38 protein-coding genes and 1 tRNA gene are annotated in these 46,558 nt (G+C 34.4%); 3 read left to right on the top strand and 36 right to left on the bottom strand.

From position 1 onward, the window contains the following. Window positions 1-691: 691 nt before the first annotated feature. The 24 genes from MUN42_RS02485 to MUN42_RS02600 form a co-directional block, all read right to left on the bottom strand. Window positions 692-2,083 (bottom strand): glycoside-pentoside-hexuronide (GPH):cation symporter, encoded by a 1,392-nt coding sequence (locus tag MUN42_RS02485; RefSeq protein ID WP_243342716.1) that lies wholly within the window; start codon window positions 2,081-2,083, stop codon window positions 692-694. Window positions 2,084-2,103: 20 nt separating this feature from the next. Further along, entirely contained in the window at window positions 2,104-3,072 is a 969-nt protein-coding gene (locus MUN42_RS02490; RefSeq protein WP_243342717.1) for a Gfo/Idh/MocA family oxidoreductase, read from the bottom strand. A gap of 118 nt (window positions 3,073-3,190) precedes the next feature. Next, entirely contained in the window at window positions 3,191-4,216 is a 1,026-nt protein-coding gene (locus MUN42_RS02495) for a sugar kinase (RefSeq protein ID WP_243342718.1), read from the bottom strand. Further along, a complete protein-coding gene (locus MUN42_RS02500) occupies window positions 4,216-4,842 on the bottom strand; it encodes a bifunctional 2-keto-4-hydroxyglutarate aldolase/2-keto-3-deoxy-6-phosphogluconate aldolase (RefSeq protein ID WP_243342719.1) in 627 nt (208 codons plus the stop codon). Before MUN42_RS02500 ends, MUN42_RS02495 begins: the two co-directional genes overlap by 1 nt. 9 nt (window positions 4,843-4,851) lie before the next feature. Further along, window positions 4,852-6,264 carry a glucuronate isomerase gene (uxaC, locus tag MUN42_RS02505; protein WP_243342720.1) on the bottom strand — a complete coding sequence of 471 codons (1,413 nt, stop codon included), beginning with the start codon at window positions 6,262-6,264 and terminating at the stop codon, window positions 4,852-4,854. 9 nt (window positions 6,265-6,273) lie between these two features. Continuing rightward, window positions 6,274-7,575, bottom strand: coding sequence for a TRAP transporter large permease (locus MUN42_RS02510; RefSeq protein ID WP_243342721.1), 1,302 nt, complete (start codon window positions 7,573-7,575; stop codon window positions 6,274-6,276). Beyond that, a complete protein-coding gene (locus MUN42_RS02515; protein WP_243342722.1) occupies window positions 7,575-8,126 on the bottom strand; it encodes a TRAP transporter small permease in 552 nt (183 codons plus the stop codon). The genes MUN42_RS02510 and MUN42_RS02515 overlap by 1 nt, the downstream gene beginning before the upstream one ends. Further along, the gene (locus MUN42_RS02520) at window positions 8,127-9,149 is read right to left on the bottom strand and encodes a TRAP transporter substrate-binding protein (RefSeq protein ID WP_243342723.1); all 1,023 of its coding nucleotides are present in this window, start codon (window positions 9,147-9,149) and stop codon (window positions 8,127-8,129) included. Window positions 9,150-9,164: 15 nt separating this feature from the next. After that, window positions 9,165-10,235, bottom strand: coding sequence for a mannonate dehydratase (uxuA, locus tag MUN42_RS02525; RefSeq protein ID WP_243342724.1), 1,071 nt, complete (start codon window positions 10,233-10,235; stop codon window positions 9,165-9,167). Between the two features lie 11 nt (window positions 10,236-10,246). Next, entirely contained in the window at window positions 10,247-11,824 is a 1,578-nt protein-coding gene (locus MUN42_RS02530; protein WP_243342725.1) for a mannitol dehydrogenase family protein, read from the bottom strand. A 54-nt stretch (window positions 11,825-11,878) separates the two neighbouring features. Continuing rightward, window positions 11,879-13,693, bottom strand: a complete 1,815-nt coding sequence (uidA, locus tag MUN42_RS02535; RefSeq protein WP_243342726.1) for a beta-glucuronidase — start codon at window positions 13,691-13,693, stop codon at window positions 11,879-11,881. Between the two features lie 484 nt (window positions 13,694-14,177). Beyond that, window positions 14,178-15,173 carry a LacI family DNA-binding transcriptional regulator gene (locus tag MUN42_RS02540; RefSeq protein WP_243342728.1) on the bottom strand — a complete coding sequence of 332 codons (996 nt, stop codon included), beginning with the start codon at window positions 15,171-15,173 and terminating at the stop codon, window positions 14,178-14,180. A 378-nt stretch (window positions 15,174-15,551) separates the two neighbouring features. Then, on the bottom strand, window positions 15,552-17,024 hold the full coding sequence (locus MUN42_RS02545) for a DUF1846 domain-containing protein (RefSeq protein WP_243342730.1): 1,473 nt from the start codon (window positions 17,022-17,024) through the stop codon (window positions 15,552-15,554). A gap of 11 nt (window positions 17,025-17,035) precedes the next feature. Next, window positions 17,036-18,223 (bottom strand): MalY/PatB family protein, encoded by a 1,188-nt coding sequence (locus MUN42_RS02550; RefSeq protein WP_243342732.1) that lies wholly within the window; start codon window positions 18,221-18,223, stop codon window positions 17,036-17,038. A gap of 53 nt (window positions 18,224-18,276) precedes the next feature. After that, the gene (locus MUN42_RS02555; protein ID WP_243342734.1) at window positions 18,277-19,410 is read right to left on the bottom strand and encodes an FAD:protein FMN transferase; all 1,134 of its coding nucleotides are present in this window, start codon (window positions 19,408-19,410) and stop codon (window positions 18,277-18,279) included. Beyond that, window positions 19,407-19,874 (bottom strand): acyl carrier protein, encoded by a 468-nt coding sequence (locus tag MUN42_RS02560; RefSeq protein ID WP_243342736.1) that lies wholly within the window; start codon window positions 19,872-19,874, stop codon window positions 19,407-19,409. The genes MUN42_RS02555 and MUN42_RS02560 overlap by 4 nt, the downstream gene beginning before the upstream one ends. Then, entirely contained in the window at window positions 19,852-21,675 is a 1,824-nt protein-coding gene (glgB, locus tag MUN42_RS02565) for a 1,4-alpha-glucan branching protein GlgB (protein ID WP_243342738.1), read from the bottom strand. The genes MUN42_RS02560 and glgB overlap by 23 nt, the downstream gene beginning before the upstream one ends. Before the next feature lies 1 nt (window position 21,676). Next, on the bottom strand, window positions 21,677-22,294 hold the full coding sequence (gene udk / locus MUN42_RS02570) for a uridine kinase (protein WP_243342740.1): 618 nt from the start codon (window positions 22,292-22,294) through the stop codon (window positions 21,677-21,679). After that, window positions 22,291-23,238, bottom strand: coding sequence for an NAD(P)-dependent oxidoreductase (locus tag MUN42_RS02575; protein ID WP_243342741.1), 948 nt, complete (start codon window positions 23,236-23,238; stop codon window positions 22,291-22,293). Before MUN42_RS02575 ends, udk begins: the two co-directional genes overlap by 4 nt. A gap of 201 nt (window positions 23,239-23,439) precedes the next feature. Further along, window positions 23,440-23,970, bottom strand: a complete 531-nt coding sequence (locus MUN42_RS02580) for a nucleoside deaminase (protein WP_243342742.1) — start codon at window positions 23,968-23,970, stop codon at window positions 23,440-23,442. A gap of 48 nt (window positions 23,971-24,018) precedes the next feature. After that, window positions 24,019-24,095, bottom strand: a tRNA-Arg gene (locus tag MUN42_RS02585). Between the two features lie 49 nt (window positions 24,096-24,144). Continuing rightward, window positions 24,145-25,356, bottom strand: a complete 1,212-nt coding sequence (locus MUN42_RS02590) for a D-alanyl-D-alanine carboxypeptidase family protein (protein WP_243342743.1) — start codon at window positions 25,354-25,356, stop codon at window positions 24,145-24,147. Between the two features lie 5 nt (window positions 25,357-25,361). Further along, entirely contained in the window at window positions 25,362-26,192 is an 831-nt protein-coding gene (locus tag MUN42_RS02595) for an aminoglycoside 6-adenylyltransferase (RefSeq protein WP_243342744.1), read from the bottom strand. Next, the gene (locus MUN42_RS02600; protein ID WP_243342745.1) at window positions 26,185-26,772 is read right to left on the bottom strand and encodes a CoA pyrophosphatase; all 588 of its coding nucleotides are present in this window, start codon (window positions 26,770-26,772) and stop codon (window positions 26,185-26,187) included. The genes MUN42_RS02595 and MUN42_RS02600 overlap by 8 nt, the downstream gene beginning before the upstream one ends. Window positions 26,773-26,869: 97 nt before the next feature. On the opposite strand from MUN42_RS02600, the gene mscL reads away from it, so the two are divergent. The 3 genes from mscL to MUN42_RS02615 all read left to right on the top strand — a co-directional run bounded on the left by mscL (window position 26,870) and on the right by MUN42_RS02615 (window position 29,782). Beyond that, entirely contained in the window at window positions 26,870-27,286 is a 417-nt protein-coding gene (mscL, locus tag MUN42_RS02605; protein ID WP_243342746.1) for a large conductance mechanosensitive channel protein MscL, read from the top strand. Window positions 27,287-28,031: 745 nt separating this feature from the next. After that, the gene (locus MUN42_RS02610) at window positions 28,032-28,226 is read left to right on the top strand and encodes a hypothetical protein (RefSeq protein WP_243342747.1); all 195 of its coding nucleotides are present in this window, start codon (window positions 28,032-28,034) and stop codon (window positions 28,224-28,226) included. A gap of 11 nt (window positions 28,227-28,237) precedes the next feature. Continuing rightward, window positions 28,238-29,782 (top strand): ABC transporter ATP-binding protein, encoded by a 1,545-nt coding sequence (locus tag MUN42_RS02615; protein ID WP_243342748.1) that lies wholly within the window; start codon window positions 28,238-28,240, stop codon window positions 29,780-29,782. A gap of 148 nt (window positions 29,783-29,930) precedes the next feature. Here MUN42_RS02615 and topA read toward each other — a convergent pair whose 3' ends face one another. The 12 genes from topA to MUN42_RS02675 all read right to left on the bottom strand — a co-directional run bounded on the left by topA (window position 29,931) and on the right by MUN42_RS02675 (window position 46,411). Continuing rightward, window positions 29,931-31,988, bottom strand: coding sequence for a type I DNA topoisomerase (gene topA / locus MUN42_RS02620; RefSeq protein WP_243342749.1), 2,058 nt, complete (start codon window positions 31,986-31,988; stop codon window positions 29,931-29,933). A gap of 4 nt (window positions 31,989-31,992) precedes the next feature. Further along, complete coding sequence (gene dprA, locus MUN42_RS02625) at window positions 31,993-33,084, bottom strand: DNA-processing protein DprA (protein ID WP_243342750.1); 1,092 nt, start codon at window positions 33,082-33,084, stop codon at window positions 31,993-31,995. A gap of 23 nt (window positions 33,085-33,107) precedes the next feature. After that, complete coding sequence (locus tag MUN42_RS02630; RefSeq protein ID WP_243342753.1) at window positions 33,108-34,574, bottom strand: hypothetical protein; 1,467 nt, start codon at window positions 34,572-34,574, stop codon at window positions 33,108-33,110. Window positions 34,575-34,586: 12 nt separating this feature from the next. After that, window positions 34,587-34,934, bottom strand: a complete 348-nt coding sequence (locus MUN42_RS02635) for a YraN family protein (RefSeq protein WP_243342755.1) — start codon at window positions 34,932-34,934, stop codon at window positions 34,587-34,589. After that, window positions 34,924-35,553 (bottom strand): ribonuclease HII, encoded by a 630-nt coding sequence (locus MUN42_RS02640; RefSeq protein WP_243342757.1) that lies wholly within the window; start codon window positions 35,551-35,553, stop codon window positions 34,924-34,926. The genes MUN42_RS02635 and MUN42_RS02640 overlap by 11 nt, the downstream gene beginning before the upstream one ends. Next, complete coding sequence (ylqF, locus tag MUN42_RS02645) at window positions 35,550-36,389, bottom strand: ribosome biogenesis GTPase YlqF (protein WP_243342764.1); 840 nt, start codon at window positions 36,387-36,389, stop codon at window positions 35,550-35,552. The genes MUN42_RS02640 and ylqF overlap by 4 nt, the downstream gene beginning before the upstream one ends. A 241-nt stretch (window positions 36,390-36,630) precedes the next feature. Then, window positions 36,631-38,394, bottom strand: a complete 1,764-nt coding sequence (locus MUN42_RS02650) for an ABC transporter ATP-binding protein (protein ID WP_243342758.1) — start codon at window positions 38,392-38,394, stop codon at window positions 36,631-36,633. Then, window positions 38,357-40,054 carry an ABC transporter ATP-binding protein gene (locus tag MUN42_RS02655; RefSeq protein WP_243342759.1) on the bottom strand — a complete coding sequence of 566 codons (1,698 nt, stop codon included), beginning with the start codon at window positions 40,052-40,054 and terminating at the stop codon, window positions 38,357-38,359. The genes MUN42_RS02650 and MUN42_RS02655 overlap by 38 nt, the downstream gene beginning before the upstream one ends. A gap of 299 nt (window positions 40,055-40,353) precedes the next feature. Continuing rightward, window positions 40,354-41,523 (bottom strand): IS256 family transposase, encoded by a 1,170-nt coding sequence (locus MUN42_RS02660; protein ID WP_243342760.1) that lies wholly within the window; start codon window positions 41,521-41,523, stop codon window positions 40,354-40,356. Between the two features lie 194 nt (window positions 41,524-41,717). After that, entirely contained in the window at window positions 41,718-43,490 is a 1,773-nt protein-coding gene (locus MUN42_RS02665; RefSeq protein ID WP_243342761.1) for an ABC transporter ATP-binding protein, read from the bottom strand. Further along, complete coding sequence (locus MUN42_RS02670) at window positions 43,480-45,297, bottom strand: ABC transporter ATP-binding protein (RefSeq protein ID WP_243342762.1); 1,818 nt, start codon at window positions 45,295-45,297, stop codon at window positions 43,480-43,482. The genes MUN42_RS02665 and MUN42_RS02670 overlap by 11 nt, the downstream gene beginning before the upstream one ends. Before the next feature lie 13 nt (window positions 45,298-45,310). After that, window positions 45,311-46,411, bottom strand: a complete 1,101-nt coding sequence (locus MUN42_RS02675) for a radical SAM protein (RefSeq protein WP_243342763.1) — start codon at window positions 46,409-46,411, stop codon at window positions 45,311-45,313. Window positions 46,412-46,558: the final 147 nt, after the last annotated feature.

Below are 46,558 nucleotides of genomic sequence, written 5' to 3' on the forward strand. Positions count from 1 at the left end.
GGCAAAAAAGTGATTAGGATATTTCCTAACGAAGATTCAGCTATACCATTAATATCTAGCTCGTCGGCTTTTGGAGACCAATCCTCATTGACATCAATGAGGACCTCCTAACATCTTCTAAATTGTATATTAAAATGAAGTAGTAAATATTGTACTAGATTAATTTACACAATATTATGGACTTGACTTAAGTAGAAATTTCAAAAAAATTACTGGTTATAATTTCAAGAGATACTTGATACTAGTAAGATTATCAAAAGCTAAGGAATTATTAAAGAATACTAGTTTGTCTATTTCTGAAATCTCTAGTAAAATTGGATACTCTTCAGAAAGTCTTTTTATTAGAATATTTAAAAAATACGAAAATATGACCCCATCTAGCTATAGAAATTTATATCTTGAAGAGATAAAAAATGTTTCTAAATAGATAGATAATTATTTAAATGCAAACTATGACATATTGTTTTTAAATACAACTTTAATAACTTACGCTATTTCAGTATAGTATTATTCAAACACAATTTCTCTAATTACTTCTTTTTTATGCCATACTTCTTGCCATAAAAATTCCTCCTGGTTAGTTGGTATTTACACTAACTAGGAGGATTTTACTCAAATCTTTATATAAACTTTTGATATATTAGAATTTAATACATCTAAGCAACTTGATATTCAAAGATTTAAAATATAATTATTTAGCTTGGTTATTTCTTAAGCTCTTTAGCTGTTGATTATTTTTCGCAACTGTTTTTCTATCTAGTGGATATATTATAAATACAACTAAACCACCGATGATTAATGATATGGCTGGTAGTAAAGTAGCTATATTATATATTCCGAGGGCAACCTCAGGGGTTTGACTTGCAGCTCCAGAAACGTATCCTACTGCTGCTAATGCAGCTCCACCAAGTCCACCAGCTCCTGCTTGTCCAAGTTTTCTAGCGAATGAGTAGATTGAATAAACCTTACCGTCATCTCTTTGATTATTTTGAATTTCTAGATCATCTATAACATCTGTTATCATAGCCCAAGTTAAGGTATTAAATATTCCTAAAAGCATGTGGGCAATAGCAGCTCCTGCCAAGAATACATACATATTCTCAACCTTAGTAAAGAAAAGTAATAGATATACTAAACCAGAACCTATTAAACCGATTGTAGCTGATTCTTTTTTACCTATTTTTTTACCCATTTGCATAGCTACAGGTGCTGTTATCATCATTGGTAATGATGTAGTTAATCCAGCAAGAGCCATCCCTGATGAATTTTTAAAATATACATTGTAAACGTAAGCGTTCATTGTTCCTACAAGTAGCATGGCTAGTAGTAATAGAATAGATACTATTATTATAGATATTAGTGATCTTTTGGATATAACTCTTCCAATTCCTTGGAAAACTGAGGTTTTTTGTGTATTTCTAGGTACATCAACTCTTTCAATTGCATTTTTGTAGCAGTAAAAATATGATAATATTGCTAATATACCAAATATTCCTGCAACTAATGGAAATCTTCCTTCAAGTAGTATATCTTCTCCACCAGCAACTTTTTTATATATGAAGTATGGTGTAATAAAACCGATTACTAGGTTCGCTACTGTAGCTCCTAAAGTTCTAAATGTTGATAATTCTGTTCTTTGGTCTGGATCTGCTGTTATGGCTGATGCCATTGATCCATAAGGTATATTAATAAAAGTATAGCAAAGTGAGCCCCATAAAATGTATGTTATATACATATATATTATTTTAAATGTCATTGGCATATTTTTTAATGAGGATTGGAAAAGTAAGAATCCTGCTAAGGCTACAGGAATTGCTCCCCACTTTATGAAAGGTCTGAATTTTCCATCCTTATTACCTTTAAATTTATCAACAATAGTTCCCATTCCTACATCTGTAAAGGCATCTATTATTCTTGCTGCAAAGAATAATCCAGCCACTATTCCAGGGTTAATTCCCCATACATCAGTATAGAATATCATAAGGAAACTAGCTACAAATGCAAATGTAAAATTGTTAGCTATATCCCCTGCAGCGTAGCCTAACTTATCCTTTATACCAAATTTTATATTTCTTTTCTCCATATTAATCTCCATAATTTATTTTATATATTAGTTTGTAATGTGATTGCATTTTCTTCACATAATAAACATAATTCCTGAGCCTTAAATATGTGATCTTGAGTCATTGCATTTTCTGTCCCATTAATACAATCTAGAATCATTTGTCCAAAAAATGGAAAACCTACTTTTCCATTGACCTTAAAGTGATGCTCCCCTTCTTCATCAACTAGGTAAACATGATCTCCTGTTTCTTCCTCAGCTACATTAGTATATTTTCTAATTTCAATATATCCTTTTGTTCCAGTAATAAATGTACGTCCATCACCCCATGTTGATAATCCCTTTGGTGAAAACCAATGAACTTTATAGAAAAATGTTGCTCCGTTATCTCCTACAAGTGTAGCATCACCATAATCTTCAAGTTCAGGTACATCTGGATTATAATAATTAGCAACTTTTGAAGATATAACCTTCGCATCTTCATTTCCAGTGTAATATAAGAACTGTTCAATTTGATGACTTCCTATGTCTGTAAGAATTCCACCATATTGATCTTTTTTAAAAAACCAGTCTGGTCGCTGTTCCTTGTTTAAACTATGTGGACCAAAGCCTGTAACTTGAATTACTTTTCCTATTCTTCCCTCTTTTATTAGTTCTCCAGCATAAACTGCTCCCTCTACATGGATTCTTTCTGAAAAATAGACAAAGTACCTCCTCCCCGTCTCCTTTTGAATTCTCTTTGTTTCTTCCAACTGGTCAAGACTAGTAAAACCTGTTTTATCTGTAAAATAATCCTTACCTGCAAGCATTACCTTATTACCTAAGGCTGATCTTAAGTTAGGTATAGCTGCAGCCGCTACCATTTTGATAGAAGGATCATTTAATATTTGTTCAAGGGATTCGGCTTTTTCAGTTTCTGGAAACCTTTCTATAAAGTCGTCAACTCTTTCTTCACTTTCATCATAAACATATTTTATCTCTGCTCCCGCTTCCTTTAGACCATTGGCCATACATGGATCCCGCTGTACCATAACCAATAATTTCAAATTTCAATTTTTTCTCTGACATAATATCTCCTCTTATCATCTAAGTCTTTTAGATTTCATGTTTTTAAGATTTTACTTTATCCTACCTTTGCACCCTACCTGAAGCGTCTCCTCCTGCTAGTCTTTCTACTTCTTCTCGGCTTACGTGGTTGAAGTCGCCTTTGATTGTGTGTTTTAGGGCTGATGCTGCTACTGCAAATTCTAGGGCTTCTTTTGGTCCTTTTCCATCTAGTAGGCCTGTTATTAGGCCTGCTGCGAAGCTATCTCCTCCACCTACTCTATCTACTATTCTTAGATCGTATTTTCTTGATTGGTAGAATTCTTTTCCATCGTATATTATGCCTGACCAGCCGTTATCGCTTGCTGAATATGATTCTCTGAGTGTTGATACTACGTATTCAAATCCGAATTCTTCTTTCATTTGTTTGAAGATTTCTTGGTAGGCACTAGCATCTAGTTTTCCACTTGATACGTCTAGGCCTTTTGGTGTAAAGCCTAGGGATAATGATGCGTCTTCTTCGTTTCCTATACACACGTCTACGTATTGCATGAGGTCTTTCATCACTGCTTGGGCTTCTTCTGGTGTCCATAGTTTTGCTCTGTAGTTTAGGTCTATGGATACTTTGGCTCCTGCTTTTTTGGCTACTTTCATTGCTTCTTTTGTGATTTCTGCTCCTTTTTTGGAGATGGCTGGGGTTATGCCGGAGGTGTGGAACCATTTTGCATCTTTGAAGATTTCATCAAAGTTGAATTCGCCTTTGTCTGCTTCTGCTATGGCTGAGTTTGATCTGTCATAGATTACTTTGGATGGTCTGGATGAGGCTCCTGTTTCTGAGTAGTAGATTCCTACTCTTTCTCCTCCTCTTTTTATATAGTCTGTTTTTACTCCGTATTTTCTTAGGGCGTTTACTGCTGCTTGGCCTATTTCGTGTTCTGGGAGTTTGGTTATATAGTAGGCATCGTAGCCGTAGTTTGCTAGTGATACTGCTACGTTGGCTTCGCCTCCTCCATAGATGGCATCGAAGGATTCTGCTTGAACGAATCTTTCATAGCCTGGTGTTGATAGTCTTAGCATTATTTCGCCTAGGGTTACTACTTTTTTTGTCATTATTTTCTTACCTCCGCTATTTTTTTTAGGTATTCTTGTGATTTTTCTTTTATTTCTTCTCGGCTTCCTTTTACTAGGTTAGAGCCTGCTCCTACTGCTACTACTCCTGCTTTGAACCATTCTTCTATATTTTCTAGGCTTACTCCCCCTGTTGGCATTATTTGAAAGTGTGGGTATGGACCATGTATTGCTTTTACGTAGGATGGGCCTGTTAATGATCCTGGGAAGAGTTTTATTATGTCTACTCCGTATTTGTAGGCTTCTAGCATTTCTTTTGGTGTTATGCAGCCTGGCATGTATGGGATGTTGTAGGTGTTGCATAGTTTGGCTACTTCTTTGTCAAATGATGGGGATACTATGAATTTGGCTCCATTCATTATGGCTAGTCTTGCTGTTGTTGGGTCTAGTACTGTACCTGCACCTATTAGGGTATCTGCTGGTAGTTCTTTTTGTAGTTTTTGGAAGACTTCTATTGCATTTGGTATGGTGAAGGTTATTTCTAGGGTGTTTATTCCTCCATCTATTAGTCCCTTGCAATATTCTATTGCTTCATCTGTGTTTTTTGCTCTTACTACTGGTACTATGCCGAGTTTTTTGATTTGTGTTATTGTCTCGATTTTTGACATATCTCCTCCTTAAAATTCTATTTTTATAAATTTCTTAGCATTGTTGAAGCAAATGTTTTGAACAAGATTTCCTAAGAATTCTTCATCCCAAGGATATTCCCCTCTCTCAACAAATTCTCCAATAAAATTGCATAAGATTCTTCTAAAATATTCATGTCTAGGGTAAGACAAGAATGATCTAGAATCTGTAAGCATACCCACAAATTTAGAAAATACTCCAACTTGTGAGAATATCTTCATTTGATCAGTCATACCTTCCTTGTGGTCTAAGTGCCACCAACTTGTTCCTAGTTGAACAGTAGATATATGATCATCATTAGCCCTATTAAATGATCCTGCTATTGTTGCAATTGGATATTGATCTTTAGGATTTAATGGGAAGACTATAGTTCTTGGTAGGCCAGATAGCTCTTCAATGTCTGATAGGATATTGGCAAAATTTTCAGAAAAAGATAAGTCAGATTGGCTATCTCCTCCTACATCAGCGCCGAGGCTATCAAAGAGCTTCTTGGAATTATTTCTTATAACTCCAACGTGGATTTCCATTGCCCAGTCATATTTTTTGTATTGACTAGCTAAGAATATAAATAATTCTGTCTTAAATTTCTCTTCTTCTTCAATACTAATAGGCTCGTCATTTAGTTTTTTGGCTAGGATTTCGTTTAATTCTTCATTAGTAGCTCTCCTATAAGGAATGTATTTAAAGGCTTGATCTGAAGCCCTGCAACCTCTTTCATTGAAGAATTTTATCCTTGCTAGGAGGGATTCTTTGAGGCTATCAAAGTCTTTTATTTCAACGCCACTTGCTACTCCCAGCTCTTTAATATATGACTTGAAGGAATCCTTATCTATATAAAGGGCACCATCAGGTCTAAAAGCTGGTTTTACAACAAAGCCTAAGTCCTTTTCTGCTTCAAGCTTCTCATGGTATTCCAAAGTATCAACCGGGTCGTTTGTAGTACAAAGGGCTTTGACCTTACTCATTTTTATGAGTCCCCTAGGCCTATAATCATCACTATCTAAGATTTCGTTACACTTATCATAGATTTCCTTGGCTGTTGACTTATCTAGGCAATAATCAATTCCAAAATAATTTTTAAGCTCCAGGTGGGTCCAGTGATAAATTGGATTTCCTATTAGCTCAGGCATTATTTCAGCGTACTTCTCAAATTTTTCATAATCACTAGCATCACCAGTGATGTATTTCTCATCAACCCCACAAGCTCTCATAACTCTCCACTTGTAATGATCTCCTCCTAACCAAGCTTCGGTGATAGATGGTAGTTTTTCATTTTCATAAATTTCCTTAGCTTCTAGGTGACAATGAAAATCGAAAATAGGCATATCCTTAGCATATTTGTGATAAAGAGTCTTGCCGTATTCGTTGTGAATCATAAAGTCATCATTAATAAATTTGTTCATTTTTCCTCCTTATAATAATCCTGCCGCTTGTGGTAATCCTAAAGTTACAAACGGTAGATATGTTACTAAAATCAAACCTATAAGAATTGCTGCATAGAATCTAAGCATGTATGGCATAACCTTTGATAGACTTGTATCTCCGACTTTTATAGCCACAAATAGGGTATTTCCTACAGGTGGTGTAATATTACCTATACATAGGTTATAAACTAGTACTAGTCCAAAGTGAACTGGATGCATTCCAAAACCAGTAACTATAGGCAAAAATAATGGGGTAAAGATAAGTATTGCAGGAGTTACGTCCATAAAGGTTCCAGCTATTAATAAAATTATATTTATTATTAATAGGAGTAAGTACTTATTTTCGGTTACTGACAATAAGGCAGAACCAATCATTTGAGGAATACCTGTAAAGGCCATTACCCAAGATAGGATATTGGATACCCCTATCAAAAATACTACTATTCCACTCATCTTGGCTGATTCTACCAAGATATGCCATACTTTTTTCAAATTTAAGTTCTTATATAAAAATCCTAGGATAAGGGAGTATAAAACCGATACTGCAGAACCTTCTGTCGCTGTAAATACTCCAAGAACTATTCCCCCTATTACTACAAAGATTAGACCTAGGGCTGGAAGAGCATCAATAGTTGCCCTTAGTAGGTTTGACCAAGAAAACTTACCTGCATTTTGCTTGTAGCCTTTTTTCTTCGCAATGGCAACAGCTACAATTATACAGCCTATGGCCCAAATTATACCAGGTACATAGCCCGCAAGGAATAGTGCTGCTACACTAGTACCACCTGATACCAATGAATAGGTTATAAGTGCATTTGATGGTGGGATAAGTAAACCTGATGGTGCTGATGCTCCATTTGAGCTTGCTGCTATCGCCTTATCATAGCCTTGCTTCTCTTCTCCTTCTTTTACCATAGATCCTACAGCAGCTGCAGCAGCTGATGCTGAACCAGATATAGCACCAAATAAGGCGTTGGCTCCTACGTTTGTAACCATAAGGGTGCCTGGAAGTTTACCCAAAAGTGCCATAACAAAATTAACAAGTCTTTTGGCTATTCCACCTTCATTCATGAGGTTTCCTGCCAAAATGAAAAATGGTATAGCTGTCAAACTAAAGGAACTAATTCCAACAAAAGTTCTTTGAGCCGCCGTAATTACTGTAACATCTAGTGAAACTGTAAGAATTATTCCAGATATAGCTGCTATTCCTATCGAAAAGGAAATAAGTACTCCTAGTATCAACAATAGGGCGAGTACTAAAAGAATGACTGTTAGAGCTTGTAATGCCATTAATTCTCACCTCCATTTATATATTTTTCAGTTTCTGCATCAATAACATTTTGAGATGATGATTCTTCAACTGTGGATTTCTTTTCAAATACTATCCTTCCACTTGCCATATCCTTAATATTTAGTATTGAATAAATGATATTTACAATACCGGAAATTAGTATTGGTATGTAAAAAACACCGATAGGAAGTGAAAGTGATGATGTCATTTGTCCCATACCAAGTTTAGTTATAGAAAATCCACCATAAACTAGGATTACCAAAGAAAATAATAGGATAATAACTTCAGAAAATATTCCTATAAGCTTTTGAAATCCTGGACTCATCTTATCCATAATTACTGGGATATTCATGTGACCCCTTTCTCCAACTACAATACTTGCTCCAAAAAGAGTTGACCAGGCAAATAGGTAGGCAGTTAACTCTTCTGTCCATGTAGCAGAATTATTTAGTACATACCTGGTAAAAACTTGCCATATAACGAGTACGAACATAACTAGCAAGGTTGAAGCAGATAAAACTTTCATTACATTATCTAAGACCTTCCTCATTTAATTTGCCTCCTTAGCTGGAAATTCTTCATTGTAGTCATTTATTTTTTCGTAATATGGTTGAAGTTTATTATTCTTGCTTATAACTTCTTCCTTAAGGGGTTCAACTACTTCGGCAAAGGCTGCTTGGTCAGGGTAGATAAACTCTACTCCCATTTCTTGAGCTTCCTTCTTAGCATTTTCTATAGCGCTCTTCCATTCATTTCTTTGAGCTGCTGAGAGAACATCAAAGCCTTCATCAAAAATTGCTCTTTCAGCCTTATCCATCTTATTTAGCCAGTTATAATTTGCTATAACGATATCCGGCACCATTTGATGCATATCGTAAGAATAATACTTGCAAATCTCTCCATGACCATTGTCTGTAAGGGACATCTCATTATTCTCAGCCCCATCAATTATTCCAGATTGGAGAGCAGTATAAACTTCACCAAAGCCCATTGGGGATGCACTTGCTCCGAACATATCCATCATCTTTACATTGGTAGGAGATTGTTGAACCCTAATCTTAAGTCCCTTTAAGTCTTCAGGTTTTTCAATCTTACGATCCTTTGTATAGAAAGACCTTGACCCTGCATCAAGCCAGGTAACCCCTACGAATCCACCTTCCTTGGTTGATTCAAAGATTGATTTTGTAATCCCTTCATCATCCATAACATGGTGGTAGGATTCTTCAGATGCAAATAAGTATGGCAAATTGAAAATTTCATACACATCATCAAAAGTTTCTAGTATAGCATTACTTGCTACACAAATGTCAATAGCTCCAGTTTGAGTCAATTGCACCATATCTGTTTGACTACCAAGGAGTTCTGATGGATAAACTTGGATGTCGTACTTATCACCAAGCCTCTCCTCTACATACTTCTCAAACTCCAAAAGCCCAACATGGGTAGGGTGGTTTTGAGATTGATTGTGCCCCACCCTGATGATTGTTTTAGATTGATTAGCCTTACTTTGGCATGAAGCTAATATTACAATCATAAAAAGGCCCATTAATATGCCCTTTATTCTTTTTTTCATATCCGAACATCCTTATTATCTATCATTCTTCCCTATAGCTTCCCATAGACCGTTTATATAAGCAACTCCTAGTGCCCTATCGTATAGTCCATAGCCTGCTCTTCCTTCTTCATCCCATATCATTCTTCCATGGTCCGGTCTTAGGTAGCCGTCAAAGCCTTCATCATATAGGGCCTTCATAGTTTCGTAGATATCTAGGCTGCCTGCAGAAGATAGATGGGCTGATTCGTAGAATTCTTTGTCGCCAGTAAACTTGATATTTCTAACATGCATGGCTCCAATCTTGCCTCTTTTGGCAAAGTCGCGGATTATTTCGCTTACATTGTTTTCTTTCCTAGAACCTAGGGAACCTGTGCATATGCAGAGGGTGTTTGATGGAGAATCTACAAGGTTTACAATTTTTTCCAAGTCTTCTACAGTAGAAGTTATTCTTGGAATATCAAATATTGGCCAAGCTGGATCATCTGGATGGACTGCCATCTTTATTCCAACTTCTTCACATACCGGGATAATGGCTTCAAGGAAATACTTGTAGTTCTCTCTGAGTTTATCTTCATCTATATCTTCGTATTTTTTTAGGGTGTCTTCAAGTTGGGAAAGTCTTTCTGGTTCCCAGCCTGGTAGCTCAAAGTTACCAGCTCCACTTAGGATCTCGTCTACCATGTCCCTAGGACTTAGCCCCTCTACCTTCTTTTGGTCAAAGGAAAGGGTGTTGGATCCATCTTCTAGCTCTTTTTTTAGGTCTGTTTTTACCCAGTCAAATACTGGCATAAAGTTATAGATTACAGTCTTGACCCCACAAGCAGCCACATTTCTTAGTGATTGCTTGTAGTTTTCTATATATTTATCTCTTGTGTCAAGGCCCATCTTTATATCTTCATGAACATTGATTGACTCGATTACTTCGCAGTCAAGGCCAACTTCGTGGCATTTATCAACATATTCTTGCAAAACATCTTTTTCCCATACTTCTCCAGCTTCCCATTCATTCATCATTGCCATGACTCCTGTAACTCCAGGAATTTGAGCAATGTATTTTAATGGTATAGGATCATTGTTTCCATAATGTCTAAAGGTCATTTTCATAATATATCTCCTTATAGGTATTTCTTTAAAGTCTCTCTAACTGATCCAGTTTTTTCACTAAGCTCTTCTATATATTTTTTAACTAGGTCACTTAGTCCAATTTCTTCTAGGTCTAATCCAAATATATTTTTATTGCCTAATAGCTTGTTTAGTCCGTCTGTTTCTTTGAATTCTCCTAAAGCTATTCCCTCAAGGTCCTTTTGAAGTTCTTCCATTAATGGATCTGGAGATAATTCAAACTTATTTCCCTCATCATCAACTCCTAATAGGTATCTAACCCATCCAGCTATAGCAAGAGGAATATATTTTAGATCTTTTACATCCTTATCCTCATCTTCAATATAGGATTTGATTGTTTCACCGAACCTAATTGCCATTTTTTGAGAAGTATCGGTCGCAATTCTTTGAGGGGTATCTGGGATAAATGGATTTGGTAATCTAACATTTATAACTTCATCTATAAAGTCCTTTGGATTTAGGATTTCTGGGTCCACTACAACTGGTAGGGCTTCGTCATATCCAATTTTCTTTATAAGACTTACAAGGTCTTCATCCTTCATTTCATCAGCTATTGATCCATAGCCTAGGACACAACCATATGTCGCAAGGGTAGTATGGAGAGGATTTAGGCAGGTTGTTACCTTCATTTTCTCTACCTTGTTAACCTTGTCCCTATCGGTAAGATATACACCAGCCTTGGTAAAGTCAGGTCTACCATTTTTGAAATCATCTTCGATAACTAAATATTCTGTTTCTTCACTATTAACAAATGGAGCTATATAGGTGTTTTTGGAAGTGATTACAGGATCCATTTCTTCAAATCCAAGCCCTTCTACATAGTCTTTAACTTCCTTAGCAGGTCTAGGAGTAATCTTATCTATCATAGTCCATGGGAAGGATACATCACTTTCTAGATAAGTGATGAAATCATCTTCTACCTTTCCATCTTCATTCCAACTCTTTGCAACAAGCATTACTGATTCCTTAATCCTATCTCCATTTTGTGAGCAGTTATCAAGACTTAGGAGGGTTAGTCCCTTGCCAATATCCTTAAATCTCTTGTATAGCATACTTGTAACAATACTCATAAGGTGTTTTGCATCAGATGGATCATTGGCTAGATCTTCTTTCACCACATCCATAAGCTCGCCATTAGGCGCATAAAGATTGTAGCCCTTTTCAGTAATTGTAAAACTTGCTATTTGCAAATTAGGATTCAAAAATATTTCTTTAATCCTATCCATATCTGCCAAAGTTAGAGCTTCAGCTAGGTTTGCTATCAAGTTCGTATCAAACTTACCATCTTTATTAAGGCTTACAGATACAGCTAAATTATCATAAGGTCTATAAATCTTCTCAATTATCTCTTCATCAAATGTTTCAACAACAGATATGCCCCTGTCAAAGTCTCCTGCATCTACCAAGTCTTGGGCAATTCTTGCAATATAACCTCTAAAAATATTACCTGACCCAAAAGCAAGCCACTTAGGATCTTTAATTGAGTCTTCCCTTAGCTTACTAACATCAAAAGTAGGAGCCTTATCCACTAGCTTTTTAATTTCTTCTATATTCTTTATTTCTAATTTCATAACCAACCTTTCTTTTACTATTTTTCTATATCTAGGAATGAATCTAACAATTCTTTATTTATTTTTCTTGTAGTTAAAGTTTGGAATAGAATTCCATCTTTCTCTAAAGTAATGAGCTACTAGTTTTGGTTTTCTATCTCTTGTGAACAAGCCCTTCTTATTTCCATCGACCCTTACTAAACCTTGGCTTGTAGCAAAGTCAGCAAAGTTCCAAGCTTGCTCACCTATAATAAAGTCAAACTTATCAAAGACATCATTATTAGCCTTATAATAATCAACTTGATATTCTTCTGTATACATAACTGGTGTAGTGTTGTGGAAGCCTGATACAGTATCTGCACCATATTCTGTAAACATTACAGGTTTATTTATTTCTCTCCATTTAATAAGCTCTGCTTCTAGGAGTTTTACAGAATCATCTATGAAAGGTCCACCAAAATACCAACCATAATACCTGTTTAAGCATACAACATCAGACAATTCGCTAATTATATCATCTTTTGGATCAGCTCCGCTTTGAACACCAATCATTGTACAAGGTCTATTTTGAGGGTCAGTTTCCCTAGCTAGATCAAATAAAGGCTTAAAATATTCCATAGCACCTTCTGAAGTTGTATCAGCCTCATTTGCTATGGACCACATAACAACGCAAGCATGGTTTTTATCTCTATTTATCATTTCTTTGATAACATCTTTATGGTGGTCGAAGGTTTTTATACCTCTTTCTTTATCAAAGGTTGATACCTTTTGGCCATTAAAATTAGCCCCACCACCAAAGCTAAAGTTTATACCTACTGCAGGGGTTTCATCTATAACAACAAAGCCTTCCCTGTCACATAATCTCATCATTTCTTCTGAATATGGATAGTGGCTGGTTCTAAAACTATTGCATCCTTGCCACTTCATAATAGATAAGTCTTTGACATTCATAGCTTCATTTATACCTCTACCATTAGGGAAAGTATCTTCATGTTTTCCATAACCCTTAAAGTAGAATGGCTCTCCATTAATCAAGAACTCTAATCCTCTAACTTCTACAGTTCTAACTCCATAAGGGAGAATATATTCATCTTCGTTGAATTCAACTTTGATATCATATAGATATGCATCTAGAACTTGCCATAGTCTAACATTTTCTATTTTGAGCTTTCCTTCAGCTCCTTCAGCTTCGCTTACCTTGTTTCCTTCTTCATCATAAACAGATACCTTGCAAGATCCACTACCCTCTGTAAATACTTTGTATTCTAATACAGCATCTTCACCTGAAATTGAGGATATTACATTAATATCTTTTATATAGTCTTTTGGAGTTGTATATAGTCTAACATGTCTTGTTATTCCGCAATAATTGAAGAAGTCGAAGTTAGGATTATTTACTTTCTTTGTTTCTATTTTAAAATCATAGCCTGCCATTCCTCCAAGCATAGGATTTTCTCCACCTACTGGAAGAGTAGTATAGTCAATTACATTATCAACTGCAACTGTCAATAGATTATTTCCATCTTTAACATAATCTTGGATTTCAACTTCGAATGGTAAAAAACCTCCCCTGTGCTCTACAAGCATTTCTCCATTTAGGTAAACCTTAGCATGGTGGGTTACAGCATCAAACCTTAAAACTAGCCTATCTTCTCTTAAAGTTTTTGGTACATATAATTGTCTTTGATAAAAGACCCATCCATAGTGATCTCTAAAATCACTACCCTCTTTCAAGTCATTGTATGAAGAAGGTACTGGCATGGTTGTTGAATCTCCCAATGGTTTTTCAAACCATTTTTCATTAAATCCCTCACCATTATCTAATTTAAAATTCCATATTCCGTCTAGGGAACTAACCATTCTTGAATCTGTTAATATTGGATATAACACATAAGCCTCCTTTATGCTACTATTCTCTCTTGTTTATTTTTAAACGTATAGACTACTTTTATAATTTTTTTGCTAGTTTAATATAATATTGACTAAAAACACAAGTTAATATAAATACTTGATTTCATATGAATCTTTAAATTTGCTATGTTTGCTTCAAGTATCTATACTCGCAACTTGTATCAAGTACTACTATCTACAAAAACGTCTTCACATTACTTGAATAATCTTCAACCCTATTAGATTCCAACAACCATTCCACGCATATAAGTCATTAAACACATAAGTATACGATACTTACCAAATCTATATTCTTATAAACCATTTTCTATATCTTAAAAAGATAAGCATTTTTTACTTAAATATTTACCTATCACCTCCTAATTTCTCCGTTTTTTGTAATCGCTTACATTATGTGTACGAAAACAACTTTTCATATAAGCCTAACTTATATTAATACTCAAGCCCATCAAAAACCAAGTCATCAGCTGGTTTCCTTGTCTACTAATTTGGCTTTTATCATATTAACTCTCTCTACATCATCTCCATTATTTAATTTTATCAATGTCTCTACTGCTACTTGAGCTTGTTTAGGTATCCTCTGATCAATAGAAGATATTCTTCTGTCTGTATAATCTGTAACTAAATCATTATCAAATCCACATATAGCAAGGTCTTCTGGTATTCTTATTCCCCTATCTATAAAAAATTTATAAAAACATATGGCAATTTTATCTACCTCAAATTGGATAGCGTCTACTTGCTCTTCTTTAATGTAAGCTATAACATCATCTATTTCTTTATCTATATCATTTATGGTGAGTTCTATGAATTCATTGTTTGGATAGTATTTTTTGAGTCCTTTGATGAATCCTGCTTTTTTGGTTATATAGGCACGGGTCAAGAATCTTTGGTCTCTTGATATTAGCAGAGGTTTCTTGTAACCCTTATCTCTAAAATTTTTTAAAGACTGCTCCATTGCATCAACCTCATCACAGCACACATAGGCAAGTTTACTAGCCTTGGTATTATCAATAACGTTTAGCATAACAACCGGTATATCTTCACTTACTTTAGACAATTCTTTTAAGAAATCTCTCTCGCCATAGGTGGATCCTACTGTAATAATTCCATCAACTTTTTTCTTTTGTAAAACATTTAGATATTCGATTTTTTCTTTATCCTCATCAGAAGTATTACATAGGATAGACACCATATTATTTTCTTTTAGATTTCTTTCTAATTCGTAGGCTGATTGGTTATCAAAGTAATTTCTTATATTTCCAACCATTATTCCTATGTCATTGGTCTTGTTTGAGGCAAGCGCTCTGGCTACATCATTAGGAACATAGTCAAGCTCTTTTATAGCTTCTTCAACTTTTCTCCTGGTCTTATCTGTAACTACCTCTTTGTTATTAATAACTCTAGACACAGTAGCTACAGACACACCAGCATATTTAGCAACATCATATATATTCATACTTACTCCCAATATTAGTATCTAATATTATTATGATACCTTTTATTGCAATCATATGTGTACTAGTAAGCGATTAATTGTAACCGGTTACATTTCGTGTAAGATATATATGGTGTTGACAAGGAAAAATACGTATAAACAATAAAGCGTTTTCTTATTGTTTGACTTAATAATATCATATAATCCAAAAATTTGCAAGTAATATCGCAAAAATAAAATAAATATTTGAGAGGCAAGCGTGCCGGCTCGTGGAGGTCAAGCCCATCAGAATTTATAAGTCGAGCCCTCCCCTGTTAAGGTTTACTTACAAATTAAATAAGGCCCAAGCAATATAACTTCCTTGCATGGACCTTTTAAGCTTTTATTAACTTTTATTTTTTACTCATAGTCTTCGCTAAAGCTGACTGGGTCTTGGGTGAAGTTTAGGCCTAGTTTTCTTAGCATGGATTTTTGGGAATCGTCTAGGATTACTGTTGAGTGGGCATCTAGTCCTTCTAGTTTGTTAATTTGCTCTATAGCCATATGGCTTATTGGGTTAGTTGTAGCTGATATGGATAGGGCTATTAGCATTTCGTTTATTGATAGTGAGGTTTCGTCTTCTCCTAGGGACTCAGTTTTTAGTTTGGATACTGGTTCTATTATGTGGGGAGATATAAGGAGGATCTTATCATCAAGGTTACCTAGTTTTTTGAGGACGTTTAGGATACAGGCAGCTGGTGCTGATAGGAGGTCGCTGTGCTTGCCTGTTATTATTTTTCCATCTTCAAGTTCTATGGCAAAGGCCTCGTTTCTAGTGGCTTTTGACTTCTCCCTTGCCTTCAGAGCAACTTCCCTATCGTCAGGGCTGATTTCTAGCTGACTCATTAGCATTTTGATTTTTTCTACTGATGAGTAGCTTTCCTTGGCATATCTAACATCTATTAGGGTGTTGTAGTACCTTCTGATTATTTCTTCCTTGCTAGCTTTTTTGGCTAGGTCTTCATCTTCTATGCAAAATCCTACCATGTTTACTCCCATATCTGTAGGAGACTTGTATGGGCAGGTACCCATAATTTTTTCTAGCATTTTTTTGAGGATTGGGAAGGCTTCTACGTCCCTATTGTAGTTGACAGAGAGTTCCCCATAGGCTTCTAGGTGGTAGGGGTCTATCATGTTTACATCATCTAGGTTGGCTGTTGCTGCTTCGTATGCCATATTTACCGGGTGCTTTAGGGGCAAATTCCATATTGGGAAGGTCTCAAACTTGGCATAGCCTGCATTTATTCCTACTTCATGGTCAAGGTACATTTGGGATAGGCAGGTTGCCATTTTGCCTGAGCCTGGTCCTGGTCCTGTTACTACTACTAGTGGCCTACTTGTTTCAAATCTTTCATTTTGACCAAAGCCCTCATCAGATATGATGTGGTCGATGTTGTTTGGGTAGCCCTTTATATCATAGGTCTTACAAGATTTTATTTTTAGGTTATCTAGGTATTTTTGGAATTTGATGGCCTTGGGTTGTTGGTCAAATTGGGTAATTATTATCCCAGATACATAAAAGCCAAATTTCTCTAGCTCAGACTTTAGTCTCAAGCTTTCCATATCATAGGATGTTTCATTGTCCATCCTCATCTTGCCATTTTCGATGTCGTTGGCATTTACGGTTATGATTATTTCTGTCTTATCCTTGATGTTTTTTAGCATCCTAAGTTTTGAGTCAGGCAAAAATCCAGGCAAGACCCTACTAGCATGGCTATCATCAAACATCTTGCCCCCAAATTCGAGGTATAGCTTGTCAAAATGACTAATTCTCTCAAGGATTTTCTCTGATTGTAACTTTATGTATTTATCATTATCAAAAGCTTTCTTCACTTCTTTCTCCCTTATTTTTCTAAATTGTCTAATGCCATATCAAGTCTATCCATGGCATCTATTATAACTGACCTAGGTGCTGCAAGATTTATTCTCTCAAAGCCTTCCCCTTCCACTCCAAAGATATAGCCCTCATCTAGGAATAACTTAGCTTTCTCGGTCATAAAATCTTCTAAGTTCCTAGGATCCATTTCCAAGGCCCTAAAGTCTATCCAATCAAGGTAGGTTCCCTCTATTAGATTTGCCTTTATCCTTGGGTGTCTTTCTTTGAAGAACTTGTGAACATATCTTTGGTTTTCATCAATCACCTCGATGCATTCTCTTAGCCAGTCCCTGCATTCATTGTAGGCTATTTCACAGGCCTTATAGGCAATGGATGAGGTAGTTTTTAGAGATATGCCATCAAGACCACTGGTAAATTTCTCACGAAGTGCCTTGTTTTTTATTATTATATTTGATACTGATAGACCTGCTAGGTTAAAGGTCTTGGTAGGGGCAGTCATGGTTATAGTCCTATCAGCAAGGTCTTCGTCTATAGTTTGGAAGACTGTGTGGCTAAATCCTGGCATGATTAAGTCAAAGTGGATCTCATCAGATAGGAGGAAGAGGTCATTTGCCTTAATTATTTCAGCAAGCCTTGCTAACTCTTCCTTGGTCCACACCCTACCTACAGGATTGTGAGGAGAACAAAAGAGAAGAATCTTGTTTGCTGGGTCCTTTGCTAGATTTTCAAAAAGATTGAAGTCTATTTCGTAATGGCCCTCCTTATTTATTAGCGGACACCTAACAAGCTTACGGTTTTGTCTTTCTATAGCAAAAGAAAAAGGGTGGTAAACTGGTGGCATAATAATGACCCCATCTCCTATATTTGTAAGTGTCCTAATGGCATTAAAGATAGCCGGCACAACTCCTGGGGTATTTATAATCCAGTCTTTTTCTATAGGGAAATTATGTTCTTCCTCCATAAAAGAAATTACAGCCTCATAATAAGACCTGTTAGGAAGTCCATAACCCAAAAAGTCCCTATCTAAAAACTTCTTTATTCCATCTATCAACTTAGCTGGATGTTTAAATTCCATATCAGCTACAGAAAGTGGTACTATACCCTTTTCTAGCTTAGGATTTTTTCCTTCCATCTCCTTCCACTTGGCTGATCCTAGGTCTCTCCTATCCAATACAGTTTCAAAATCATATATCATATCTTTCTCCTCATATGCTAATAACAAAAATAGAGGGTCCTAGCCCTCAATTTCTAATCTAGATCGAAGTCTTTATCTTCAATCTCATCCCAACCTTCTGATTTGTACTCATTACCTTCAGTATCTATCCAATAACCCAGGGCATTATTCTCATCCAAGATCTTTTGGCCCTCTTCTTGATCAATAAGGAATAGGTAGGTTGATAGGGTATCTGCTAGAGCAATACTATCTGTAGTTACCGAAACACTTTTCCACTTATCTGAGGGATAATTTGTTTCTGGATCAATTATATGGTGGTAGTTTTTTCCATCTACTGTGAAGTATCTTTGGTAGTCCCCACTTGTTACAAAAGCAGTGTCGCTCACATCAACAACTGCAGCATAAGGCTTATCTTTTTGGTCTAGGAAGGGATTTTGAACGGCAATTTTCCACTTACCTTCCTCATTATTAGGATTTAGACCTATAATAACATCATCTCCACCTACTGACAAGAGTCCGCTGGTAAAGCCTTCATTCTTTAGGACTTCTGCTATTTTTTCTGTAGCAAAACCCTTACCTATAGCTCCTATATCTATCCTAACCTCAGGGTCTTTTATGAATACTGTTGAATTTTCATGGTCAACTTCTATTGCATCTATATCCTTATGCTTAGCTGCTTCTTCTAGTTCCTTATCACTTGGTATAGCTACACTATCAGGGTCCTTGGTTGCTATATCCCTATAATTATGCCAAACTTCAAGCACCCTACCCAGGGCAATATTTATCTTCCCACCAGTTAACTCATACATCTCTTTTGAGTAGTCGATAAGTTCTATAATCTCAGGCTCAACTTTTACAGGTTCTACTCCGGCCTTATCATTTATAGTCTTAAAATTATTGACTCCCTCAAATTCATCATAGGAATTGTAAAGTTTGTGGTACTTGGCAAGTTCTTTTTCTAATACCTCGCTAATCCTCTTAAACTCATCCTCATCATCACTGTAGGTTAGGAGGGTGGTTACTGTATCAAAGTACTCGTAGTAGGTCTTGTCTAGCTTTTTTACACTTCTTGAATCAGACGTCTCATTCTCTCTTATATCTTCAACTTCCTCTATATCCTTAACTTCCTTTGGGTCTACCTTATCATTGGCACAGCCTGTAATAAGTGTAGCAAGGGCAAGGATATAAACTATCTTCTTTAAACTCATAATTTGTTAATGTTAATAATCTCCATGTCCTTATTTATAGGAATTTCTTCATCCAAGGCCCAGTTTAGCAGGAGTCCTGCTATTGCTTGTCTTTGGAATTCGTTCCACTCTTTGTCAAGACCTAGCTCATAGACCTTATCCATAAATTCTTCCCTAGGTGAAATTCCCTCATAGCTATCTACAAAATTATCCCTTGTCTGTCTACTAAGCTTTGACAAAAAGGCAGACCTTAAGTCCTGTTCGCAAAGTTCATCTTCAGTAGGCATAAGTATATAATTTTCTACATCTGAGTCTATATCAATATAATTTGCTTCTATATCTTCTACGCTTTCGATTTCCTTATTAATTCTAACAAAATCTAAGGATTCAGTATTAAGCCACATATTTTTAAGATATGAATCTTCATCTACCAGGGTCCATTTTTCAACAAGCCATGATAGGTTAATAGGCTTTTTTTCCTTCATAAGTATCTATCTTTAGTATAAGAGCCTCATATTCCCAAAGCTCTACTACCAAGTCTTCTCCTTTCTTGATTATTTTCTTACGGTCAGCATCCCTGCTGCCCCCGTATTTTTTATCTAAATTATTTAAAACTTCTTTAAATATTAAATTTTCATCATAAGGGATGTGATAGGCTCCCTTGTAGGTATTGGTCATATTTAGTATAACCAAAAATCTCTCATCTCCTGCCCTTCTCTCATAGGCAAAGACAGAATTTTCATTATCATCTACTACCTTCCACTCAAATCCTTCTTCCTCGTAGTCTTTTTCATAGAAGACCTTGTTATCCTTATAGAGATAATTCAAGTCCCTGACATACCTGTTCAAATCATCGTGGACAGGGAATTTTAATATGTCCCAATTTATGGAAGCATTCTCATTCCACTCATCAAAGGTCGCAATGTCGTTGCCCATAAAGTTTAATTTTTTGCCAGGATGGGTCATTTGGTAGGTATATAAGAGTTTTAGTTCCTTAAAGCTATCCTCATAGGACCCACTCATCTTCTTAATCATAGACCCCTTCAAGTGGACAACTTCGTCATGGCTTAGGGGCAAGATGAAATTTTCATTATAAAAGTAGAACATAGAAAAATTGATGTACTTTTGATAGTCAATCCTATTAAAAGAATCAACCTTAAAATACCTCAAAGTATCATTCATCCAACCCAAATCCCACTTGTAGTCAAAGCCTAGTCCACCTTCATCTACAGGGCTTGTAACATCAGGATAATCTGAGCTATCCTCTGCAATAAGCATAACATTTGGATACTTGTCATTAATAGTCCTACTTAGATCTTTCAAGAAGGAAATATTATCCCTGTGAGGTCCACGATTTTTGTTGCCACTATAGTAAATCATATAGGACACTGCATCTACCCTTATTCCATCAAAATGGAAGTTTTCTATCCAGTAGGTAAATACTGACTTCATAAAGGACCTTACGTGTCCCTTAGAATAGTCAAAATTGTTTGAACCCCATTCGCTGTATTTTAGGTCCTGATACTTGGACTCATACATGGCAGTTCCATCAAAATGGTCTAGTCCAAAGGCGTCTGATGCAAAATGAACTGTAACCATATCGAGGATTACCCCTATGCCATTTTGGTGAAGGAGGTCCACAAAGTTCTTTAAGTCTCGGACACTTCCATACCTGCTAGAGGTCGCAAAAAATCCACTAGATTGGTAGCCCCAAGATGGATAGAAGGGATGCTCTGTAACAGGCATAATCTCGATATGGGTGTAGCCCATCTTCTTGACATAGGCTATTAGCTTATCCACTATATCTAGGAAATTAACCCTATCAGAAAGCCTAAGCCATGAGCCAATATGGATCTCATAGATATTCATAGGCCTATCGAAGTTCTTGCTCCTAGTTTCTAAGTATTCTCCATCATGGAAGTCATAGGACTCATCTACTATAAGGCTAGCAAAGTCCCCCTCGGCATTCATAGATCTTCCATAGGGGTCAGCCTTTTCTATAAAGTTAGAATCCTTGCCTATGACAAACTTGTAGTAGTCCCCTTCCCTGGCAGGGACTCTAAGGTAAAAATAACCATACTTAGGATTTTTGGTCATTTTAAGCCCTTGCCATGAAGAAAAATCTCCCTTTAGGTAAACTTCGTCAGCCTCTGGTGCATAGAGTCTAAAGGTGTATATTCCATCATCGTTTTTGATAGGTCCAAAGATTTCAAAGCCCCTAGAAGTGTCTCCCCTTATATAATCTTCTATTAACTTATGGTCTATTTCGCTTATGCTTACTTTCATCTTATCCCTCGATTAAATGAGCTATATGCCTCTTTAAGATTTGAATGCCCTTGAGGTTTCTAGCTCCCCTAGGGATTATTATGTCGGCATATTTTTTGCTAGGCTCTATATAGGTTTCGTGCATGGGTTTAACTTGGGAAATATATTGAGCTAGAACAGATTCTAATGACCTGCCTCGCTCCTTGGTATCCCTCAATATTCTTCTTTGCAATCTCACATCGCTATCAGCATCTACAAATACCTTTGTATCAGTGATAGACCTTATCCTCTCATCATAAAGGACCAAAATTCCCTCTATCAAGATGATCTTCTTTGGCTTGACCCTAATTGTTTCCTTGGCCCTAGTGTGGAGGTTGTAATCATAAGTTGGCATATCAATCTCCCTACCATCTAAGAGCTTCAATAGGTCCTTGTAGAAAAGATCATTGTCAAAGGCACCTGGATAATCATAGTTTAATTTTTTCCTTTGGTCAAAATCTATATCGTCATGGGCCTTATAGTAATTATCATGGCCAATTACTACCAAATCGTCCTTAAACCATTCACTAATTTCTCTCACTATAGAAGATTTGCCGCTAGCAGAACCTCCCGCTATGGCCACGATTTTCACATCACTCATAGTTTTATCTCGTTAACAATCTCTCCATCTAGATATTTGTATAGGTTATCAAAGACAATTCCTGCTCTGATTTCCATAGCTTCTCTTGTGTAGAAGGCAACGTGGTTAGTTAGGATTACATTCTTAGCATTCCTAAGTGGGTAGTCTTCTGGAAGTGGTGGTTCCATATCGAATACATCTATACCAGCTCTTAGTTTATCTTCATTAAGTAGTTTAGCTAGGTAGTCATTATCTACAACAGCACCCCTAGCGCAGTTAATTAGAACAGCTCCCTCTTTCATTAGGTCAAGTTCTTCCTTGCCTAGGAAGTGTTTTGTTTCCTTGTTGTTTGGTATATGGAGTGATACTATATCGCTTTCTTTAAGGAGGGTTTGTAGGTCTACATACTTAACACCCTTAGCCTTAATTTCTTCCTTTTCACTTCTAGAATATGCAATTATATCACATCCAAAAACTTGTAGCAAGTCGATTAATTTTTCACCGATATGGCCTGTTCCTATAACACCAAAGGTCTTGCCCTTGATTAGTTCTCCAAGTAAAGGATTAGTCTTGCCATCAAAAATATTTTCTCTATTTTTGTTAAACTTTCTCAAAACTCCAATTGTTAGACCAATTACTAATTCTGCGACACTATCATCACTGTAGCCACTAGCATTTAGGACCTTGATACCCTTTTCTTTAGCTGCATCTAGGTCTACGTGGTCCACACCTGTAAAGGCAACATCGATCAATTCTAGATTTGTATTGTTGATAACTTCTGCTGATAGTGGTTTGTTGGTTATAATAGCAACATCGCTATCCTTAAGTCTTTCGATTTTTTCTTCATCGCTTGAAGCACTTTGGTCAAAATACTCAAATTCATGACCTAGTTCTTCGATTTTTTTCTTATTTTCATCTATAATACTTTGATCAACTTCTAATGGGTCTATTAAAGAAATTTTCATAATACTCTCCTTTTATTCATACTTGTTCTACTTATTATTATACTTCAAATACTATTTTTTAAAGAAATACCCCCGATTAATAAAGCTAAAATTCTAGGAAGGACCTTATAAGCAAAACTATAAACAAAAAAAGCCAGTGCCTGGACTCAACTCAAGTTCCATAGCTACTGGTCATTGTAGTCAGTATATGCCTTAAATATTTTAATCCTCAAGGCTTTTATTAAGCTTTGCCTTCACTTCCTTTTTCTTAAGTTTGCTTCTCTTCCTTAGCATTTTAAAAAAAGATTGGAGTTCATAAAGGGATTCTTCTTCCAGGAGGGAAAATTCTGGGTCGATCCAATGGAGGCCATTTCTATCACTTATGACATCGACATTTGACCCACAGGCTCCTCTTTTATGGTCACGAAGTCCTATTACAAGCCTATCAATCCTAGAATTTATTATGGCCCCTGCACACATGACACATGGCTCCATGGTCACATACATTGTGCAGCCTTCTAGCCTAAAATCATCCATAAACTTACTAGCTTCATCTATGGCCATGATTTCTGCATGGTAGATGGCAGACTTGCCCTTGTAGGTAAAATTATGTCCCCTACCGATAATCTTTCCCTCGTAGACTATGACAGCTCCTACCGGCACTTCCTCAATAAATCTCGCGAATCTCGCTTCATTTAAGGCTTCTTCCATAAAAAATATATCTTGGTCTGAAAATTTTTGTCTTTCTTCCATAAAATCCCCATATAAAAAATTGGCTGCTGCCTAAGCAACAACCATACTTGGTGTACCGGAGAGGATTCGAACCTCCGACACCCGCCTTAGGAGGGCGGTGCTCTATCCAGCTGAGCTACCGATACTTAAAAAATAAAGAATGCACTTAAGCATTCCTTATTATTATACGACAATTTATCTAGCAATCAATAGGTCAATCATAAAATTTACAGAATTTCCTATAGTTCTAAATATTTTCCCGAAGGTAGAGGCCTGAGCCACGTCATTTTGAGCAACCAAATTGACCTCATAGCTTTCATCATCATATGTAACATAAACTTTTCCAAGGACATCTCCCTTTTTGATAGGGGCTTGTATATTTTCATTTATAGATACCTTTTTAGATACAATCTTGTCATCCTTTGATACTATAGTTATATTTTGGTCAGGATATAGGTCGACATAACCTTGCTTGGCTGATATCAAATCAAGGCTCTTTACACTTTCCTTGGTACTAAGGACATCCTTATAGGAATAGTAGCGGCTTATATAATAAATTAAATCGCTCATTACAGAATTCCTAGTATCCTTTTGGTCTGCTCCCATAACCACACCTATGCACCTGAAGTTATCAGATGGATCTACTCCTGCCATATCAACTGTAGTTATTAGGCAATAGCCAGCCTTCTCTGTTGTTCCTGTCTTTAGTCCATCAACTCCTCCTATGTCATCCATTAGGGGAATGGTTGATGGTTCACTTATGCCCTTATCAGGAAGGCTTACCTCATCCATAGTAGTGTACTTGCTTATATCTGGATAAGTTTTTCTTATATATTGGGCAAGTTTAAAGAGGTCCCTGGCTGATGAAGTATTTTCCTTGCCATCTTCTGTTTCTATACCTGATGCATTGTAGTAGCGTTGACTAGCAAGGCCCAGTTCGTTGGCCTTATCATTCATTTTTTGAGCAAATTTTTCTTCGCTCCCTGCTAGAGATTTTGCCAAGAGATAGGCGCAGTCATTACCACTTACCACAAGGAGACCTTGGATAAGCTCTTCAACTGTGTATTCTTCCCCTTCTTCTAGGCCCAAGGCACTATATTCCCAGGAAGTTAATTTCTCAGTTTCTTCATCTGCCTTAAACTTTGTATCTAGGGTGATCTCGCCGTTATCTATGGCCTCTTGGGTCAAAAGATAGGTCATTAGCTTAGTCAATGATGCTATAGCTCTACTATCATCGGCGTTTTTTTCGTAGTATATTTCCCCACTTTCTTCATTTCCTATAAGGTAGGCTTCTACATTCTCATCAAGACCAACAACCCTGCCTTCGCCTTGGGCATAGGCTAGATTTATAGGGAAAAGTAAAATTATACTTAAAATTATTGATCCAATTACCTTAACTCTTTTCATAAAACCTACCTCAACAAAGCTTCTAGCTTCTTATAATTTTTTCTTAGTAATTTTAGAGTCTTGACATCAGCTTCTTTGTTGTATTCGTAGCCAAGCTTCTCAGCTTCTGCCATACCCACTTTTCTAAAGAGGCCACAGGCCTTAAAGAGACAGTTATAAATATCAAGTGGATCATTGGTCGCAAAGGTTAGCTCAAAATCTTCCTTGATTTCTTTACTGAGGGTTTGATCAAAGTTTTTTCCATCAAGCCCCATATCCCTTAGACCAAAGAACTTGTTAATCACATAGAAATTAAGCATCTTTGAAAGCTCACTTCTAAGCTTATCCATAACAAGAGATGAGGCTATCACATCGTTTTGACCAAGATAGAGGCTAACCTCGTAGGCTCTGGCAAAAAAACTATCCACAGTAGCCTTAAACTCATACTCCTTAGGAAGGTCATACTTAAAGTTTTTGTTAGGATTTATTTGACCTAGGTCAGACCTATTGTAAATAAATTCTATATCCTTAGGAATTTGCCTAATAAAATCTTCCAGAAAATCATAGGCAATGATGCTTTCTGATATCTTGACCCCTCTTTCCGTAAAGGCCTCTAGGATGGTATAATTTTGCCTATCCTTATCAAGGGCAAAGGAAGATTTGACCCTATTTATCAAAAATACATCAGTAAACAAGGACTTCAATTCTTCTTCAAGTTTTCCAACAATAACCTCATCAACCACTGTACAGAGGTCCACAAAGTCCTCATCAGTATTGGACTTTAGATAAAAGATAGAAACAACCTTGTCATTATACTTGCCATATTCAATAAAACGATTTTTTATATCATTATTCATCTTTATGCCAGCTTTCTATAAAATTTTTCAAAAGTTTTGCAGTAAGTCCCCATACAACCGGATCTGTATCATAAAAATACATATCATTATACCCTGTTATAAACTTATAGTCCCTACCATTGGGTATCTTATCGAAAGGAAAATCTTTAGGAAAGTCCATCTTGTAGGGAGCCCTGTACCTAATTGGCGGATTTTTCTTTAGAAAATCTATATCTAGGGTAAAAAGCCTCTCCACTTCTTCATTAAAATCAATATCTTCTATATTTCTATTTATTCTACCATAAAAGGCCTTGATATGCCTATATGAAGAAGTCAAAATCATAGAGGAATAACCCAGATATTCTATATCTTCTCTAAGTAGGTTAAGCTCTTCCATAGTCTCTCTTATGGCAGCCTCCTTAAAGTCTTCCCCTTCCTCCACACTTCCTCCAGGAAAAGAAACCTCTCCCCCTTGAGATATATCCTTACTTCTAACCTCAAATAAAATTTGATCTACACCATCTACCCTTATAATTGGTATGAAGATAGCATAATTTTTAAGTCTATTAAAAAATTCTTCGTCTACTTGTAAATTTTTCATAATACTCCTTTATAAAATCATATTAAATAATACATTTAAAGTCAAATTTAAAATAAGGGGTATACTCATTAAGTAGAACAAAATAATAGGAGGACTTATGTTCAAAGAATTTAAGGAATTTATTGCACGTGGTAATGTAATCGATATGGCTATAGGTCTAGTAATGGGATCTGCCTTTACAGCTATAGTAAATGCAGTAGTTGATAACATCCTAATGCCCATTATATCAGGCCTTACAGCTGGAGTTAACTATGAGGATATAGTTTTAACAATTGGTGGATCAACCCTAAAGATTGGTCTAGTTATAAACGCTATTATTTCATTCTTGATTATATCCTTGTTTATGTTCTTTGTTGTAAAGGCAATCAATGCTATGAGAAGAGACAAAGATGAAGTCGAAAAAGCTCCAACTACCAAGACCTGCCCATACTGCCATAGTGAAATCCCAGTAGACGCTATTAGGTGTCCACATTGTACATCAAAACTTGAAGGATACGCAAATCCTCTAGAATAATAAATAGGTGGTGACAAAGATTATCCAAGTTAATCTAAGTCCCCACCTTTTTTCTTTGTTTCTATATATAATATATTAAGCTTATACTGTTAAAATACAAGCAATTAATTATTGGTCATCAATTATTCTTTCCTACATCGGGGCTGTTGCAAAAATATGACTAATCATCGTCCCATCGTTAGAAGCTTGTCTTAGACAATTTGAGACTAGCCTGTCGGCTCATGGAGACAAGCCTGTCGGCTCTAAGAGACAAGCCCGTCGGCTCATGGAGACCTAGCCCGTCGGCTCTTTGAGACCTAGCCCGTCGGCTCATAGAATCCAAATTGTCGTATATGTTCTTCTAACGTTATCGGGACGATTTATTCATTCTACAACGCCCCTTTTTTACTAACTCGTGTTTCTTAAGTTCATATAAAATAACAATTATCAGATAATTATTAATATTTAAAAATAATTATTGACAAATATTTATTCTTATAGTACTGTTATTATAATTTTATTAGGCTAATGAGATAAATATGAAAGGAGATCAATCGATTTATGATAATAGATTTAAGATTACCAGTAGATATACTTATACCTTTATGTACTAATTCATCACATTCTTGTGGCGGTGGACGTTTAATTATATAATTTGTGATAAATTTTAATAATATTATTATTTTAAAATAAATAAAGCAAAATTTTTTACTTATTAAGCCATCAGTCTATTAAAGTTTTTAATTTTTCTTTTAGGAGGAGTTATATGAAGGAAAACTTTATAAAAATAAAAAAGATTAAAGGAAAAAAATTTTTATTTGATTCAAAGAATATGATACTTATTTTAAAAAATGTGTGCGAAAGAGAAAAAAGATTTGACTATGCACTAGAGAAAGTACTAGAAAAAATAGTAACTGGTGAAATAAATAAGATAAGAGATAATTTTATAAATTATATATGAGGTAAAATTTTATGCAATACATAAAACACACAATTAAAAATCATAGAAAAACATCTGCCTGGCTAGTAATTGGAGTAAGCCTTTGTAATATCCTAGCTCTTTTATATAATTATAACTTCAAATATGTAATCGATGCTGTTGTAGCAAAAGATATTAACCTAGCTTTAAAAAATTTTATTTTACTTGTCATTTTACAAATCTTTGTTACTCTAGGCACTCTATTAGTCTATGATTATTATTTAAAAATCTTTCAAAAAAAGATAGAACGTGGGATAAGATATGACCTTATGAAAGAGATTTTAGCTTGGCCTTTCTCTAAGTCCAAAGATATTTCCTCTGGCAAGCTATCTACTCTAATTAACCAAGATGTAAGCCAAATTGGCCAATATGTTTCTTTATATGATTTTATGTTAGTAGCCAATACACTTAGATTTTTCATCACTTACTTTCTTCTCTTTACATTGGATAGATTAATAGCTCTTGTAGTCTTATTATCAGTTCCCCTTTATTATCTGCTTACTAAGTTTACCCTAGAGCCTATGAAAAATTTCGTAGATGAAGGCTACATACAAAAAGATAAATTAAATAATTCTTTTATAGATATTTTAAATAATCTGATGACAATAAAATCATACAAGCTAGAAAATATAATAGGTAATGAAGCAGAAAAAAAGACAAATGAGCTTTATCTTAAAGAAAAGGGGCTTCAAAAATGGACAGCCATCTTTTATTTTATAAGAAACTTCCTAACAAGCTTTATGCCAGTAGCAATCTTGGGCTTATCTATTGTAAGAATCATATCAGGTAATATGACCATAGGAACTATGGTTGCTATTTTTGGTTTTTTAGATGCTGTGTATCTACCAATTTCAGAACTTTTTTATTTTAAGGCTATGAAAAATAATTTAGAACCTGTAGTTGATAGAATAGAACCAATTATAAATTCTAAGATTAATAAAAATGATATGAGAGATCTATCTTATGGATATCCTATGATTAAAACATCAAACTTATCTTACTCTTATGGTAAAAATCAAGTAATTGATAAGCTAAATTTAAATATAGATAGCCCTGGTCTATATAGGATATGTGGACAAAATGGAAATGGAAAGACTACCTTATTTAACATAATAGCAGGCTTATATAATGATTTTTCAGGAAAAGTTCAATTAAATTTAAGTAAAACTTATCCAAATCTTGCTTACATGAACCAAAATGATACGCTATTTGCGAGCAATTTACTTGATAACATAAGCCTTTTTAATAAAAATAAATTAAATAAGCTTTCACTTGATTTAATAGAAAAATTTAGAAAAAGGGAAGATACCGCTGATAGTTTCTCAGGTGGAGAAAAAAGATTATTTCTTTTCTTAAGAACTATAAATGCAAAGGCCTCCATTTACTTATTCGATGAGCCCTTTGAAGGAGTAGATCCTGTTAACAAAGAAATAATGAAAGATATAATAAGAAATCTAGCCAAAGATAAGATTGTTCTAATAATTACCCATAATGATGATCTATCTAATCTGAGATATAAAAATATAGACCTTAAATAATTTTCGATGGATCTTTAAGAAAATAAATCGTCCCATAGTCTTAGATAAAGCTTCACAATGGTTACTTAACCAGTGGACTTGCATCCACGAAGTGCAAGCCTAGTGATTAACTAGATTTTCTAAGCTGGAACGATTTATTTTTAATTTTTTATCTTCTTTTTTCTTTTACATAATCACAAGATGAGCATCTGATTTCGTCTGTTGACCTATTTTTCTTGTGAACCAAAAGTGAGCCACACTTTGGACAGGTTTCTCCTGTTGGAGGGTCCCAGAGGGCGAAGTCACATTTTGGATAGTTGGAACAACCATAAAATCTCTTGCCTTTTTTGCTGACCTTCTCGATTAGCTCTCCATCACCACATTGAGGGCATTTGACCCCGGTGGATTTGACAATTGACCTTGTATAGTCGCAATCAGGAAAACCGGTACAGCCTATAAATTTACCATTTCTGCCGTGTTTTATGGCGAGATTTCTACCACACTTTGGACATTTTTCGTCAAGGACTTCATCTTTTACCTTGTAGTCCTTGCTATCTTTTTTGACCTCTTTTATATCTTTTTCAAAACTTGAGTAGAAGCTTCCTAGGTCATCCTTCCAGAAGGACTCCCCTTCTGCAATCTTATCGAGCTTATCTTCCATAAATGCCGTAAATTCTATGTTTATAAAGTCCTCAAAGTTTTCTTGGAGAAATTGATTGACAGTTATGCCTAGTTCTGTTGGATAAATGGACTTCCCTTCAAATTCTACATAGTTTCTACTTATTATTTGGTTGATGGTAGCAGAATAGGTAGAAGGTCTGCCTATACCATATTCTTCTAGGGTTTTTACTAAGGAAGCCTCAGTGTACCTTGCTGGAGGCTTGGTAAAGTGTTGGTCCTTATCAATCTTTTCTGCTCCAAAGACATCTCCTTTTTTGAGGTCTGGGAGGATGTTTTCATTTTCCTTGTTTGGATTTAGCTTGTTGTATCCTTCAAAAATCGTAATTTTACCATTGGCCTTAAAGATAATCCCCTCATTATCTAGGCTAACTTGGGTTGATTCATATACATAGTCGCTCATTTGGCTAGCTACTACTCTTTGCCATATTAGCTTGTAGAGTTTGTATTGGGGATCTGATAGGTAGTCCTTTATCTCTATAGGGGTCCTATAGATTGATGTAGGTCTTATGGCCTCGTGAGCGTCTTGTGAGCCTTTTTTCTTGCCTCCATAGGTGTTACCCTTGCCTGCGTAGTCATCACCGTATTTTTCCTTGATGTAGGCTAGAGCATCATTTACTATTTCCTTTGAAATCCTATTGGCATCAGTTCTCATGTAGGTTATTAGTCCGACACTACCCTCACTACCTATGTTTATACCCTCAAATAGTTGTTGGGCTAGCTGCATGGTAAATTTGGTCGAAAAGCCCAACTTATTGGAAGCGTCTTGTTGGAGGGTTGATGTTGTGTAAGGCTTTGGAGGTTTTCTCCTTTTTTTGGTCTTATTAACACCTACTACCTTAAATTTGTCCTTAGATATTTTATTTAAGACCTTATTAGCACCTTCTTCGTTGGAGATTTTTATTTTTTTCTTATCATTGCCATAAAATTCTGAATCGAATTTCATTTTTTGGTAGTTATGGTGGGCTGTTATTGTCCAGTATTCTTCTGGTTTGAAGTCGTCAATTTCTTTTTGCCTATCTACTACAAGTTTTAGGGCAACTGATTGGACTCTACCAGCACTTAGACCACTTTTTACCCTCTTCCATAGGAGGGGACTTAGCTCATATCCTACTATCCTATCCATCACCCTCCTTGCCTGTTGGGCGTCTACTAGGTCTTGGTTGATTTTTCTAGGGTGCTTCATGGCTTCCTTGACATTTTCCTTGGTTATTTCATGGAATTCTACCCTATTTTCATCCTTTGGGTCAAGTCCCAGCAGATATTGGAGGTGCCAGCTAATAGCTTCTCCCTCCCTATCAGGGTCTGTCGCGAGATACACTTTCTCAGCCTTTTCTGATTCTTTTTTTAATTCATTTATAGTTTTAGCCTTGCCCCTAACCTTTATATATTGAGGTTCGAAGTTATTTTCTATATCTACTCCAAACTTGCTCTTGGGAAGGTCTCTCAGGTGGCCTACTGTTGCCATAACCTTGTAATTTCTTCCAAGCATCTTTGATATTGACTTGGCTTTAGTAGGCGATTCTACTATAACTAAATTCTTAGCCAAATTATCACTCCTTTATTGTAAATTCGTCATTTCCTATGTTTTCTATATAATCTTTTAGCTCTAATGAAGTCAAGAGGTAATTTATTTCTTCAACTGGCTTATTAGTTAAGTCGACTAACTTATCTACGCCAATTGATGGATATTCTTCAATATATCTTACTACTAGACCTTCATCTTTATCAAGCCCACTTAGGTCCAAAGTTCTTTTTTCTTCTATCTTTTCTATCAAATAGTCAAGCTCTTCGATTATATCTTCTGCCCTTAGGACGAGTTTTGCCCCCTCTTGGATTAGTTTATTAGTTCCTTTGGAGTAAATGGAATTAATATTGCCAGGCACTGCAAAAACTTCCCTCCCCTGCTCTAAGGCGCACTTGGTCGTTATCATTGTCCCTGATTTTTCCTTGGCTTCTACTACTACTGTTCCTAGGGAAATGCCTGATATGATCCTATTTCTCCTAGGGAAGTTGTAGGCAACAGGTTCTGTGCCTAGGGGAAATTCTGATAAGATAAGGCCCTTCTCCTCCATAGCTTGGTAGAGATCCTTATTTTGCTTGGGATATATCTTATCTATCCCACAGCCTATAACCCCTATGGTTCTCTTGCCCCTATCAAGGGTCTCCCTATGGCAAACTGCATCAATTCCATAGGCAAGACCTGATACAGTAGTAAGGCCGTAGCTAGCTATGTCGGTTACGAGGGTCTTTGTTACCCACCTCCCATAAGGAGTACATTTACGAGAGCCAACAAAGGCTAAAGAATTTTTGTCAGCTAGGCTATCAAGTCTTCCTTTATAGTAAAGGATAGCTGGCCTGTCGTCTATATTTCGTAGGTTAATAGGATAGTCCTCATCGAGAAAGGTTACATAGTCATAGCCATAGGTCTTGACCTTATCATAATAAACCCTGAAGGCTTCGATATTTGTATCAGAGAAGATCTTTTCGTATTGCTTATCTGTCAAAAAATCATAGAACTTCCTATCTCTCTCGAAAAAATTCTCAAATCCTGTCGCATCATAGATTTTTAAAATAAGGGAATTATTTAGGTAAATAAAATTTAAATAAAGGATTACTTCTTCCTTGGTCATCTTGAGATTCATCGGCTAAGCATTCCTCCATAAAACTAATCTATTTCCTTTAGGAATTTCTTGGCATAGTCAAGGTATTCTTCCATAACCTTAATTCTTGCATATTTTTTGTCATTGCCCTCTACCACAATCCATGGGGCATAGTCGGTGGTGGTCCTATCAAGCATTTCATTCATTGCTTCTATATATGGATCCCACTTCTCCCTATTTCTCCAGTCTTCGTCAGTTATCTTGTACCTCTTATCTGGTTCTATCTCCCTATCCTTAAACCTCTCTAGTTGGACATCCTTATCAATAACTACGAAGAACTTGAGGACCATGGTCTTGTTTTTAACTAGGAACTTCTCGAACTTCTTTATTTCTTCAAAGGCCCTGTCCCATTCTCCAATACTCGCAAAGCCCTCTATCCTCTCAACCATGACCCTACCATACCAAGACCTTGAGAAGATTGATACATAGCCCTTCTTGGCAAGTCTATTATAAAATCTCCATAGGTAGTGGTGGCTAAGTTCAAGCTCTGTAGGTGCTGATATGGCGTGGACTGTATAAAGCCTTGGGTCTACATCCTTGATGAGCCTCTTTATGGCCCCGTCCTTACCGGCAGCATCTACCCCCTCAAAGACTAGGGCTGAGGCTATTCCCTTGTCATAGAGCTTATACATGGTCTCTGCTACTTCTTCTTGGAGCTTATCCTTTTTTTCTTGGTATTCTTCATCATCCATGGCCTTCACTAGGTCTAGATTTTCTATAGTGTGGGATTTTTTGTCATAGGACCTCTCGAAAGCTGTTTCATCCTTTTGTTGGTTGCCGACTCTCTCTATACCTAGGGTTAGTATTTCAGACAAAATCCCCAAGACTTCCTTGCTAGCATTCTTGGTATCACTAGCTTCTATGACATTCCACCTAGCGAAGTCAAAGCTAGTTTGCCCTATAATACTTTTAAAGTTTTTCTTAAAGTCCTTATGGTTTTTAACTTGTCTCTTATCAAGGTCCTTAACATAGAAAGATTGCTTGTAGGAATCCTTCAAGTCTTCTAGCCTTTCCTTTTGAGTTTTCTCGTCTATATCTAGGAAGATTTTTATTACTATGGCTTGGTCATCGGTTAGCATTTTTTCAAAATTTTCGATTTCTTCAACCTTAGCCTTGATCTCATCTTTATCAGCATCAAGGTTTTCAAACAAGTCATAATAATAAGACTTGGTTTGGATTTTGATGTGGGATTTGGCTGGAGAATTGACCCAGGCATCCCTTATAAAAGAGTAGTTCCCGTAGTCAGGATTATCCCCTGCTACATCTACATCAAAATACTTGGGGTTAAGGTCCTTACTAAGTTGGCTCACTATATAGCCTCTACCAGAAGATTCCCAGCCGTCTATCAAGATCAATACTGGAATTTTGAAATTCTCGCATATCCTACTTATCCTCGCAAGGTTTGTCCTTAGCTCATCCTTTGAAAAATCAACAAATTTAAAGTCATCTTGTCTTATCTCATTTACTTTCATAGTATCCTCCTTCTAAAAAGCGTTTTCTATATAATTCAATTCCTTTTCTTCCACCAAAACTTCGCACACATCAAATCTCATTATATAATCAGTCAGATTTTTCTCTATAAGGAAGGCTTGGCTAGCCTTGATAATCCTTTGCTGCTTGGCGAAGTTAACAGCCTCCCTGGGATTAGAGAAGTTATTATTGGACCTTGTTTTCACCTCTACAAAGGCTATAAGCTTATCCTTCCTGGCAATTATATCGACTTCTCCATAGGGCTTCCTATAGTTTCTAGCAAGGATTTTATAAGATTTTTCTTCTAGGTAGGTGGCTACTAGATTTTCCCCGTAGTCACCCAGATTTTTCTTATAGGTCATAGATACTTAACTGCCTTTCGTGAAACTTCTTTAGGAAACTTTTCCTATGGATAGGAGTCTCCCCATATTCTTCTAGCGCCCTATAATGTGCCCTGGTCCCATAGCCCATATTGGTTTCAAAGCCATAGCCCCTATATATTTTAGAAAAATTAATCATTATATCATCTCGTCTAATCTTGGCTAGGATGGAGGCAGCTGATATTGCATATTCCTTGAGGTCACCCTTCACTATATTTAGCTGGTTGATATCTGTATTAATCCTCTCTGCATCTATCAGAACTATATCAGGCCTTAGCTTTAATTGATTTAGAGCATCCTCCATGGCCCTGTGGGTGGCATTTTTGATATTAATCTCATCAATCAAGTGAGGATTTCCATAGCCGTATGCATAGGCGAGAGCGTCCTTTAGGATATCTTCCTTAAGAGCTAGCATCTTCTTGCGACTTAGTTTCTTGGAGTCAGTTACTCCCTCTATATGGGAATCCTTCTTCATAATCACTGCACAGGCCACGACTGGCCCTGCCAGAGGCCCCCTGCCCACTTCATCAATCCCTGCTACAAGGTCGTACTTGTCGTATATTTCTTTTTTTATTTGGTCGTTGTAGTCTGAGTATATCATAGTCTTTCTAAGGTTATTCTTCCAAGTTTACCTGACCTAAAATCATTCAGGATAATATTAGCAGTTCTTGTATAATCAAAATCTCCGCCCCTTATTATTGCTCCACGTTTTTTAGCAATGGCCTCATAGATTTCTATAGGACTTAGGTCTTCTGCCTTAATTCCGTATCTTTCATTCAAGTTATCAGGGTAGGCTTCCTTCATTAGCTCGATAAACTTCATTGTCAAATCTTCTATATTTAAAACTTCATCCTTGATGGCATTGGTAAAGGATAGGTTAAGGCCTGTTACTTCGTCAAACTTAGGCCATAGGACTCCGGGAGTATCCAATAGCTGTATATTAGATTTCGTCTTTATCCACTGCTTTGTTTGTGTTACTCCAGGTCTATTTCCAACTCTAGCTCCTTTTTTCTGAGAAACATTATTTATAAAGGTGGACTTGCCGGAATTTGGAACTCCTACTATCATTATTTTGATTAAAGGATTTTCTATGCTCTTTTCCTTGTTCCTATCGAACTTTTCCTTCAAGAGTCCTTTCGCAAGGGCATAAATCCTGTCGACATTTACCCTTTCCTTGCTAGATATAGCTATAGAAGCAATCCCTTCTTCCTTAAATTTCTCAAGCCACCTAGCATTTTCTTGCTTATCTGATAGGTCAGCCTTGTTCATAATAATCATCCTAGGCTTATCACCGATTATCTCATCTATCATAGGATTTCTACTAGATATAGGAATCCTCGAATCGATAATCTCCAAAACTATATCCACTAGCTTTAGATTATCTATTATCATTTCCTTGGTCTTTTTCATATGACCCGGAAACCAGTTTATATTCATAGTCATAGTCTTCTCCTTGTTATTAATATATCCAGTCTAATTATAGTAAAATCATCCACTTTACTTTGCCTAAGACCCTTTTTATCTCTATTATCTATTAATTTTATCTTCCATTTTGCATGGCTGTACTTATTTCCAGTTTTTATGAAGATACCTCATATATAATAATTTTTCAATGAAAGTTCACTTAACTAACCCCTATTAGGAGAATATACTTGAAAGTAAAGTAATTTTTCTATTTTTACCTAAAAGACTCACTTTTTGCGTCCCAAATTCTTTTAAAGGCTCCTTCTTCTCCCCTAAGTTTATCAAAGCTTCCTCGTTGGCTAATCTCCCCATCTGCCATTACTATTATCTCATCAGCAAGTTTTGCACTAAGTAATTTATGGGAAATAATTATCATGGTTCTATTTTCCTTATATTTTTCTAAGAACTTAAATATTTTCTCTTCCTTTAGGGGATCTATATCATTAGTTGGCTCATCAAAAATAACGAAATTTCTATTCCTATATATGCATCTTAATATCGCTAGCTCTTGCCATTGACCTTTTGACAAATTAAAATCTCCTAGGTCCTCACCTACTATTTTTTCATAGGGAAAAGTTCTAAAGGATGACTTATCTAAGATATTTATAGCCCTATCTTTACTTGCTTTAGTATCGGATATTGTAACATTTTCTATAATAGAAAGAGGATATTTGGCATAATTTTGAAAAGTTGCGCTCTTATCCGTATAAGTATCTAATAAGTCTACATCTACCCTAGAGCCATCTACTAACACACTTCCACTTTCTGCCTTGTATAAACCCAATATAATACTTACAAGGCTTGTTTTACCTGAGCCATTTTCTCCAACAATGACATAGGTCTTGCCTTTTTCTATCTTTAAATCCAACTTATCTAGGGTATAATTCGTGGAATTAGGGTATTTAAATTTGATATTTTTAAATTCTAAAAAGTTATTAAAATCTTCTGACAATGCTTTTTTCTTAGCATCTTTATAAGTCTTATAGAATTTAAAGTAGGCTTCTGTCATATCAATAAATATTCCTTCATAACTTGATAGGCTTGAATATTGTTCGCTTGTTTGAAGAATCATTCTCATAGCAAAGAAACTTAAGGCAAAGCCTACGAAATCTTTCCTCACCATAAGAATATAATATAAGTAAAAATACAAGGCTATATTTAATATTAGGGACAATATCTTTATTTTACCTGCCTTAAAGGCTAAATCATTATTAACTTTTTGGGCTGTCTTTTCAAAATTATCAAAAAGCTTATCACATTTACACTTTATAAATGTATAGAAATTGTAGATCTCATTATCTCTTACATATCCTGGCCTAGTTAATAAGTCGGTTATTTCCAACTTTTTTAAAGTAAATTTATGGATTTCATCCTTGCTTTCATCGATTATCCTATGCTTACTATTATTTTCTATATAACCTAATATCAAAGATAATAGCAAAAATAGTAAGTATGTCCAGCTTAAATTTATAAAAAATACAGAAAGTAGTATAAAATTTAAAATCAATCCTATTTTTTCTATAGATATTTCTACAAGCCTAAAAATATTAGTAGCAGACACACTTGCCTCATATATGTCCCTATAGATTTTCCTATCTTCAAATTTTATAGGCTCTATATTTGAACTTATATCTTGCATATGTAATTTAAACTTCTTTTCAAAACTAGGCAGCAAGACAAATTGGACATAATAGGAATTAAAGAAGGACTTTTTAACTTGTAAGATCAAGACAACAAATAAATATATTAACAAAGCTTCAACTACTAAGGCAAAATAACTTATAGAATTCTTTTTCCCTAAGACTTGTAATAGGTTGTTAAGAGCAAATAAAGCTAGAAAATTTACAAAAGTAAACCCTATCTCTACGAAAGCAATAATTACAAAAGTTTTTCTATCAATTTTTAGAAATTCTCTAATAGCCCTCTTAATTTTTGAAAACTTATTTGTACAATTTCTTTTGTGCCTGATATAAACCATAGAATTCCTCTTTTTTATCCATCAATTCATCAAATGTCCCCTCTTCAAAGAGTTTATTGTCCTTCAACACCAAGATCTTATCACATATCGACACTATTCCCATCCTATGTGATATAAATATCGACAAGTTATCATCTGTAAACTTATCTATATTCTTATAAAAATTAAGCTCAGATATAGGATCAAGGCTAGCTGTAGGTTCATCTAAAATCAAAACCTTGTTTTTGTCTTTGTATACTCTTTCCATAAATACTTTTTGCCATTGGCCGCCAGATAGGTCTACGGGACTATCATCTAATTTAGATAGATTTGCCTGTAAGCCGTGAGGAAATTTTTTAGCAAGCTTCAGTATATCTTCTGAATAGCTGGTCTTGGCTTTAACTGATAAATCGATATTATCTTTGATAGTAAAAGGATATTTGCTAGAATCTTGTAATAAGATAGAAAATAAATTTCTCTTATCTTGACTGCTTAGACTATAAGTGGGTATTCCATTTATAGTAACTTCTCCTTTTGTAGGCTCATATAAACCCAATAAAAGTTTTATCAAAGTTGATTTTCCTGCTCCATTTTCACCTATTATTAAGTAGGAAATACCTGAAGTAAAGGTATAGGAAAAATCTTCTAGTGTATATTTATTTGATCCTGGATAAGAAAAATACACATTCTTAAAGTCTATCTTATACTTGCTAAATTCTTCCTTTACTCTATATTCGTTATTAGGTCTTGGTTTTAAAACTAGCTTATCCATAATATCTAAGGCTAAATTATATTGGTTAAATAAATCCTTATCTGCCAAGATATTTTGAATCACTCCATCAGCGCCTAATTTTAATGATAAGATTAATATTATTTTTGAAAATGATATAGATGAATTCTGGTCTAAACACGCTGATAATAATATAGATACTCCTGTTGTTAGAATTGATAGTACCAACAAGATAGCTTCTAGGATAAATTTACTTTTCCCTAACTTTCGATTACTTCTACTGCCCTTATCAAAAGATTTAGAAAATTTTGCCTGTATGTAGTCCTTAAAATTAAATAAATTTCTCTCATACAAGTGGTCTTTATCTATCAAAATTTTGTCAATAATATTTGAAACTCTCATATTGCCCATATACTCTGGCCAAATCGCTTTGTTCTTTTGAGAAACTTTTATATTTATAGGAATATATAGTAAGGCTGAGATTATAAAAATTAGAAACAAATAAAAGTTTATATTAAATATAAAAACATATACACTTATTAAGTAAGCTATCCCCTTAATAATATTAGCTAGGCTAATAAAATATGTCCTCCTATCTTTTAAAAAATTAGCCAAAATACTATAATCTCTTTGGTAGTTAGCATTTTCGCTATCTACTAAACTTAAAGGTTTATCTAGATAAATCTTTGTGAAATAATCCTTCTCTTCCAAGTATGTCTTCTTATTAATCAAATAAGTAGTTACACTTTCAGCAAATTTCTTAACCAAGAGACTTATAGCAAATAAAACAAAAGTTCCTAATATATCCTCATTCTTTTCTACAATAAAGCTCGATACCTCAAAAATTAAGTAAAGGGAATAAAAATTTAAAAATCCTAGCAAAATAGACAAAAATGATATGAGCCGGGAGTAAAGCTTATTATATTTAAAAAAGTCTCCTATAATTTTCATAACATCCTCGATTAAATTCTTTTTTTATAATATCTAAAGTAAATTTTTCTGCTTCTCTTGCTAAATCATCATAAGTTTCTAGTAAATCTTCTTTACTTTGATTAGCAGATATATATATATAAATTGCTCTTTTGTTCCGTATTTATATAAAAACGAAAAGAAAATTTTTCCTACTCTCATAAATAATTTATCATATAAATTATAATAATTTTCAGGTAGATCACACAAATTAATTATTGAATTTATGTTTTTAGAGTCAAGTCCATAATATTGTGTAAATTAATCTAGTACAATATTTACTATTTCATTTTAATATACAATTTAGAAGATGTTAGGAGGTCCTCATTGATATCAATGAGGATTGAACCTATTAAGCGCATAGCAGATTTTTCATTAGGAAATATCCTAACGACTTTCTCTCGTCTTCTAACTTCTTGATTTAATCTTTCTATGCAATTTGTTGACCTAAGTCTACTATGAATTACATCATTAGCTAGATATGCAAAAGTATCTTCAAATCCTTCATCTAAGGTCTTTAAAGAGTTTTGAAATTTCTTTTCGTTTTCATATTTTACGAATATCTCATCTTTCATTTTTCTTGCTAGAGATATATCTTGAATTTTAAATAAAGACTTCATATCTGCCCTAAATTCTTCAGTGTTTTTCTTTGGTGCTTTTGATAGGATGTTTCTTAGAAAATGGACTTGACATCTTTGCCATGATACATTTATAAATGTTTCTTTTATTGCTTTGACTAGACCTTTGTGAGCATCTGATATTACCATTTTAACTCCAGATAGTCCCCTAGCTTTTAAATATTCAAAGAAGTTTGACCATGAGTATTCACTTTCACCCTCACTTAGATCTAAGCCTATGATTTCTCTATTTCCTTTTTCATTTATTCCTATTGCTATATGGCAAGCTTTTGATACTACTCTATTGTTTTCTCTTACTTTTATGTATACTACATCTACAAGTATGTAGGGATATGTTATTGTGCTTAGATCACTATTTCTCCATAGTTTTACTTCTTCATCTAGCTCTTTAGTTAAGGATGATACAAAGGATTTGGAATATATTTTACCACACATGTTTTCTATTACCTTGGATACTTTTCTTGTTGATACTCCTTGGATGTACATTTCTAACATGGTTGCAAGTAGAGCTTTTTCATTTCTTTGATATCTTTCGAATAGCTCTGTCGAGAATTTACCATCCCTTGTTCTAGGTACTCTTAGGGTTAAAGTTCCTATTTTTGTCGTATAGTCACGTTCATAGTATCCATTACGGTAAGTGCTCCTATTAGGATCTCTTTGATAGGCTTGATTATCTAAGTATTCATCTCTTTCTTTTTCCATAAGTTCATTAAAAACTTTTGTTAGGATAGATTTAGCAATTTTATTATTTACAGATTCATTAATTAAATTTTGTATTTCTTCTTGATTAATTGTAAAATGTAATTGGGTCATTTGTTCCTCCTAGTTGTTTTTGTGGTTAAAAACATTGTACTAGTTTAGGTTTCAAATGACCTTTTTCTTTTTACACAATTATACGGGCACTATCAAAAATCCACCACTAGGCCATGATGGATTTATATATATCTAATATAAGTATATGATTTTAAATCAAAAGAGAAAGCCCCTTGTTTAATAAAACCTCACTACTAACCTTTATAAGCCCTCCTTTGACTTAAGTATAGATCTTTATAGAGGCCCTTTTTCTCCATTAATTCTTCATGCGAACCAAATTCCCTTACACAGCCCTTGTCCATGACTATTATCTTATCAACGAATCTAGTCATAGCCATACGATGGGTTATGATTATAGCAGTTTTCCCCTTAGCCATAGTTAGAAAGTTATTGAATAACCCGCTCTCTTCAATAGGGTCTATGGCAGAAGTGGGCTCATCAAGGATTATAATTTTTGAGCCTTTGTAAAGTCCTCTGGCAATAGCAACCTTTTGCCATTGTCCACCTGAAAGATCAACTCCTCCAAAGTCTCTAGACAACATTGTTTCCATTCCCTTAGGAAAGACGCTTTTATTTAATACTAAATTGCTCTTCTCTAAACTTTCCCTTATAGAAAAATCTGATATATTTTTACTAAAATCACTTATAACTATGTTATCAAAAAGGCTCATCTTGTATTTACAAAAATTTTGAAACACTGCAGAGACATTAAGACTTATGTCTTCGTCTTCTTTACAAGGGTTTCTACCATCATAGCTTATAAAACCCGATGTAGGTCTATAAATTCCACCTATAATACTTGCAAGAGTTGACTTTCCCGATCCGTTTTCACCAACTATGGCAATTGTATCTCCTCTATTTATGACAAGATTTATATTAGACAATGATTTAGTCTTACTTAATGGATAGGTAAATGAAATATTATGTAAAACTATTTCAGGAGAGCTTTCCATGCTGATTTTTTTATATTTCTTATCTTTAACTTCTATGAAGTTAATATAATTTTCTACATAGACCACCTGTTTTATGGCGGATCCTATTACATAAAATATAAATTCTTCAGCCATCATCATAAGCATATTGATAGATCCTATAACAGCACCAAAATTTCCTATACTAATAAATCCGCCCATCAAATACTTTGATAACATCAATAAACTTATTATATTGGCAATAAATAAAGGAATCTTAAAAACGAATTCAATTTTTGATGATTTTACTTGAGTATCTAAAGACTCTCGATTCATCACTTTTAATTTATCCTTATATCTTCCCATAAAAAAATGAAAAGCCCCTAACATTCTTGTCTCTTTAAGTTTATCACTAGCTATTAAACATTCTTTATAATGATCACACTCCCTACGAAAATAGCTTACATTATTTTCCAATCTTGCGTATAATTTCTTCTTAAACAATTGTGAAAGTATCGGTCCAATAATGAATAAAAATAAAATAAATATAAGGATAGGCCTTATCCTATATAAATATATTCCTAATGTTATAAAATAAGGAATATAAGTAAAAATACCAAGACTTAGTCCAGTTACTAGTTGAACTATACTATTTATTCCCTTATGTGCCTTATTTATTGTATTCAAATATTCTGATGATTCAAATTTAATAGGTGATTCTTTAGAACATTTGAGATTAAATTCTTTTTCAATCTTTCCTTGAACTTTAAGCTCAAAATCACTTGACAATGTCGTATTTATGCCATTAAAAACTGGATTTGCTAATATAGTCAATAATAAGATTAGAAAATTTACAAAGACAATCGAAATATCGACCTTACCTTTGATATAATAATCAACCACATTTAAAAATTGATCAAGCCTAACAGTATTATATGCCAAGATAAACCCTAAAGTAAAATTTATACAAGCTATAAGCAAAAAATATAAAGGAGATGCTTTTACAACAATTTTAAAAGAATAATATATGTTCTTAAAATCAAATTTATTTTTCATCTTCGTACCATTTCTTTTGCTCATTAAACATCTGTCTATAAAGTCCGTCTATGCTCATTAGACTTTTATAATCTCCTTCTTCTACAAGTCTTCCATCATCAAATACAAATATCTTGTCAGCAAAAACTGTAGAAGCCAATCGATGACTAATAAATATTGCAAGCTTATCCTTATTTTCTCTTTTAAATATTTCATATAAGTCATTTTCACTAAATGGATCCAGATTTGAAGTAGGCTCATCAAGGACTCTTACTGGCGCATCACTCATCATAGCCCTTGCTATGGCGATTTTTTGCCATTGTCCTCCTGAAAGATCAACACTTTCTCTTTTTATTTTACCTAAAGGTGTATCTAAACCCTTACTAAGAGTATTACTTAAATCAAATATACCTAAACTTCTAGAAATCCTATTAATTTTTTTCTCATTTATTCCATTATCAAAATTATTTACATCACCAAGCTCGATATTTTCCCTAATAGTAATGCCATATTTTGCATAATCTTGATAAATAACTGAGAAAATAGCTTTCAATTCTTCATTCTTATAATTCTTAAGCGATATACCATTTATAAGTACTTCACCCTCATATTCATCATAAAGTCCAGTTAAAATTTTTATAAGTGTACTTTTACCACATCCATTTTTACCCACTAGGGCATAATGTTTTTTATCATTCATAGTAAAATTTAGCTTATGCAACACATACCTATCAGTTCCTGGATATTTGAATGAAAGATTTTTAAATTCTATGCTTTTAATTTCGAATCTTTCTTTGGAAGGTAGGGATAAGTAAGTTAAGTCTTTATCTAAATTTATTAACTTCTCCATATAATGCAAAAAGTTCATTGAATTAGACAAACTTTCGCTATATTCAGGAAGTTCCCGTGATAGGTTGGGTATTAAAGATATAATTGCATTTACTATAGCAACAAATGTTCCGAAAGTTAAATTACCTTTCTTTAAAGGATTAAGAATAATTAAAATAATAAGTCCTATCAAAAAGGAAGTTAATAGACCTGATATTTCAGAACCCGATAGCCATTTTAGACTAGCCTTTCTTTTTATAATCCTAGCTTTCTCATATTCTTCATACCATCTAGCCTTTATTTCTTGTGAATAATTAAAAAGACTTCTTTCTTTTACAAAATCTCTCCCTGTTAAAAGACCGGAAAAATAATTTGCATATCTTTTGTGCCTCTCCTGATCTATACTTGCTTTATAATTTACTTTACCAGCCTTAATTGCTAGAAAAATACCAGGAATAGATACCAAAGTTATAATAAAAGTAGCCTGTGGAATTTTAACAAAGAGAAAGAAAATAATACTTAAGATTTTTATAATTAAGCTTCCTGCCCTAAGTAAATTCAGATAAGAATCAGACAAATAAGTTTCCGGATTATCAACTATTCTTGAAATCATATCAAGGCTTTCCGGATTTTCAAAATATTTATATTTCAAAGTTCCTATAGTTTCTACTAATTCAACAGTAAAAGTTTCACTTAAACTATTTTTTAATTTTAATTTAACATAGTCACTTATTATCGGATATAAATATGTATAAATCAAACTTATAACTATAAGTGATAAATATATATAAATATCTCCAATGAAGATACCCTCCTTTACAAATAAAGCCATAGAATCTATAAAGGATGATATGGCTTTTAATGATATAAGAGGAATAAACCCGTTAAAAAAGCTCAATACAAGTAAAGCAATTGAACATCCCCTTGAATAATAAAAAGGGATATGGACTATATCCAAAAAATTTAAATTTTTCTTAGCAAATAAATCGTAATTTTTCATACTATAAAATTAATCACCAAAAATTTATATAATTATTGAACAATTTTTCAAGTTCATCAATACTACGATCATATATCTTTATTAAATAATTTACAGAATATTCGTAGTATATCTTCTTTTTGCAATCATTCAATCTTGAAATTTGCTTTGATTTTCCATAAAAAAATCTAACTATACAATCGCTACATATATTATTTGCCCGACACTCATTGCAAGGATACCTATCCTTAGTGTTAATTTTATTGATTTTTTCAAAATCTATATCTTCCTTTATAAGGCTGATACAATGATGCCTGTTGCCCTTAGTATCGTATGTCTCTGAATTTCCTTCAACAAACTCATTACAAAATTTATTTGTAGCATATCCATATACCATAGATTCTATTAAATCCCTAACATAAGAAATCATTTCTCTGTTTAATGAATTATTAATTATTCGTTCATAAGTATTTTCTATGCACTTTTTTATGTATCTATCATAATCCTGATTATCTATTTTAAGTCTACGATCTTCAGTTATTACATCTGATATATGATAGGTTATATTAAATGAATCAAAAAATGAAATTAATTTATCATACTCTATATTCTCTTTGTGAATATTAGTATATGTGCAATTCAATTCAAGATTATCATATAGATTAACTTCAGATATTTTTTGTATAGTATTAACTATATCTTTATATCGTATATTTCCCCTTAATTTATCATTTATATATTCCGGACCGTCAATACTTATAATTATTTTAAAATTGTATTTTATTAGGAAATCTATTATTTCATCACTAAATAACACTCCGTTTGAGGTTATAATAAATCTATCAATTATAAAATCGTTATCTAACTCTTCAGTGATATATTTCATAATATTAAAATTAAGTAAAGGTTCGCCGCCAAAAAAGCTTACTGTCTTGATTCTTTTATACATCCCACTCAATTTATTTATTATTTTATCAGCCACATTCTTATTCATAAAACTATTGTTGTCATTAAAAAAATTATCTCTTTGATAGCAATAAATACATTTACCATTACAATCGGTAGTTAATAATATCTCTAATTTTTCTAATATACCTGGTTCTGGCTTAAAGTAATCTATTCCATGTATACGCATTGTTATACATATCCTACTTTTCTACATCTATACCTGTTTTATGTACTCCACAATTAGATGGAGTATCACCTTTTTTCTTTTTAACTCTGACAACTTTAATTTTCATAAAACATCCTTTTAAAAAATTTAAGAATATTCTCGATTATA

The sequence above is a fragment of the Anaerococcus sp. AGMB09787 genome (assembly GCF_022808955.1).
In the GTDB taxonomy this organism is placed as follows: Bacteria; Bacillota; Clostridia; order Tissierellales; family Peptoniphilaceae; genus Anaerococcus.

What these genes read in the sequence shown, in the direction of transcription:
- MUN42_RS02575 (WP_243342741.1), bottom strand. Translation starts at nt 23,238, where the DNA reads ATGAAAATTTCTTTAATAGACCCATTAGAAGTTGATCAAAGTATTATA.
- uxaC (WP_243342720.1), bottom strand. Translation starts at nt 6,264, where the DNA reads ATGAACAAATTTATTAATGATGACTTTATGATTCACAACGAATACGGC.
- MUN42_RS02670 (WP_243342762.1), bottom strand. Translation starts at nt 45,297, where the DNA reads ATGAAAAATTACGATTTATTTGCTAAGAAAAATTTAAATTTTTTGGAT.
- MUN42_RS02590 (WP_243342743.1), bottom strand. Translation starts at nt 25,356, where the DNA reads ATGAAAAGAGTTAAGGTAATTGGATCAATAATTTTAAGTATAATTTTA.
- MUN42_RS02595 (WP_243342744.1), bottom strand. Translation starts at nt 26,192, where the DNA reads ATGAATAATGATATAAAAAATCGTTTTATTGAATATGGCAAGTATAAT.
- MUN42_RS02665 (WP_243342761.1), bottom strand. Translation starts at nt 43,490, where the DNA reads ATGAAAAATAAATTTGATTTTAAGAACATATATTATTCTTTTAAAATT.
- MUN42_RS02675 (WP_243342763.1), bottom strand. Translation starts at nt 46,411, where the DNA reads ATGCGTATACATGGAATAGATTACTTTAAGCCAGAACCAGGTATATTA.
- MUN42_RS02490 (WP_243342717.1), bottom strand. Translation starts at nt 3,072, where the DNA reads ATGGCCAATGGTCTAAAGGAAGCGGGAGCAGAGATAAAATATGTTTAT.
- MUN42_RS02580 (WP_243342742.1), bottom strand. Translation starts at nt 23,970, where the DNA reads ATGGAAGAAAGACAAAAATTTTCAGACCAAGATATATTTTTTATGGAA.
- MUN42_RS02515 (WP_243342722.1), bottom strand. Translation starts at nt 8,126, where the DNA reads ATGAGGAAGGTCTTAGATAATGTAATGAAAGTTTTATCTGCTTCAACC.
- udk (WP_243342740.1), bottom strand. Translation starts at nt 22,294, where the DNA reads ATGAGTGATGTGAAAATCGTGGCCATAGCGGGAGGTTCTGCTAGCGGC.
- MUN42_RS02610 (WP_243342747.1), top strand. Translation starts at nt 28,032, where the DNA reads ATGAAGGAAAACTTTATAAAAATAAAAAAGATTAAAGGAAAAAAATTT.
- MUN42_RS02655 (WP_243342759.1), bottom strand. Translation starts at nt 40,054, where the DNA reads ATGAAAATTATAGGAGACTTTTTTAAATATAATAAGCTTTACTCCCGG.
- dprA (WP_243342750.1), bottom strand. Translation starts at nt 33,084, where the DNA reads ATGAATCTCAAGATGACCAAGGAAGAAGTAATCCTTTATTTAAATTTT.
- MUN42_RS02550 (WP_243342732.1), bottom strand. Translation starts at nt 18,223, where the DNA reads ATGATATATGATTTTGAAACTGTATTGGATAGGAGAGACCTAGGATCA.
- MUN42_RS02485 (WP_243342716.1), bottom strand. Translation starts at nt 2,083, where the DNA reads ATGGAGAAAAGAAATATAAAATTTGGTATAAAGGATAAGTTAGGCTAC.
- MUN42_RS02660 (WP_243342760.1), bottom strand. Translation starts at nt 41,523, where the DNA reads ATGACCCAATTACATTTTACAATTAATCAAGAAGAAATACAAAATTTA.
- MUN42_RS02600 (WP_243342745.1), bottom strand. Translation starts at nt 26,772, where the DNA reads ATGAAAAATTTACAAGTAGACGAAGAATTTTTTAATAGACTTAAAAAT.
- MUN42_RS02520 (WP_243342723.1), bottom strand. Translation starts at nt 9,149, where the DNA reads ATGAAAAAAAGAATAAAGGGCATATTAATGGGCCTTTTTATGATTGTA.
- MUN42_RS02615 (WP_243342748.1), top strand. Translation starts at nt 28,238, where the DNA reads ATGCAATACATAAAACACACAATTAAAAATCATAGAAAAACATCTGCC.
- MUN42_RS02560 (WP_243342736.1), bottom strand. Translation starts at nt 19,874, where the DNA reads ATGAAGGAAAAAAAGCCTATTAACCTATCATGGCTTGTTGAAAAATGG.
- MUN42_RS02495 (WP_243342718.1), bottom strand. Translation starts at nt 4,216, where the DNA reads ATGACAAAAAAAGTAGTAACCCTAGGCGAAATAATGCTAAGACTATCA.
- MUN42_RS02630 (WP_243342753.1), bottom strand. Translation starts at nt 34,574, where the DNA reads ATGAAAGTAAATGAGATAAGACAAGATGACTTTAAATTTGTTGATTTT.
- ylqF (WP_243342764.1), bottom strand. Translation starts at nt 36,389, where the DNA reads ATGAATATAAACTGGTTTCCGGGTCATATGAAAAAGACCAAGGAAATG.
- MUN42_RS02540 (WP_243342728.1), bottom strand. Translation starts at nt 15,173, where the DNA reads ATGAATATATATGATGTTGCTAAATATGCTGGTGTGTCTGTAGCTACT.
- MUN42_RS02500 (WP_243342719.1), bottom strand. Translation starts at nt 4,842, where the DNA reads ATGTCAAAAATCGAGACAATAACACAAATCAAAAAACTCGGCATAGTA.
- mscL (WP_243342746.1), top strand. Translation starts at nt 26,870, where the DNA reads ATGTTCAAAGAATTTAAGGAATTTATTGCACGTGGTAATGTAATCGAT.
- MUN42_RS02530 (WP_243342725.1), bottom strand. Translation starts at nt 11,824, where the DNA reads ATGAAATTAGAAATAAAGAATATAGAAGAAATTAAAAAGCTAGTGGAT.
- uxuA (WP_243342724.1), bottom strand. Translation starts at nt 10,235, where the DNA reads ATGAAAATGACCTTTAGACATTATGGAAACAATGATCCTATACCATTA.
- MUN42_RS02640 (WP_243342757.1), bottom strand. Translation starts at nt 35,553, where the DNA reads ATGATATACTCAGACTACAACGACCAAATAAAAAAAGAAATATACGAC.
- MUN42_RS02650 (WP_243342758.1), bottom strand. Translation starts at nt 38,394, where the DNA reads ATGGTTTATATCAGGCACAAAAGAAATTGTACAAATAAGTTTTCAAAA.
- MUN42_RS02510 (WP_243342721.1), bottom strand. Translation starts at nt 7,575, where the DNA reads ATGGCATTACAAGCTCTAACAGTCATTCTTTTAGTACTCGCCCTATTG.
- MUN42_RS02555 (WP_243342734.1), bottom strand. Translation starts at nt 19,410, where the DNA reads ATGAGTTTAAAGAAGATAGTTTATATCCTTGCCCTTGCTACACTTATT.
- glgB (WP_243342738.1), bottom strand. Translation starts at nt 21,675, where the DNA reads ATGAAAGTAAGCATAAGCGAAATAGACCATAAGTTAATAGAAGATTAT.
- MUN42_RS02635 (WP_243342755.1), bottom strand. Translation starts at nt 34,934, where the DNA reads ATGACCTATAAGAAAAATCTGGGTGACTACGGGGAAAATCTAGTAGCC.